This is a genomic window from Ohtaekwangia sp. (genome assembly GCF_036786105.1).
In the GTDB taxonomy this organism is placed as follows: domain Bacteria; phylum Bacteroidota; class Bacteroidia; order Cytophagales; family Cyclobacteriaceae; genus Ohtaekwangia.
Genome location: NZ_DAIQRQ010000042.1, coordinates 1 through 45,382, shown reverse-complemented (window position 1 = coordinate 45,382; position 45,382 = coordinate 1). Strand labels below are relative to the sequence as shown.

Sequence of the window (45,382 nt, the reverse complement as noted above, 5' to 3'; positions counted from 1 at the left end):
ACTGATCGAAGTTGATAAAGCAGAACTAAACTGTTAACAGCTTTTCCGGATAACGAATAACTATTAACGTGTAACTAATAACGATTAACAGATAAACAAATAACGTTTACTAAAGCTCAAATGTAAATCCCTTCTCTGTCAACCGGTCATAAATCTTTTTGTCGAACCTGTATAAACTGGCTGCGCGGTGCGACACATCTTTTTGTTTTTCTTCGCAGGGTACGAGCAGGTTCATCTTCATAAGCTTGCGTCTGAAGTTGGGCTTGTCGAGTTTCTTTTCGAGAATGGCTTCGTATAGTTCTTGTAGTTGGAGCAACGTGAATTTCTTGGGTAGCAGGTTGAACCCTATCGGTTCATGACGCACTTTGTGTTTGAGATGTGTGAGCCCTGCTTCCAGAATTTCATTGTGATCGTAAGGAAGCCCCGGTATATCTCCAATCTTAAACCACTTGGCATCGGATGCTGTAAAGCCGGGATCAAGCGTATAGTTCTCAGGTTTTACCAATGCATAATATACAATGGTAATAACCCGCTTGGATGGATACCGATCTACATTACCAAAGGAGCGAAGCTGTTCAAGGTATATTTTGGAAACACCGGTAAGATCTTGTAGCAGGCGTGCGGCCGCATCGTCAGCACTTTCGTTGTATTTAATCCATCCTCCCGGCAGCGCCCACTTGCCTTTGCTGATCCCTTCACCGTGCTCCACCAGCAGGATGTCAAGTTCGCTTTTCTTAAAACCAAAGATGAGACAGTCGATTGAGAGGGCCTCAATTACTGCATCCGGGAAATCTTTTGCCATAAATCGAATCAGGCCGGAAGATAGAAAATAAATTCAGCACACTTGTAGTCAAATGTACTATAAGTTATATCTTTAACCCGATTTTCAACCGATTGAACATCATGGTATGAAGTATTGCCAGGTTTGCTGCTTTTTTAAACGACATGCTGCTGCGTACATTCATACACTTGGAAAACTACTCACTTTATATTAAGGAAATATGAAATACCTGCTGGGTTATGATCTCGGGAGCTCGTCAATAAAAGCAACGCTGGTAGATGCCGGCACGGGGCAGGTGGTGGCCTCGGCACAATCACCTTCGGAAGAAATGCCGATGCTGGCCGTGCACGCTGGCTGGGCAGAACAAGATCCGGAAATGTGGTGGGAGCATGCAGTAAAAGCACTGCAAACCTGTTTGAAAAAATCGGGCATCAACGGAGCCGACATCGCTGCGATTGGTATATCGTATCAAATGCACGGACTGGTTTGTGTTGATAAAGATCAGAAAGCATTACGTCCTTCTATTATCTGGTGCGATAGCCGCGCGGTGGAGATTGGCAAGAAAGCTTTTCAACAGTTGGGTGCCGATTATTCGCTTCAACATTTACTCAACTCACCCGGTAACTTTACGGCATCTAAGCTTCGCTGGGTAAAGGAGAATGAACCCCAGGTATTTGAGCGTATTTACAAGATTATGTTGCCTGGCGACTTTCTTGCGATGCGCCTTACAGGTGATATTGTAACCACAGCGTCTGGTTTATCAGAAGGTATGTTTTGGGATTATGAAGCCGAGGCTCCTTCGAAGAAGCTTCTTGAACTTTATGGTATACCTGCCGATTTGCTGGCCACACAGGCACCGACATTTTCAATACAGGGAAAAGTAAAAAAAGATATAGCAGCACAACTCGGATTGCAAGAAGGTACACCGGTGAGCTATCGCGCAGGCGACCAACCTAACAACGCATTCTCTTTAAATGTACTGAACCCAGGTGAAACGGCTGCAACAGCAGGTACCTCAGGTGTTATTTATAGTGTTACGGATAAGAATGCGTACGATAAGAAGTCGCGTGTAAATACATTTATACACGTGAATGACAAACGTCCTGCAAAAAGCAATGGCGTGTTGTTGTGTATCAACGGTACTGGTATCCTCAATAGCTGGCTGCGCAAGAATCTCAAGAGCAAAGGCGAATCCTTTGGATATGATGAGATCAATAGTATTGCTGCAAATGCACCCATTGGCGCTGATGGATTAACCGTGCTTCCTTTCGGCAACGGTGCTGAGCGTGTGCTGGAAGATAAAAACATCAACAGTACTTTTTATGGATTGAACTTCAATCGCCATTCGCAGTCACACGTGTTCAGAGCAGCACAGGAAGGAATTGTGTTTGCGTTGAAGTATGGCTTTGATGTATTGCAAGGCATGGGCTTGAAGACAAACGTAATCCGAGCGGGTAATGCCAATATGTTTCTGAGTCCATTGTTCCGCGAGGCATTCGTTAACACCATTGGCGCACGACTGGAATTATATGATACGGACGGATCAAAAGGTGCAGCGCTGGGTGCCGGGGTAGGAGCGGGTATTTATACTTCTTTCGAAGAAGCGTTCAAAGGATTGAAGATCATAAAATCAGAAGAGCCGGATGCAGACAAGGCAAATGCCTATAAGGAAGCTTACGGTAACTGGTTGAGGTTGTTGGAGGGGCAGTTAAAATAAAGTCTGGCTAAGGAAAATATTTGTAAACGTCTTTTCGATGAAGGCAGCGAAGAAAGGTTACGGAGTTGTTTTTTATGATGACGCCCAATCGGTAGTCACCAGTTCTAATTCTGTAGTAAATGCTTCCGCCTTTGAGTTTCTTCAGATTTTAGATTTCCGAAGGATGCGAAGCTCTCTCCACTTCTTCAATGCAGTCTGCAATTTTATTCAGCAAAAATTTATTACTAAAACCTTGGGTGTCTTTCTCAAATGCTTTGTCAATGAGAACCTTCATTCACTACGAAGTTTTTTTAGAAACTTCTTGGTATCAGTATATCGACCTGTACGACCCTTACGCATAGCATTTATCATGGCAATGTCTTCCGCCTCACTGGCAGATAGCTTTCGAACATCAATACCAATTTTTTTCGCAATATTCAGAACCATTACAAGATCTTTCTTCGATTTGGTCTTTAACAACGCTGTTTCCATTCGAAATAATTTTAAACAAATATAAATACTTTAACACCAATAAATATTCATGAAACTAACACTCGGCGACAAGGAATACTTCAAAGGCATAGGCCAGGTGAAGTATGAAGGTAAAGAATCAGACAACCCGCTGGCATTTAAATTCTACAATGCCTCACAGAAGGTAGGTAAGAAAACAATGGAAGAACATTTCCGTTTTGCCATTGCTTACTGGCATACGTTCTGCGGAACAGGCGGTGATCCGTTCGGACCTGGTACTAAAAAATTTGCATGGAATGCAAGTGATGATGCCATGCAACGCGCCTATGATAAAATGGATGCTGCATTCGAGTTCATCACCAAGATCGGTGTGCCATTCTATTGCTTCCATGACTTCGATTTGGTTGATGAAGGCGCTACACTGAAAGAATCAGAAGATCGTCTTCAGAAGATTGTTGACTATGCCAAGAAGAAACAAAAAGCTTCCGGTGTTAAACTGTTGTGGGGAACAGCCAACCTGTTTTCAAACCCGCGCTATATGAATGGTGCCGCTACCAACCCTGATTTCAACGTAGTATGCTATGCTGCTACACAAGTAAAACAGGCATTGGATGCAACCATCGAGCTGGGTGGTTCTAACTATGTATTCTGGGGCGGCCGCGAAGGCTATATGTCGCTGTTGAACACCGATATGAAACGTGAGCTCGAGCACATGGCGCGCTTCCTGCATGCCGCGAAAGATTATGCTCGCGCACAAGGTTTCAAAGGTACATTCCTCATCGAACCAAAGCCGATGGAGCCTTCTAAACATCAATATGATTTTGACTCTGCTACCTGTATAGCATTCCTCCGTGAGTTTGGTTTGATGGATGATTTTAAACTGAACATCGAAGTGAACCACGCTACATTGGCACAGCATACATTCGATCACGAATTGCAGGTAGCCGCTAACGCAGGTGTACTCGGCAGCATCGATGCGAACCGTGGCGACAACCAGAATGGCTGGGATACAGACCAGTTCCCCAATAACCTATATGAACTCACCGAAGCCATGCTGGTAATTCTGCAGGCAGGTGGCTTCAAGAACGGTGGTGTAAACTTCGATGCGAAAGCAAGAAGAAATTCAACTGACCTCGTGGATATATTCTATGCGCACATCGGTGGTATGGATTCATTTGCGCGTGCATTGCTGATCGCACAAGCTATCCTCGAAGATGGTACTTACACCAGCCTGCGCAAAGAGCGCTACGCTTCTTTCGACTCTGGTAAAGGAAAACAATTTGAGCAAGGTAAAGTAGGACTGGAAGAACTGGTTACCCTGGCACACAAAAATGGTGAGCCTGCACAAATCAGCGGTAAACAGGAATACTATGAAAACCTGCTGAACAAGTTTATCTAAGAATTATTTCCCACAGATTTCACAGATTAACACAGAAGTATTATTTGTGAAAATCTGTGAGTTCTGTGGGAGATTTTATATAGTCGCGAACTCCAGAGATTAAGCCAGCGGAGCCATTGTATAGTCTTTCGGACTTTCGTCTTCACACTTCCCGACTTGCATTTTATTTATTATCTTGGGTGTACACAACAGGAACGCACTATGAAAACATTGATGCTGTTATTGCTGATCCTGACCTCAAGCGGTGCCACGGCCCAGATTAATTCATTCCGAAAAGGCAGCAACTCTCTGCTGGGTTTCTTTCGGGTAAAAGAAAACACACTTCCTGTAGATTATCGTGCAACGCGACAGGTACTGGTTCTTCGAACACCACCGTCGGATGCATTTACCTCTTCTTCCTATTGGCAAACCGCCACGTACACTACATACTCTGAAAACGGACGGATTCGCACCACGCATATATTTGATATTAACGGTCAGCTTCGTGAATCACGACCTTCAGTAAGTTTGCGTAAAACCGGAGTGCTTTCATATTTGAGGGTTCAGTTCTCCCTGCAGCGACAACCCACACTCTTTACATACACTCTTCATTAAGCCGGTTAACGGCTAACAATTAACTGATAACGATTCTGCCACCAGATAAACTTCATTTTTGTTAACGCCATTTTTCGCTTTATTTTGTTCTTGTAGTTTTGAGTAAAGTCTAAGTATTGATGAATATGAAAAATATCTTTTGTTTCCTGATGGTATTAGTGGTTCCATTTTTTACCCAGGCACAGGCAAACGTTTCGTATGGAAGTTTCAAGCTGGTAGACCAGCAGCTCATTTATCAAAAAGTATTTGTAGAAGACTCCGTTACCGTAGCGAAAGCTGCCGAATACTATAAAACGTTGCCTTACGTTTCTAACCTGGCAACGACCAACGATGAGGTTACCTTTGATATGAACGACCTGGTAGTTGACTATAAGAAATTTCAATTCACGCAAGTGGCTACACCTCCAATCATCCAGACAGGTAAATATAGCGGCAAAGTTACTGTAGGCATACGCGATGGTAAATACAGAATAACCGTAAGCGAGATACAGTTAACAGGCGATATCGGTTACAAGAAAATTACCGAGAAAGACAAGCTCACCAACTACGCTGCCAAGAACAGCGGCACCATTATGAACCAGGAATGGTGCAAACCCAACACCCTCGGACTTCTCGAAAAAGCCTTCACCGATAAGCTCCAGTACGTTCCGCAACACAAGAAGATAGCAAAAGATGATTGGTGAGAAAATAGCAGCGAGTTTCTAGCCTCTGGCTGCTAGATGAGCTGCTTCTTTGGAACATAGAGAGACAGAGGATATGGAGATATGAAAGGGGCTATTCGTTAATCGTTATCCCAAGAGTCTATTGACGATTAACCTGTAACCGATAACGACTTTCCTTCTCAGCAGCCAATAACCTGAAGCCAGCGGCCATCAAGTTATCCAATGTAACATCTTCTCCTTCACCGGGTTTTCAAAGGGTGTATTGTTCTGCTGCGACAGATCCCATTCGCGCTTTAGCTCGTGATACCAGCGGGCTTGTGCATCGGGTTCGCCAATCAACATCAGCGTTGGTTTTGTTTCCAGTCCTTTGCTGAGTTTTCTGAATACATGCAAGTCCTGGTGTATAAACTGCTTTCCTAAATAACGCAATGGCCACCACAGGTATTTCACGAAACCAAATGTAGCATAGAAGATGTGATTGAGCTCCGTTTCATTTTCATTGATAGGCGTGAGGCAGGTAATGGAAACGATCTCATGATTACCGACACGGATATGTTCAAAGCGATTTCCCGGTAATTGAAAATTGATCTCGGTGGATGTTTCTCCCTTCAATATAGAATATCCCTTCGAGTTGGATGAAGGTTTATGCCGTGCCATCTTGAAACCCAGTTCACTTGGCTCGAACTTCTTCTCCTTTAGTTTTAACTTTTTGGCCGATCGCCAGTACCACGACTGGTGTACGAATGTAACGTGCGCCGGGTCAATCAATCCAATCACTGAGTGGTCAATGTTGGCAGGCATCGTTACCTTCTCTACAAATCTGAATTTTTTGCCAGCAGGAATTAACAGATCAGGTACTCGTTCTTCAGCGCCTTGTAACTGGCTTTTACTCCGCGGTATATAAATCCAGACCGTGCCGTTGATTTCTTTACAGGGATATTTGAATACCTTGATCTTGTTGCAGTCGAATTTCTCATCGGCAAGTGCAGGTATTTTAGTACACGTGCCGGTGTGATCAAATTTCCATCCGTGGTAGCAGCACTGTATTTCTTTGCCGTCATACCAACCATTGGAGAGGGGTACACCGCGGTGCGGGCAGTTATCTTTTAATGCAAAAGGTATATCATTTTCATCGCGGCCAAACACGATTCGCTCACCGAGTATTTCTTTGGAGAGGAGTTTGCCTCGCTTGAGGAATGAGCCATGCATGGCAAAGTACCAGAGGTTTCTTAGGAAGAGTGATTCGGTCATTATTTCAGGAGCGGTAAAAGGTACAAAACTAACGATTTCGGAGCGAAGCTTTACGAAACATAAAAAGGTCAAAAAATTAAAAAATTGTGACCGTCAACGCTTGATGCAATCGTTTCCGGTAATTTTATTTGTTTACTTTTCGCCGCGATAATATTTTATTGCATCAAATCTCAAACGAATGAAATGTCCATCGGATTGTCTTACTTCCTTCAAGACTTTATTTGGTCGATCGGATATTTTTCACACATCCATAAACTAAAACAATCAATTAACACATGAAAAGAAAATTGCGCATGGGTATGGTGGGAGGTGGTCTGACTTCTTTTATCGGACCTGTACACCGTAAAGCAGCTGGTATTGACGGAGAAATTGAACTTGTCTGTGGAGCGTTCAGCGTGGTTCCGGGAGAGTCGAAAGCAACGGGTGAAGCACTTTACCTGAACCCGAACCGGGTATATGAAACCTACCAGGAGATGTTCGAGAAGGAGGCTAAACTACCGGCCAGCGAGCGCATGGATTTTGTATCGGTTGTTACTCCGAATCACGTTCACTTCGGTCCCTCTAAGATGGCACTCGAGCACGGCTTTCACGTAATCGTTGAAAAGCCCATCGCCTTTTCATTGAAAGAAGCAGAAACGCTGAAGAAGATTGTCGATAAGACAGGCCTGATATTAGGACTTACACATACCTATACCGGTTATCCGCTTGTGAAGGAAGCGCGCAACATGGTGGCTGCCGGTAAACTCGGTGAAATCAGAAAAGTATTTGTAGAATATCCGCAAGGATGGTTGTCAACACTGCTGGAGAAATCCGGAAATGCGCAGGCTTCCTGGAGAACAGACCCCAAGCAATCGGGCATGGGCGGTGCAATCGGTGATATCGGTACACACGCTGCGAACCTCGCAGAGTATATCACCGGGTTGAAAATTACAGAAGTATGTGCCATGCTCAATACCGTAGTAAAAGGCCGTCACCTCGATGACGACAGCTCGATGCTGATCCGTTTCGAGAACGGTGCATCCGGTATATTGATGGCAACACAGGTTGCTGCTGGTGAAGAGAATAACCTCAACATTCGTATTTACGGAGAGAAGGGTGGTATCGAATGGAAACAGATGGAGCCTAACACACTCGTAGTAAAATGGCTGGGCAAACCGATGGAGATCGTTCGTGCAGGACAATCGTATTTGTCAGACGATGCAAAAGCGTTTACCCGTACACCGGCCGGTCACCCCGAAGGATACCTGGAAGCATTCGCCAATATATACCGCGCATTCACAAGAGCAGTTCGCGATTTCAAACCGGGTAAAAAAATAAACTATGCCAAGTACGACTTCCCTGATGTAGAAGATGGTGTACGCGGAATGAACTTTGTACAAACCGTAGTAAAATCAGCGACTTCAAACAAGAAGTGGACACCGTTGAAGTAGCCGCTGGCTTCAGGCCGCTAGCTGCTGGAATTAAAGGCCCTAACAGAAAGCGTAAAACTGAAAGTAAAAACGCTAATGGTAGTACAACGACTAGCAGCTAGAGGCTAGTAGCTAGCAGCTGATTTTAAATAGCTATAAACTGCGAGACGGATTATAGCTGAAAGTAAAACGGTAACGGTAGTACAAACGACTAGCAGCTGGCAGCTAGAAGCCAGCAGCTTGAAAAAAAGCGTACAGCTTATTTAAACAAACGAGCACCAAAAGGAAATGAAAACGATAAAAGGTCCTGCGATATTTCTGGCGCAGTTCATGGGCGATCAACCGCCATTTGATAATTTGAAGACAATCTGCAAGTGGGCAGCTTCTTTAGGATATGCAGGTGTACAGATCCCTACGTGGGATGCGCGCTGCATCGACCTGAAGCAGGCAGCCGAGAGTAAAGATTATTGTGATGAATGGAAAGGAATCATAGAATCATGTGGCTTGCAGGTAACGGAACTTTCCACGCACTTGCAGGGACAACTGGTGGCAGTACATCCCGCATACGATGATCTTTTTGACGGCTTTGCACCGAAAGAACTTCGTGGCAATCCGAAAGAGCGCACGGCATGGGCAATAGAGCAACTGAAGTATGCAGCCAAGGCAAGTGAGAATTTAGGATTGACAGCGCATGCTACATTCTCCGGTGCACTCATGTGGCATACTGTATATCCATGGCCACAACGCCCTGCGGGATTAGTGGAAGATGGATTTGCTGCACTGGCGAAACGCTGGCTGCCTATACTTAATGCATTTGACAAATCCGGTGTTGATGTTTGCTACGAAATACACCCGGGCGAAGACCTGCACGATGGTATAACCTTCGAGCGCTTCTGGGAAGCTACCGGTAAACACGAGCGCTGCAACCTGCTATACGATCCAAGTCACTTTGTATTGCAGCAACTCGATTATCTGCAGTATATAGATTTCTATCACGACTTCATCAAGATGTTCCATGTAAAGGATGCCGAGTTCAATCCTACCGGAAAGAGCGGTGTATACGGAGGCTACCAGGATTGGATCGACCGTCCGGGGAGATTCCGTTCGCTGGGTGACGGACAAGTGGATTTCAAATCCATCTTCAGTAAACTTACGCAATATGGTTTTGATGGCTGGGCTGTGCTCGAATGGGAGTGCTGCATGAAGCACCCCGAACAAGGTGCTGCCGAAGGAGCTCCGTTCATTAAGAGTCACATTATCCGTGCAACAGACAAAACGTTTGACGATTTTGCAGCTACGGGAAAAGATCAGAAATTCAACAAGAAAGTTCTAGGAATATAAACGCTACTAAAAACGAAAAACAGAAATGAAAAAACTATTTGTCCTCATTGCCCTGGTTGGAATGGCAAGCTTCTCGCTTACATCATGCGGATCAAAAAAAGAAGAAAAGAAAGAAGAGGCTGATGCGTATAGCGATTACGAAAAAGCAGATGACAAGAAAGAAGAATCTGCAGCTTCATCATCGTCTGCAGAAGACCTGATCGCGCAAGGCCAGGCGCTGGTAGATGCAAGTGATTGCAAAACCTGCCATCACCCTACAAACAAAATCGTAGGACCATCTCATACCGATGTAGCGAAGAAATATGAGTTTACCAAAGCCAACGTAACAATGCTTGCCAACAAGATCATTAACGGTGGAAGCGGTAACTGGGGCGAGATACCCATGTCGCCACACGCAGATATATCACAGGCCGATGCTGAAAAGATGGCAATGTATGTATTGTCGCTCGATGGCGAGAAACCAAAAGATTAATCAGCCGCAAGGCATCAGATTTTACAACCAATCAGTCAGTTAACCCGGGAATGTCCATCTTCATTTTGTTGTATGGACATTTCTTTTCATCCACTTAAACCCAAACCCGATGAAACGTTTCTGGACGCTCGCAGTGATGATGTTTATGATACTATCTTCTTCCGATAGCTTTTCGCAGAACAAATTGACACCGGCAGAGTCGAAAGCCGGATGGAAACTTCTTTTTGATGGAACCAGCACAAAAGGATGGCATGTGTATAACAAATCATCCAACGGTGCCGCCTGGAAAATTGCCGATGGTGAATTATACCTCGATGCGTCAGCCAAAGAAGGGAGAGGCGACCTCGTTACCGATAGTGAATATGAGAATTACGAACTTACATTAGAATGGAAAGTGAGTGCCTGTGCGAACAGCGGCATTCTGTTCAATGTAGTGGAAGATGCTAAATATGCACATGTATACCTCACCGGTCCGGAAATGCAGGTGCTGGATAACAGCTGCCATCCGGATGCAAAAATTAACAAGCACCGCGCAGGCGATCTTTACGACCTGATTGCATGCTCTACAGAAACTGTAAAGCCTGCCGGTGAATGGAATGAAGTAAAGATCATTTCCAAAAACAGTCACTACGAGTTCTGGCTCAACGGAACAAAAGTAGTGACCTTCACCATGCACGATGCTGCATGGGATGAAATGGTAAAGAACAGCAAGTTCAAGTCGATGCCTGACTTTGGAAAAGCAAAGAAGGGCCACATCGCACTTCAGGATCATGGCGATAAGGTTTCCTTCCGAAACATCAGGATCCGGGAACTGAAATAAATATTAATATAATGCCTGTGTAGCCTCTATATACAGGCCTTTTAATTCCACTATATATATGAAGCATTCCAGTATTGCTATACTATTACTGTTTTGCCTGGTATTTTCATGCAAACAGGAAAGACCCCGTGTCCTTGTTTTCTCCAAAACAAAAGGCTATCGCCACGAATCGATCAGCACCGGCAAGGTGAAGCTGATAGAACTTGGCGCGAAGAATAACTTTGACGTGGATACAACGGAAGATGCCAGCGCATTTACGGATGAAAATCTGAAGAAATATAGCGCGGTAATTTTTCTGAACACCACACAGGATGTACTCAACCTGCAACAGCAGGGATATTTTAAACGCTTTATACAAGCGGGCGGAGGATTTGTAGGTGTACACGCTGCCGCAGATACCGAATACGAATGGCCGTGGTATGGCCGCCTGGTGGGAGCGTACTTCAAAAGCCATCCGCACATACAGGATGCTACACTAAAGAAAGTAAAGCCTTTTGGCTCCGGTACTTTACCCGATTCGTGGACTCGTAAAGATGAGTGGTATAATTACCGGAATATATCCGATAGCATTCATGTAATCTATAACCTGGATGAAACTTCGTACCAGGGTGGACAGAATGGAAGTAATCACCCGATAGCCTGGTATCACGAGTTTGATGGCGGCCGCGCGTTCTATACGGGCATGGGCCACACCCATGAAAGTTATTCAGACTCACTCTACATGCAACACTTGCTGGATGGCATTCAGTATGCTATAGGCGAAAGCAAACTCGATTATGCAAAGGCCACCGCGAAAGTAGCTCCGGAAGACAATCGCTTTACCAAGACGGTGCTTGACTTTAACCTCAACGAACCTACTGAAATGGTGGTGCTGAACGATAAGCGCATCATTTTCGCAGAGCGCAAAGGCGATATAAAACTGTACGATCCGAAGGACGGCAAAGTAAAGGTGATCAACACGTTGAATATAGGTACCAAGTTCGAAGACGGTGTGATGGGGTTAACGACCGATCCCGGCTTCGATCAGAACCATTGGCTATATATATACTATGCACATCCTGAGAAATCGGAGAATATACTCTCGCGCTTTACGTTTACCGGCGATAAGATCGACATTGCTTCCGAGAAAATAATGATTGAAGTGCCTACACAACGCGAGAGCTGCTGCCATACCGGCGGTTCACTCGCGTTTGATGCAAACGGCAATCTCTTCCTATCAACGGGTGATAATACCAATCCGTGGGAATCGAAAGGATATAGCCCTTCCGATGAGCGCCCCGGACGCGGTCCGTATGATGCACAGAAATCAGCATCTAACACCAACGATCTGCGCGGTAAAATTCTGCGCATTCACCCGGAGCCCGATGGGAGCTATACCATTCCCGAAGGAAACCTGTTTGCCAAAGGAGAACCACAAACACGTCCGGAGATATATGTGATGGGCTGTAGAAATCCGTATCGTATTTCAATCGATCAAAAGACCGGAACGTTGTTCTGGGGAGAAGTTGGCCCGGATGCCGGTGAGCCGGATTCACTGCGTGGCCCGCGTTCATACGATGAGATCAACATGGCAACAAAAGCCGGTAATTTTGGGTGGCCTTATTTTGTAGGCAAAAATTTCGCGTATTCAAAATATGACTATGCCACCGGTAAAGTTGGTGCGTGGTGGGATCCCGCCAAACCAATCAACGAATCAATAAACAATACCGGTAAGCACGAGCTTCCTCCGGCTCAACCGGCATTGATATATTATCCGTATGCCAAGTCGGAAGAGTTTCCGATGTTGAAAGAAGGTGGACGCAACGCCATGGCCGGACCGATTTATTACAGTGATCAGTATAAAGGTATATCCACTGCGTTTCCGGATTACTTTGATGGTAAACTGATCGCCTATGACTGGATGCGCAACTGGATCTTCCTGGTAAGCCTGGATGCAAACGGAGCGATAGCAGACATGGAGCCATTTATGGCCGATACGCAATTCAGTAACATTATAGACATGGCGTTTGGTCCGGATGGTAAACTATATATGATTGAATACGGTACCAAGTGGTTCTCTCAAAACCTTGATGCACGGTTGGTGCGGATCGATTACAACGGAGGCAATCGCACACCGGTAGCGAAACTTACTGCAGATAAAACATCAGGCGCTGCACCGCTTACAGTAAACTTCTCCAGCAAAGGCAGTATGGATTATGACACCGGCGATAAACTTGCTTACGTACTGGAAGCAGGAGGGAAGACCTATACTTCAAACGACACAGCCTTTACCGTTACGTTCGATAAACCGGGTGTATATAACGTAAAGCTTAACGTTACTGACGACAAAGGCAACAGCCATGCAGCAACTACCAAAATACTGGTAGGCAACGAACCTCCGGTAATTACCGCGAGCCTAACCGAAGGAAACAAGACATTCTATTTCCCTGATACCAAAGTGAAATATAGCGTGAAGGTGTCTGACAAAGAAGACGGCTCCACTACGGATGGTACCATTAAAGAAGATGCTGTAACGGTATCATTCGATTTCCTGAAAGGTTTTGATATGGCCCAAATAGCACAGGGACACCAGATGCCTTCGGCCGAGTTACCGGGAAAAGCACTGATCGCGAAGAGTGATTGTAAATCGTGCCACATCATCGATCAGCGTTCTGCAGGGCCAAGCTATAAAGAAGTGGCGGCCCGGTATAAAACACAGACCGATGCCATCGACCGGCTCGCGATCAAGATCATTAAAGGTGGTGCCGGTATATGGGGTGATACGGAAATGGCAGCACACCCGCAGGTGAGTGTAGAAGATGCCAAAGAAATGGTACGCTATATTTTATCGCTGTCTGATGAAAAACCTGTGAAAAAACTTCCTCTGAATGGCGTAGTCACCACGGGAAAAGAAACGCAGGGAGCATACCTGCTCACGGCATCGTATCATGACAAAGGTGCGAATAGTATACCTTCCATTGGCTCGACTGCCACACTGATGCTGCGCAGCCCGATGTTGAAGGCGGATGAAGCTACCGATCTTCACCTGGTGCGCGTATTTCGCTGGGGAGGAAACGTTGGATTCGAAAATGTGAAGCATACCGCGCATGCTGCCTTCGCGAAACTTGATCTTGCCGGAGTGAAGCGCGCCAAAGTATATCCGTATCTTGGTGATGATCAGGTAGGAGGAACGATCGAGATACACCTTGACAAGCCCGATGGAAAACTTCTTGGTAAAGCAAATGCATCCGGAAAGGGATTGCAACCGCAAACCATTAATCTCGAACCTTTAACCGGATATCACGATTTATACATTGTCTTTCGAAATGAGAGTGCAAGAGACAAATCTTTGTTTTACTTTGGAGGTATCGAATTGTTGAACAAGTAGCCTATTTCTAAACCTATAACCATGAAAAGAAGAGAATTTGTACAAACAGCATCGTTCGCAGCTGCGGGTCTGCTCTCCCTGCCAACATTTCTGGCAGCCGGTAAAGTAAATGCCGCGACTCTCGGACTTCAACTCTACTCACTGCGCGACAGCATTCCCAATGATCCTAAAGGTGTATTGCAAAAAGTAGCGAGCTTCGGTTATAAAGAACTGGAGACGTACAGCTATAAAGACAGCAAGATATTCGGAATGGATTTCATGGAGTTCGGCAAGTATGTGAAGAGCCTTGGCATGAAAGTTACCAGTGGCCACTACGGTTGGGATATTGTACGCGGCAACTGGGAGCAGGCGGTAAAAGATGCCAAAGCCATTGGTCAATCGTATATGGTTGTACCCTGGATTGCCCAGGAAGAGCGCGGCTCTATCGCGAGCTTCAAAAAACTTTGTGGCGAATTGAATAAAGCCGGAGAGATATGCAACAAGCATGGCATCCGTCTGGGGTATCATAACCACGCTTTTGAATTTGATAAAGTAGATGGTCAGGTACCTTACGATGTAATGCTGGCCGAGCTTGACCCTAAGAAAGTATCCATGGAGATGGATATCTTCTGGGTAGTAAATGCCGGTTATGACCCGATCAAATATTTTGAAAAATATCCCGGCCGCTTTGAGCAATGGCACGTAAAGGATATGAACAAAGAAGATCGCAATAAGAATGCAGACGTAGGTACAGGTTCGATCGACTGGAAACCTATCTTCGCGAAAGCCAAGCAGTCAGGTTTGAAACATTACTACGTGGAGCAGGAATCGTATCCTGGGGCGCCTATCGACAGCGTGGCAGCCTGCGCTAAATATTTGAAGACCATCCTATAATTTGTTTTTTGTTTACAGGTCGGAATGTCGGGCGATAACGCCCGACATTTTTTGTTTTATAGCGGCTACTCGTTTACATTGAACCCGTTTTACAACCACGATTCACCATGCGAGTAGTTAATTTCCTGCTGGCCATCATGTTCCTCGGCTTTGCATTCGTTCAACTCAATGACCCTGACCCTGTAATCTGGATACTCATCTATGGCGTGATGGCCGTAACGTGCGTCATGGCCATGTTTCATTACTACTCCCGCAAGGTGTTGCTGGCGCTCATGGTTATTTATGCTGCCTATAGCATTATCTATATTCCGGGAGTAATTGAGTGGCTCAACAGCAGCAACCGGGTTGAGCTCTTCGATGATGTGGCTAAAATGAATCACTTGTACATCGAAGAGTCGCGCGAATTCCTCGGACTTATGATTTGCATTGCAGTGCTGGTGTGGTATTACTTCCGCGCGCGTAAAAAGCATTAATATTTTGCAGACCGGCATTGCTTTACAAAAGTGCATTTATCGCGATAGTCCCTCTCCTTACTCATATCTAATTAGTATATTCAGGTCTTTATGAGAAGTATCCTACTATGCCTTTTTACAGCGGTTGTGCTGGCAAGCTGTTTAAAATCAAAAGAGAAGATTCCGTCAGTTATACCTATGGAGAAATCGTCCGGTAAGATAGTAATATACCAAATCATGACCCGCCTGTTCGGGAACAAAACCACTACGAACAAACCTTTTGGAACAATAGAAGAAAATGGCGTAGGCAAATTCAATGATATAAATCCGGCAGCGCTAAAATCAATCAAAGCCCTGGGTGCCACGCATGTGTGGTATACCGGAGTGATTGAACATGCTGTGCTTACTGATTATACCCAATTCGGTATACCGCTGGATGATGCCGATGTGGTGAAAGGAAGAGCCGGTTCGCCCTATGCTATTAAAGATTATTATGATGTTGATCCGGACCTGGCGACCGATGTTCCGAATCGCATGAAAGAGTTTGAGAGCCTTGTTGATCGTACACACGCGGAAGGTTTGAAGGTGGTCATCGACTTTGTGCCGAACCATGTGGCACGCGCCTATAAATCAGACAGGAAACCAGCGGGTGTAAAAGACCTCGGTGAGACAGATGATAAACATGTGGCGTTTACCGCTTCGAATAACTTTTATTATTTACCGGGACAGTCGTTTCAGGTGCCGCAAGACTACAAGCCACTCGGTAACAATACATTCCCGACACTCGATGGTAAATTTGAAGAGACGCCCGCAAAAGTTACCGGCAATAATCAGTTCACGGCGAGTCCTGGTATAAATGAATGGTTTGAAACCGTGAAACTCAATTACGGTGTCGATATACAGAACGGAGGTAAAACCTATTTCGATCCGGTACCCGATACCTGGGTAAAAATGAAAGACATTCTGTTGTTCTGGGCTTCCAAAAAAGTAGATGGTTTCCGCTGTGATATGGCAGAGATGGTGCCGGTAGAATTCTGGCATTGGGTTATACCACAAGTGAAAGCTGTAAATCCTGAGATCATCTTTATTGCCGAGATCTATAATCCTGGTCAGTATGCAAACTATATACAGGCCGGTCGCTTTGATTTTTTATACGACAAAGTTCAGTTGTACGATACGCTGCGCCTGATGGTGCAAGGTAAACGCGGTACAGACGATATTCATGCCGTGCGCCAGACGCAGGAAGGTATACATGAAAACATGCTGCACTTCCTGGAGAATCATGATGAGCAGCGTATTGCCTCTCCATATTTTGCGGGCGATCCATGGAAAGCCGTTCCTGCCATGGTAGTGAGTGCTACACTCGACAACGGCCCGGTAATGATATACTTCGGGCAGGAAGTAGGAGAGCCCGGTGCCGGTTCTGCCGGTTTCCAGAACAACGATGGTCGCACAACCATCTTTGATTACTGGGGCGTGCCGTACCATCAGCATTGGATGAATGGTGGTAAGTTCGATGGCGATTCGCTGTCATTGGAACAAAAGCAGTTGCGTTCCTTCTATAGCGATCTGCTGAACCTGGCTTCGAAAAATCCTGCGATCGTTTCGGGTGGATATATAGACCTGACGGCCTCCAATATAGCAGCCGGTAATTTTACCAGTCAGGTGCATGCATTTCTTCGCTATGAAGGGGAAGAGCGCCTGCTGATTGTTACAAGCTATAACCCGGAACCGATGGATATAAAAGTAACGATATCGAAAGATATATTCCAGCAGATAGGACTTGACCCGACCGGCAGCTATATAGCGCGCGACCTTTTGTGGCGTGAAGCAGAGGTAGGATTCGATGCGAATGGAACGTTTTCATTGCATCTGAAACCCTATAGCTCCTATATCTTCAAGATCAAATAACAGAAAACATAGCCGATACACAGTTGTTAAAGAGAATATTATGCAAGACAACAGAGGACAATCGAGGGTAATTATAGAGAATGTGCAGCCGCAGGTGGAGGGTGGTTTGTATCCGGCCAAGCGCACCGTGGGCGAACGTGTAGATGTAACGGCCGATATATTTGGTGATGGTCACGATCACATTCGTGCACACGTGTTGTACAAGAAAGAAGGCGATGCAGCCTGGACAACGGTAGAGATGCAGCACATCATGAACGATCTGTGGAAAGGCTTCTTCCACGTGCAGCAGAGAGGGCTATACCTGTTTACCGTGGTTGCGTGGGTCGATCATTTTGAAACGTGGTACGATGGATTCAAAAAGAAAGCAGCCGCCAGCGTGGATGTGAAAGTAGAGTTACTCGAAGGCATCGTGATGCTGAAGAAACTGGCAGGTGATAAAAATAACGAACTGCTGCAGGCAGCAAAGAAACTCGAAGCGCCCTATATAGCCGCAGTAGAATATGTATTGAGTGAAGAGTTCAAAGAGATCGTACACCACTATCCGCTCATTGAATTTGAAACGCAGTATGAGAAGACATTGCCCGTGGTAGTTGAGTTTAAAAAAGCAAACTACTCTTCGTGGTACGAACTGTTTCCGCGCTCGGCATCGCTTGATGGCGGGCATGGCACATTTCACGATGTAGTAAAGCTGCTGCCGCGCATTGCATCCATGGGATTTGATGTACTCTATTTGCCTCCTATACATCCCATCGGGAAAGTAAATCGTAAGGGAAAGAACAACAGCGTTACCTCGCAGCCGGGTGAGCCCGGATCTCCGTGGGCTATTGGCAGTGACGAAGGCGGGCACAAAGCCATACATGCCGAGCTCGGCACATTGCAAGATTATAAACACCTCATTACCGAGGCAAAGAAGCATCACATCGATATAGCGCTTGATCTGGCGTTTCAATGTGCACCCGATCATCCGTATGTAAAAGAACATCCGCAGTGGTTCAAGCAACGGCCGGATGGCACTATTCAATATGCCGAGAATCCTCCCAAGAAATACCAGGATATATACCCGTTCAATTTTGAAACAGACGATTGGATGGCATTGTGGCAGGAACTAAAATCCGTAATCACATTCTGGATCGATCAGGGAGTACAAATATTCCGGGTCGATAATCCGCACACCAAACCGATACCTTTCTGGCAGTGGGCTATCGCAGAGGTAAACAAGCTATATCCCGACATTATCTTTTTGTCGGAAGCCTTTACGCGTCCCAAGATCATGGCATCGCTGGGTAAAATCGGCTTTACACAATCCTATACTTATTTTACGTGGCGGGTAAGCAAGGCAGAGATTATAGAGTATATGAGTGAGCTGGTGTACGGCCCTTCGCGCAATTACTTCCGCCCGAACTTCTGGCCCAATACACCGGATATACTTCCGTATCATTTGCAGCACCAGGGTGAGAATATATTTATCATCCGCCTGGCGCTGGCTGCTACGCTATCGTCCAACTATGGTATATATGGGCCGGCCTATGAGTTTTATGACAATGTGCCCATGCAGGGCAAAGAAGAATACTACGACTCGGAGAAGTATGAAATAAAGACGCACGACTGGAAGCGCACCAACCGGATGACCGACATCATCACCATCATTAACCAGGCGCGTAAAAATCATGCAGCACTACAGTCAACATGGAATATACAGTTTTGCTTTATCGAGAACGCCAACCTGCTGGCATACCTCAAAGCAACAGACGATCTCTCCAGTATTATACTTGTAGTGGTAAACCTCGATCAGCACAACCGGCAGTCCGGGTACGTGCAAATACCAAAACAGCGCCTGGGATTGTCCGATAAAATTAATTTGAAGCTTCACGATCTGATGACGGATGAGCATTATACCTGGACACAGGAGTGGAATTATGTTGAGATCGATCCCTATAAAATGCCGTTCCATCTGTTTAAAATAGAAGTACACGAATCCTATATGTAACGCATGAGTACACCGATCAAATCCGGAGAACCTCTTTGGTTTAAAGACGCCATCTTTTACGAACTATCTGTGCGTGCCTTTTATGATAGTAACGGCGATGGTATTGGTGATTTTCCCGGACTTATACAGAAGCTCGACTACCTGGAAGATCTTGGTATAAATACCCTCTGGCTGCTTCCGTTCTATCCGTCACCCCTGAAAGATGATGGCTTTGATGTAACCGACCACACCGATGTTCATCCGGATTACGGTACGCTGGCCGACTTCAAGCAATTTTTAAAAGAGGCACATCGCAGAGGTATACGGGTTATCACTGAATTGATTCTCAATCATACCTCCGATCAGCACCCGTGGTTCAAGCGTTCGCGCAAGGCAAAGGCAGGTTCGCGCTATCGCGATCTGTATGTATGGAACGATACACCGGATAAGTATAAAGAAGCACGCGTGATGTTCTCCGATTCAGAAGCTTCGAACTGGACGTGGGATACGGAAGCCCGTGCGTACTACTGGCATCGCTTCTATCGTCATCAACCCGAGCTGAACTTCGAAAATGCCGAAGTACAAATGGAGATGATCAAGGTGGTTGACTTCTGGATGAAGATGGGTGTGGATGGATTTCGTCTGGGCTCCGCGGCATTTCTCTTCGAAGAGGAGGGCACGAACTGCGAGAATCTTCCGCAAACACACGTGTTTCTCAAGAAGCTGCGTGCACACATCGATAAGAATTATAAAGATAAAATACTGATCGCGGAAGCGAACCTGTGGCCCGAAGATGCCGCCACTTATTTTGGTGGGGGCGAAGAGTGCCACATGAATTTTAACTTCCCGCTTATGCCGCGCATGTTCCTGGCGTTGCGTACTGAAGACAGTTACCCGATTGTAGACATTATTGAACAGACTCCGGATACACCTTCCAACTGCCAGTGGGTAGTATTTTTGCGTAACCACGATGAGCTTGGCCTCGAGATGGTAACGGAAGAAGAGAAGGATTATTTGCTGAAAGCCTATGCGAGCGATTCCAACTCGAAGGTAAATACCGGTATACGCAGACGGCTTGCGCCAATGCTGAACAACGACCGCCGAAAGATCGAGTTATTATATACTATATTATTCTCGCTGCCCGGCACTCCTGTAATATACTATGGTGATGAGATCGGCATGGGCGATAATATATACCTGGGCGATCGCTCCGGTGTGCGCACGCCCATGCAGTGGAACATGAACCTCAATGCCGGTTTCTCCACGGCTAATCCGCAGCGCTTGTTTCTACCCATTATTACCGATCCTATCTATAGACACGAATCGGTGAACGTATCGACACAGGATGAAAATCCTTCCTCGTTGTTGTGGTGGATCAAGCATGTAATTGCCATGCGCAAACGCCTGAATATATTCGGTCGCGGCACCATGAAGTTCATCGAGAGTAATAATGCCAAAGTGCTGGCCTTTGCACGCACCGATGAGAAGCAACGTATCATTGTGGTAGCGAACCTCTCTCAATTTTCACAGGCTGCTACTTTGAATCTTTCCGAGTTCAGAGATTGTGAAATGACCGAGGCATTTAGCCAGAACCGCTTCATGAATGTGGAGGAAGGCGACTATGATATTACCATTGGTCCGTATGGATACTTCTGGTTTCAGGCCGATACTGCAGAGAAGAAAGAGAAGGCCGATGCCAGCGGAGAGTTACCGCTCATCAAGAGCGATCTGTCGTGGGAGCGCCTGCTGGATAACTATAACGAAATGCGAAACTTCGAGCGGAAGATATTGCCACCGTTCATGAAGAAGTGTCGCTGGTTTGGTGGCAAAGCCAAAGTCATCAGCAAGATCGCTATACACAAAATGATACCGGTAAAGGTAGAAGGCGATACGCATTACCTTACTATCATTGAAGTGCACTATGTGCAACGATTGCCCGAGCTATATTTTCTGCCACTCACGTTTGTTCCTTCCGATAGTATACTCGAGCGTGTTGAATATACCGTGCAGAGCGTAGTGTGTCGCGCAGAGATACAAGGCAAGTCCGGCTTTATCATGGACAGCAGCTATGATAAAGTGTTCCGCGATTTTCTGTTTATGGGCATGGAGAAAGAAATGCGCCTGAAAGATGACGAGGGAGGCGAGCTTGAATTTAACTCGAGCGTGTTTGCCAAGCTGGACAAGAATAAGAAGGTGGATTCAAAGATACTCAAGACCGATCAGAGCAATACGGCTATCATTTACAACGATCAGTACTTCTTCAAGTTCTATCGCAAGCTGGAGAAGGAGATCAATCCTGATCTTGAAATTATACGCTTCCTGTCGGAACATACAACGTTTCAACATTGCCCCAAATATGCGGGCAGCATCGAGTATCACGACAACGAAGGTAAAACTATTGTATTCGGCTTGTTGCAGGAGAAAGTGGAGAACCAGGGCGAAGCGTGGGCGATGTCTGTGGATTCTGTGGGACGTTTCTACGAGCGTGTTATGGCCAAGGCCAAAACCGTAAAGCTGCCTAAGCTCATTAACAAGTCGGCTATAAAATTTGAAGAGTCGCCCGAGATCATACAGGAATTTATAGGGCGAGGTTTTTACGAACGCATTGTTCGCTTGGGACAACGCACCGCGGAGATGCACATGGCGCTGGTGTCTGATGCATCGAACCCGGCCTTTGCTACCGAGAAATTCAGCGCCAACTACCAGCGGTCTATGTACTCATCGCTGCGAAAAATGGTGCGCGATCGCTTTAGCCTGTTGGAAACCACACTTCCTAAACTTGATCCGCAGATACAGGAGCTCGGCAAGAAGGTGCTGGCTCTGGAAGACAAGATCCTCGAATGCTTCAGCGAAATATACCAGACCAAGATCAGCGCCGTAAAGACGCGCATCCATGGTGACTATCACCTGGGGCAAGTGTTGTTTACCGGTAAAGATTTTGTGATTATCGACTTTGAAGGCGAACCGGGACTTTCGTTTAGTGAAAGAAGACTCAAGCGCAGTCCGCTCAAAGATGTAGCCGGCATGATGCGTTCCATTCACTATGCCGCGTTCGGTAAAATTCTGCTCAATGAAAATTACCGCGACCGCGATCTCGAGTTCCTCGAAGCGTGGGCAGAGCAGTGGCAACATTATATTGGCCGCTATTACCTGGGCGCCTACATGGAACGCATGGGAATGGGCACGGTATTATCGGAGGAAGATGATATACTGCTGCGAACCTTCCTGCTGGAGAAAGCAATCTACGAACTGGGGTACGAACTCAACGGCAGGCCCGACTGGACGGTGATCCCGCTGCGCGGTATATATTACCACATGAAGCGTTTCCAGGAAGAGAAAGAGGAGAGGAGAAAGTCTAAAGTCTGAAGTTCAAGGTTCAAAGTTCAATGTTCAAAGTTCAAGGGATGTTGAACTCCAAAGCCTGAAACCTTAAACTTTGAACTTTAAACCTTGAACTTTTAAACCTTGAACCCGAAACCCGTAACTTGAAAAATATGACGAAGAAAACGAAAACAGTGGATAACAACGCGTTTAGTTTGTTTACAGAATATGATATACACCTGTTCAGGTCGGGTAAGCATTTCAGGCTATATCAGAAACTGGGTTCACACTTTGTGAGCAATGGCGATAGTACCGGAACATATTTCGCAGTGTGGGCACCCAATGCCCGCGCAGTATCGGTAATCGGTAACTTCAATCATTGGAAAGATAATGTACATCGCCTCAATCCGCGATGGGATCACTCCGGTATATGGGAGTGTTTCTTCCCGGATGTACAGCATGGCGAAGCCTATAAATATGCTATACATTCCAACACCGGAGAATTTCTGGAGAAGGCCGATCCGTTCGGAGCCTATTTTGAAACCCCTCCGCGTACAGCATCCATTGTATGGGAACCGAAGTATGACTGGAAGGATGATGAATGGCTGAAGACGCGTAAACAAAAAGCCGGCAAGCCTCAGCCATATTCCGTATATGAAGTACACATGGGGTCATGGAGAAGAAAGGCAGAAGAAAATAACCGTTCACTTTCCTATCCCGAGATGGCGCAGGAGATGGTGGCGTATGTAAAAGACATGGGCTTTACACACGTGGAGTTTCTGCCGGTAATGGAACACCCGTTCTATGGCTCATGGGGATACCAGATCACAGGATATTTTGCACCCACGAGCCGTTATGGTAGCCCCGAAGATTTTATGTACCTGGTAGATTGCTTTCATCAGGCAGGTATAGGCGTTATACTCGATTGGGTGCCCTCGCATTTTCCGGGAGATGTACACGGGCTCTATAAATTTGACGGAACGTTTTTGTTCGAACATGCCGATCCGCGCAAGGGATTTCACCCCGACTGGAAGAGCTATATATTCAACTACGGTCGCAATGAAGTAAGGTCATTCCTCATCAGCAATGCACTCTTCTGGCTCGATCGCTATCACATAGACGGGCTCCGTGTTGATGCTGTAGCCTCCATGCTATACCTGGATTACTCCCGCAATGCCGGTGAGTGGATACCGAATCAATACGGCAGCAATGAAAATATAGAAGCCATCACCTTCCTGAAAGAGATGAACGAAGTGGTATATGGTAATTATCCCGATGCCATAACCATAGCCGAAGAGTCAACCTCGTGGACGGGCGTATCGCGTCCTACCTTTTTAGGGGGACTTGGTTTTGGGCAAAAGTGGATGATGGGATGGATGCACGATACACTGCATTACTTCAAGGAAGATCCGATCAACCGGAAGTACCATCAGAATGAAATTACCTTCAGCATCATGTATGCTTTTACCGAGAACTTCATGTTACCCTTGTCGCACGATGAAGTGGTGCACGGTAAAGGCTCATTACTCGGAAGAATGCCCGGCGATGAGTGGAAGAAGTTCGCGAACCTTCGCTTGTTGTTTACTTATATGTATACCCATCCCGGAAGCAAGCTGTTGTTCATGGGCGGAGAGTTCGGCCAGTCTGCAGAGTGGAGTCACGAGCGAAGCCTTGACTGGCATTTATTGCAGTACAATGTTCACAAAGGTGTGCAAGTACTGTTACGTGAGCTTAACGCGTTTTACAAGCAGGAGCCTGCGCTATATCTGCATGCATTTGAGCAGAAAGGATTTCAATGGATTGACTATGGCGATCGCGACAATAGCGTGATGGCCTACCAGCGACTGGGCGATCGCGCAGAAGATTTGCTCGTTATCGTTTGCAATTTTACTCCCGAGGTGCGTCATCATTATCGTATAGGCGTGCCGTATCGCGGGCAGTGGCGCGAAGTATTCAATTCCGATGCCAGCCGGTTTAATGGCAGCGATGTAATAAATTCGGGGTTAATTACCACTTCTCCGGTTAAATATCATGGGCAGGATTATTCCATTTCACTAACTTTACCACCGCTCGCGGTTTCTATATGGAAACTCGACAAGGCTGTACGAGAGTTTGAATTGGAAGATATCGGCACGTGACCGTTATTCAATATACGTTAATTGTTATTAGTTAATCGTTGGGTGTATAGTAGGTGCGATTTTGTGATGATGATCTCTTGTATGCCACGGATAACGAATAACGATTAACCGATAACGGATTTGGAAAAGTATATCTGTATTCACGGACATTTCTATCAACCACCCCGTGAAAACGCCTGGCTTGAGGCAATTGAAGTTCAGGATTCAGCGCATCCCTACCACGACTGGAATGAACGCATTTCTGCAGAATGCTATGGGCCCAATGCTGCCTCGCGCATTCTCAACGAAAAGGGCGTTATCAAAAATATCATTAACAACTATTCCAAGATCAGCTTTAACTACGGCGCTACACTGCTTTCGTGGATGCAGGCTTACGATCGCGAAACCTACGATGCCATCATCGAAGCGGACAAGGAAAGTATAAAAACATTCAGCGGTCATGGCTCAGCGATAGCACAGGTATATAATCATATTATACTGCCGCTTGCCAACAGTCGCGATAAGGAAACGCAGATTGTATGGGGTATCCGCGATTTCGTTCATCGCTTTGGCCGCATGCCCGAAGGTATGTGGCTCGCAGAAACTGCGGTGGATATGGAGTCGCTGGAATTGATGGCATCGCACGGCATCAAGTTTACCATACTTGCACCGCGCCAGGCAAAGTCAATCCGCAAGATCGGAGATTTACTCTGGACGGGTGTTACTACCGAGAGCATCGATACGCGCAGGCCCTATCGCTGCAAACTTCCTTCCGGCAAAAGTATAGCGTTGTTCTTTTACGATGGACATATAGCACAAGGCGTTGCCTTTGACGGGCTACTTTACGATGGAAAAAAATTCGCCGATCGTTTACTCGGTGCCTTCGATGAACGCAGCGATTCTGCTCAACTGATACACATCGCTACCGATGGCGAAACCTACGGGCATCACCACAAGCATGGTGATATGGCGCTGGCCTATTGCCTCGATCATATAGAACGCAATACGCAATGCAATCTTACCAACTACGCCGAGTTCCTTGCAAAACATCCGCCGGTATATGAAGCGGAGATACATGAGAACAGTTCGTGGAGCTGCGTGCACGGCGTGGAGCGCTGGCGCGATAACTGCGGCTGTAACTCAGGCGGCAAACCAACCTGGCATCAACGCTGGCGGAAGCCGTTACGCGAAGCACTCGACTGGCTGCGCGATGAGCTTGCGCTGATCTATGTACGTGAAGCTTCCAAGGTATTGAAAGATCCGTGGAAGGCGCGGCAGGACTATATCAATGTAATTCTGGAACGCAGCGATGAAAACATACGCAAGTTCGTGAAAGAGCATTGCATCCGCGATGTGGAACAGAACCGCGTACTGCGCCTCATGGAAGTGCAGCGAAATGCCATGCTGATGTATACCAGTTGCGGCTGGTTCTTTGATGAAATCTCCGGTATAGAAACCACGCAGATCATGCAATACGCATGTCGTGCGATACAGTTGGTAAGCCAGATCAGCGAGACCAACCTCGAAGAAGAATTTTTGCACAGACTGGCAGCAGCGCCCAGCAATATAGCTTCGCTTGAAAACGGTGCACAGGTATACAGAAAGTATGTGCTGCCATCGAAGACGAACCTGCAGCGCGTAGGTATGCACTATGCGGTGGCTTCCATCTTTGAAGAAGACCCGGAGTCGTTTCCGGTGTTTAACTATACTACACAGAACGAAATCTTTATTCGCAAGGAAGCCGGGGAGCAGCGGCTTGTAGTAGGCGTAACCAAAGTACGCTCGAATGTTACCCGCTCTGAAAAGAAGTTTGCTTTTGCGGTGATCTACATGGGGCAGCATAACATCATCGGCAATATATCGCTGGATATGGATACCGAAATATTTGCCAGCATGCAGACCGGGATTGTAAAGGCATTTGAAGAAGGCAGGCTGGGCGATATTATCGGGCTGATGCAAACATACTTTGGCCCCGAGAAGCACACCATCTGGCAACTCTTCCAGGATGAAAAACGCAAGGTGTTCAACCTCATCACGCAGCAAAGTATGAACGACCTGGAAGAGTCGCTGCGAAGGATATACAATCGTGATTATCCGTTGGTAAATGCACTGGCTAACAATGATACGCCGATACCCAATGCGTATCGCACTACATTCGAATATATACTCAATGCCGACCTGGTGCGCTGTTTCCAGACGGAGAAGATCAATATACGGCAGGTAGAGCGCATCATGACGGAACTTTCCAAATGGAAGCTGAACATTGAAGATACCGACAAGGTAGAAAGACTCGCGGGCGACAGTATATTTAAAGAACTGAGACGCATTCATGCCGAGGGGCAAACCATTAAACGCATTGAGCGACTGAACCGTCTGTTTCCATTGCTGCGCAACTTCAAGATATACCCGAACCTGCACAAAACACAGAACCTGTATTTTGAAATGTCGGTGCAGAGTAAAGAGCACAACGGCCATACCGCAGAGTGGATCAAGCAGTTCAGCCTGTTGGGCGATAACCTGGGCGTGAAAGTAGAATAGTTGCAATCCCCGAAGTATATCGCTAATTTTTGAACGTGAATGCACCTGAAGCTCTGTCCACGTTCAGAAAAAGAGCAGCGATGGCCGTCATCATACTGTTGACTATACATACGCTGCTATGGGTATATTTCATCATTACGCCCCGGAGCTACCCGTTGCACCAATCGAAAGTTGCCAAAGTATACGAACGCCTGTTCCTGATCGGGCCGTTCTTTAAGGAAGAGCGCATCGGCGTTTCCCCCGATCTGTACATCCGCTGTAAATCGGATACTACCTGGTCGCCCTATACCAATTATGGCATGAACTTCATGCATGCCTATTATGCTGCATCCTGGCGTTACAATCAGCTTCAGCAAAATACCCTGCTCCGTCATTTTACCCGCATGGCTTATCGCACCACGGGTAAAGATATAACGGCTGCCTTACCCTCTGCCGCGTTCTGCCGGTTGAATACATTTATTCAGAAAGAGCTCGTTGCCGCTAAAGCTGTTGATTCGATACAGTTGGTATATATATTCCATGCATACGCAAAGGAACAACAGACTTTTAAAACAGATACAGTCTGGAACGTAACGTTTAATCCCCACACCGTTTGTGCATCCCGATAATCTTATAACAAAACTATCGGCAGACTTTCACCAGCGGAAGGCCGTTACCATTTTCTGTAAAACGCTGCTGTGCTTCACCCTGTTTAAAATAATATTCCTCTGGAAAATATGCATCACCATTGTTGCGTATCAGCATTTCTCATGGCCGCGCTCATGGGTAGGTAAGATCATTTTCCTGCCATCGGTGCTGGCCGGCGATCATCTTCATATTGTATATAGTGCCTTTCTGGTTTTGCTGATAGTGGGAATTATTGTTCCATGGAATTATTTCTCGGCTATTCTACACTTCTGGATCGTGGCCAACCTGTATCGCATTACGCTGCCGATCACGAGTGGGGCAGACCAGGTGCATTTTATGATCTCGCTGGCGATGATCGGTATGGCAGCCACACCACGCGCTTGCAATGCACGTTGGCAGGCATTGCAGGTAATAGTCTACAACGTCACGGTGTTTACAGTGCAGTGCATTATTGTGAGTATATATTTACTTTCCGGGTGGGATAAGCTGATCACGCCATCGTGGCGAACAGGCGAGGCGTTTCGCATGATCGCAAACCTGCAGTACATGATTCATCCGGTCGTACAGCCTTTGCTAAACAACAGCACGGTAAATTTCATACTGGCCTGGACTACGATTGTATTCGAGCTTGCTTTTGTGATGATGGTATGGTTCAGAAAGACACGGTTGCCAATACTTGGCATTGGTATACTTTTTCACCTCATCATTGCGGTGGCGTTGAACCTGTATGGATTCTCGCTGATCATGATCCTGTCGTACATGATCTTCCTTAAAGATGAAGATTACGAAAACATCCTGGTCCCGTTTAAACGGACTTCCCGTAAATAAAAATTCTCAACGGAGCAGATTGCCTGTGATAGAACCTGCAAACAGATTGGATTTGCAGTGAGCATTACGTGATGAATTGTACAAAAAAGTAACAATCATAAAATTGTATCTATATAGAAAAGTTACCATTATGAAAAATCGGTCCATCAGACGGTCTTTTATGCCGTAAATATAGTGATGACAGAAAAGTGATACAGGCAATAAATGCCGTTTGCTGATGTTGCTGTATTGCTTGATACGCTTGTAATGTTTGGTAATAAAAATGAAGAATAGCCATATAGCATGAATCTACCTTAGCGCCATAAAAACTGGTGTATGTTCAAGATCTTTCATGTTTTTATTGTGCTGTTACTTGCGCCATCCATTGCCGTTTATGCCCAGGATGCAAGGACTGACAGTTTGGTTTCCGTTATTAAAAAGCTTCCTGATGACACAAGTCATGTAAATCATTTGCTTGACTTGTGCTCTATATATAGCGAGACGAACATACTTAAAATGATCGAGGTAGCGCACGAGGCATTGGCTTGCGCAAAGCGAAACAACTACGAAAAGGGAATTGCCGATGCTTACGGATGGCTTGGTACTGCTTATTCAGATGTAGAGAACAATCGGATGGCCCTGGTGTATTACCTGGAAGCACTGAGCATGGATGAGAAGCGAAATGATCTGGAGGCGATGGGCGCAGGCTATAATGACATCGGTAATTTGTATGTAAAGGAAAGGAAATTTGATAAAGGATTAGAGTACTATCGCAAGGCTATGGCTATATGGCAGCAGGTAGGAAATAAAAGAGGTCAGACAACGGCCTTATATAATCTGGCAAACATCTATCAGGAACAAGGTAATGATGCGACTGCTCTCGAATACTATAATCGCGCCGTGGAGAATGCCGAGCGAATCAATCATACCTATGTGCTAACGGCCTCCATGATCAATATGGGGCTGATCAATTTAAAGCGCCACGATTGCAAGGTAGCGTTGCAATTTGCGGATAAGGCGTTTCAACTGGCTAGCGACAATCATCATAAAAGTTTTCTTCCGGAGATACATGGACTATACAGCGATATATACGTCTCGCAGGGAATGCCACAGAAAGCAATCATAGAGGCTGAGAAAGGGTTGGAGATGGCCGGTATGGTAAATAAGAAGCTATATATACTGCAAAACTACAAGCGTGTGGCAGATGCTTACTTTGCTGCCGGAGACCTGCCTAAGGCTTACCAATTTTTGTCTACCTATGCGCAATTGGACGATTCGCTTAGAAGTATGGCAAATAAAGAGTCGATTGAGCAAGTGCTACACGGTTATGAGCTCGATAAAAAAGATATGGAGTTGGAAGCCAAAGCTCAACAATACCAATCGGATTTATTCAAAAGAAATGCGTTCATTATATTGTTAATTGGTTTGCTGTTGATTATTTACCTGATCTACCGGCAAACGAAATTAGTACTCGCTTCCCGGCAACAGCAGCTCAAGTATGTTACGCAAACGCTCCTGGAAAAATCAGCCATGATCACCGCTATACAAAGTGAGCTGGATGTGTTGAAACGGAGTGAAACCACAGTAGACCGCAACATGGAGAAATTCTCAAGGATACTGCAGTTGAAAATCCGTACAGAAGAAGAGTGGGAGAACTTCAAGAAAGCATTTGAAGAAGTATACCCCCGGTTCTTTCATAACCTTCGGTATAAATATCCGGGTATAACGGCATCCGAGCTTCGTCTGGCTGCTATTACCAAACTGAATTTATCGGTGAAAGAAGCGGCTACCATGCTGGGCATTTCATCTGAAAGTGTAAAGCAATCGCGCTATCGCCTCAAGAAGCGAATAGGCGTGCCTGAAGATACTACGTTAAAGGAGGTATTAGAGAATTATGGTTAATGGCTTGTTATGTATGAATGCTGTTTGCTGGGAAACAAGAGCATGCACTAACGTTCATCAGTATCTTCTGCTTTAAATCACAAAGCTGATTTTTGTCATATTAAATTAGAAAAGTCTTTCACTCCACATGTTAGCTTATTCAGGCAATTTTAAAAGCTTTATCTTGCGGCCTTACAAACAAGTATACCACAATGAGTATTGATGCCGGTCTTTTCGCCCGAAGTGAAGGTAAATGTGAGCTCTGCGAACATTCAGAAAACTTACAGATGTATTTGGTGTCCTCCACAAGATCGGATATCGAGAATAAAATTGTTGTTTGCAATACATGTTTTGATCAACTCCATGGAACATCGGCGATGGATAGCAATCATTGGCGATGTCTCACCAGCAGTATGTGGAGCACAGTACCGGCTGTTCAGGTCGTGGCGTGGCGCATGCTGAACAAATTGCTTTCCGAAGGCTGGCCGCAGGATTTACTCGATATGCTTTACCTGGACGATGATACACTTGCATGGGCAAAGGAGGGAGCACCATCGCAGGATGAGATAGCAGATGCTGCCGTTGTTCATAAGGATAGTAACGGAAATATTCTGCAACAGGGCGATACAGTGGTATTGATCAAAGACCTTGATGTGAAGGGAGGCGGATTTACGGCGAAGAGAGGAACAGCGGTTCGAAACATTGCTTTAGTAGAGAACAATCCCAACCAGATAGAAGGGCGTGTTAACGGCCAGCAGATTGTTATTCTTACGCAGTATACAAAGAAATCGACTTGAACCGTTCGGGTGTATCAGCAGTATATTTGATGCTACTGTTTTCCTGTTATTGATATTTACCAGAAATGTATAGTCTGTAGAAAGCTATAAATGAAAAAGCCGGACATCATCCGGCTTTTTTTATTGTCTGGTATCCATTAACGAATAACGTGTAACCTTTTACGGTTCACGCTTCCTCAATATACTTCTTCTTTCAGTTGCTTGTTGTCGAGGTAGTTCCACACGAGACTGCTTGCTCCGAGAATAGGAGCAGCCTGGTTCTGCAATCCGGATGGAAGTACTTTTACTTTGCCACGGAATAGTGGCATCAGGTTCGCCTCCATGTGCTTGATGGTAGGCTTGAAGATAAGATCACCGGCCAGTGATAAACCGCCAAACAGGAATATAGCTTCCGGATCGGTATGCACTACTGTTTCGGCCAGTTTCATACCAAGTATCCGGCCGGTATATTCAAACGCTGCCAGCGCTACTACATCACCACGCACAGCCGCTTCGGTGATCATCTTGGTTGTTAGATTGTCGAAGCTGATGCCGCGTAGTTCACTAGGCTCCAGGTGATCGGCCAAAAGTTTATATACGGTACGCTTTATACCGGTAGCCGATACGTATGTTTCCAGACAGCCGCGCTTTCCGCAGTTACAGAAACGACCTGCCGGGTTTACAGATGTGTGTCCTACTTCACCTGCTATACCATGTTTACCATTCAGGAGCAGGCCATTGCAGACAAAACCGCTGCCGAGGCCGGTGCCCAATGTAATCACCACGAAATCTTTCATCCCTTTGGCGGAGCCATATACCATTTCGCCTACGGCTGCAGCATTTGCATCGTTGGTTACAATGGCGGGTATATCAAACTCTTCACGGAACATGTCGGCCAATGGAATGATACCTTTCCAGGGAAGGTTGGTTGCCCGCTCAATGGTTCCCTTGTAATAGTTTCCGTTCGCGGCACCTACACCAACGCCGATAATCTTGTGAGCAAAAGAAATGGTTGACGTGGCTTTGCGTAACGCCTCGGCCAGTCCGCCAAAGTAATCTTTGAACTCCTCATACTCGGTTGTTGAGATGCTGCCCTGGAAAACAACATTGCCATCGCGATCAACGATACCGTACTTGGTATTCGTTCCTCCGATGTCGATTCCAATGGTTAGTTCTTTCATGGTAAAATTGAATTATTGATTGGTTTGGATGGGTTGTGTCAGATTGAAAGTATCTTCGCTATACGCAGTGACTCATCGTCTATTTCATGATGACTCTGCATAATGGTATCGAAGTCGTTGTATACGATCTTGTTGTCTTTTATGCCCACCATCACATCATTCTTTCCGTCTAGTAAACCTTCTACCGCTGCTATACCCATACGACTTGCCAGTACGCGATCGAAATAGGTCGGTGCACCACCGCGCTGCAGGTGTCCGAGCACCGTTACTTTAATGTCAAAGTAAGAAGAACGCTCTGCCACCTTCTTGGCCAAAGTATGTGCATCACCGATCTTAGACCCTTCTGCCACCACAACAAGATTTGATTTCTTATTAGTTTCTTCGCCTTCGCCCAGTATCTTATAAAGTTCTTCGAACGTCATCGTTTCTTCGGGTATAACGATTGCGGCAGCTCCTCCTGCAATACCACTGTTTATTGCGATATAACCCGAGTTACGTCCCATCACTTCTATAAAGAATAAACGGTTATGCGAGAGGGCCGTATCGCGGATCTTGTCAATCGCTTCTACAGCTGTATTGGTTGCCGTGTCGTATCCAATGGTATAGTCTGTACCTGACAGATCGTTGTCGATCGTACCGGGTATACAGATAGAAGGTATAGCAAACTCCTGGTAGAACTTGTGCAGACCGGTAAATGTACCATCACCACCAATGGCAATCAGTGCATCTATACCTTCACTTCTCAGTTTGCCCAAAGCCTTGAGTCTTCCTTCGGGTGTACGAAACTCTTTACTACGTGCCGACTTCAATACGGTGCCCCCGCGTTGCAGTATGTTACCTACCGAGCGTGCATCCAGTTGCTCAAAGTCACCTTCAATCATCCCTTCGTACCCACGTAAAACACCAACACATTCTACCTTGTAGTAGGCGCAGGCACGCACTACAGCACGGATAGCTGCGTTCATTCCCGGAGCATCGCCACCCGATGTGAATACCCCGATCTTCGAAATTTTATTGCTCATCTGGTTAAAAAATCCATCAAAAATAATGTACTGTTAATATTTTGCAATCAATTAATATATCATTCAGATTTCAATCGTTTGAAATAATTGATTAGCCCGTTCGTAGACGAGTCGTGTGAAGTAATTTCTCCCGCTGCGGTAAGCTCGGGGAGAATTTTCTTGGCAAGAACCTTCCCGAGTTCAACACCCCACTGATCAAAACTAAAGATGTTCCAGATTATACCCTGCGTGAAAATTTTGTGTTCGTACAGGGCGATCAGACTGCCGAGTGTTTCCGGTGTAAGCTTCCTGAACAGGATGCTGTTGCTCGGACGATTGCCTTCAAACACACGGAAGGGTGCATGAAACGCTACCGCTTCTTTATCCAATCCCAATGCGCCAAGTTCTTTCTCTACTTCTTCCAGTGTTTTACCTTTCATCAACGCTTCGGTTTGAGCAAAGAAGTTGGAGAGTAATTTATCGTGATGATCTCCTATAGGATTCTGACTGATGGCGGGAGCGATAAAATCGCAAGGGATCATCTTGGTACCTTGGTGAATCAATTGATAGAACGCATGTTGTCCGTTCGTACCCGGCTCGCCCCAGATTACCGGACCGGTTTGATACGTTACAGGATCACCATTACGATCTACCGATTTACCGTTGCTCTCCATGTTACCCTGCTGAAAGTATGCAGCGAAGCGATGCAGGTATTGATCATAAGGAAGTATAGCTTCCGATGCTGCGCCGAAGAAGTTATTATACCATACGCCCAGCAGCGCCAGAATTACCGGTATATTTTTTTCGAAAGGCTCGTCTCTGAAATGCTTGTCCATTGCATGCGCACCGTCCAGTAATTTTTCAAAATTATCGAAGCCTATGGTGCAGGCAATTGAAAGACCAATGGATGACCATAGTGAATATCTTCCGCCAACCCAATCCCAGAATACAAACATATTCTCAGGCGCTATACCAAATTTTGTTACCTCTTTCTGGTTGGTAGATACAGCTACAAAGTGTTTGGCTACTTCTCCTTTACCACCGGTTTTTTCAAGAAACCAGGCGCGTGCTGACGCTGCATTGGTCATCGTCTCCTGCGTAGTGAATGTTTTGGATGCGATGATGAACAATGTTGTTTCCGGATCAAGGCCTTTTAGCGTCTCCGCTATATGTGTACCATCTACATTGGAAACGAAATGCGGCGTTAAACCTTTCCAGTAGGGGCGAAGTGCTTCGGTTACCATATACGGGCCGAGATCAGAACCTCCTATACCTATATTTACAATGTCTGTAATCATTTTGCCAGTAAATCCTTTCCAGGTTCCGTTCAGCAGGTTGGCAGAGAACGCTTTCATCTGGTTCAATACCTTGTTTACCTCCGGCATCACATCAACACCTTCGGAGAGAATGGGGGTGTTGGCACGGTTACGCAATGCGATGTGCAATACCGAGCGGCCTTCCGTCTGGTTGATGGCCTCACCGCGAAACATGGCATCGATCGCATCTTTCAACTCTACTTCATTAGCCAGTGCAATCAGCTCTTTAAGAACTTCCTCGCTGATGATGTTCTTGGAGTAATCTACAAGGATGTCGTTGAAGCGTGCGTGAAACTTGTCAAAGCGCTTGTCATCGTCATGAAAGAGCTCACGCATGTGCATGGCCTGCATGTTGAGAAAATGCATTTCGAGCCTTTGCCAGGCTGTGGTTTCGGTTGGATTCTGGTTTGGTAGCATAAGATAAAATAATGGAGTGCTAAGATAGACTTTATGGCCAAAGCATAAAGGATGATGAAAGTAAAAAGCCTAAAGCGAAAATCGGTCTGACTTTCTGCTTTAGGCTTTTAAGCTCTGTGCTTTCTACTTTCAACTTTAAGCTTTTAAGCTACTTCTTGAATTTGCTCACCAGCATAGCGAGTTTCTCTTCCATACTGGCTTCTTTTTCCTTCGGCTTATCCTTTTTGCCGCGCGGTTGGGAAGGGCCGCTCGGAGCCTGGTCAGCAAACGGATTACTCTTCATGGAGAGGCCAATGCGCTTGCGGGCTACATCAACTTCCACTACGGTAACTTTCACTTTTTGCTGAACGGTTACAACTTCTTTCGGGTCTTTGATGAACTTGTCAGATAAGTGGCTGATGTGCACCAGGCCATCCTGGTGAACACCGATATCTACAAACGCACCGAAGTTGGTAACGTTGGTAACTATACCCGGGAGCGACATGCCCACTTTCAGATCGGAGATGGCGTTAACACCATCCGTAAAGCTGAATATTTCAAACACCTGGCGCGGGTCACGTCCCGGCTTTTCAAGTTCAGAGAGTATATCGGTGAGAGTAGGCAAACCTACTTTCTCGGTTACATACTTTTTAAGATCAAGCTGCTTGCGCAGTTCGGCGCTGCTCATCAGGTCTTTTACCGAACATCCCAGGTCGGCCGCCATCTGTTCTACAATGGGGTAACTTTCGGGGTGCACAGCACTGGCATCCAACGGATTTTCAGCTTCGCGAATGCGCAGAAAACCGGCAGCCTGCTCAAATACTTTTTCACCGAGGCGTGATACTTTCATCAGCGACTCGCGGTTCTTGAACGGACCGTTCTGATTTCTGTATTCTACTATATTCCTGGCCAGCGAAGAGCTTAACCCAGACACATAAGAGAGTAGCTCTTTACTGGCGGTATTCACTTCCACGCCTACGGAGTTCACGCAGCTCATCACTACGTCATCAAGGCCTTGCTTGAGTTTGGTTTGCTCTACATCATGCTGGTATTGACCCACACCAATAGACTTAGGGTCGATCTTTACCAGTTCCGCCAGCGGGTCGGTTAACCTGCGGCCAATGGAAACGGCTCCGCGTACAGTAACATCTTTATCCGGAAATTCTTCCCGCGCTACTTCCGATGCTGAATATACCGAAGCACCGCTTTCGTTCACCATTACTACAATAATCTTATTGTTCAGGCCGATAGACTTTACGAATGATTCCGTTTCGCGTCCGGCTGTGCCGTTACCTATGGCAATCGCTTCAATAGCATATTGCTCGCATAGTGCTTTGATGAGTGCGCCCGATTTGGCTGTTTCCCGTTGCGGCTCGTGTGGGTATATAACATCGTGGTGCAATAATTTTCCCTGACGATCGAGGCATACTACTTTACAGCCTGTACGGAAGCCCGGGTCGAGTGCCAGAACACTTTTTTGCCCGAGAGGCGCGGCAAGCAAAAGCTCCTTCAGGTTAGAAGCAAAAACTTTAATGGCTTCTTCATCGGCCTTCATCTTCGATTCCATCCGAACTTCTGTTTCCAGTGACGGACGAAGCAGACGTTTATAGCTGTCTTTTATAGCAAGCTTCACCTGTTCGGCAGCGGCATTTTCACTTTTGATATACTGACGCTCCATCGAACTGATGGCCAGCTCTTCCGGAGGGTATATATCCAGTGCGAGTATGCCTTCTTTCTCTCCGCGGCGCATGGCCAGCAAACGGTGTGACGGAGTTTTGGAGATCGGCTCACTCCACTCAAAGTAATCTTTGAACTTCTGGCCTTCAGCTTCTTTGCCTTTTAATACACGCGATTCTACGTGGCCTTCACTCCAGAATATCTCGCGTACCTGCTTCCGAGTATCCGGATTTTCACTTACCATTTCAGCAATGATATCGCGGGCACCGTCCAAAGCTTCTTCGAGTGTATTAACACCTTTCTCGGCATTGATAAAGGTTTTTGAAAATTCTTCGATGTCGAACTTCTCCTGATCAAAGAGACGCAGGGCCAGGGGCTCCAGGCCTTTTTCTTTGGCCACACTTGCGCGTGTTTTGCGTTTGGGTTTATAAGGAAGGTAAATGTCTTCCAGTTCCGCGAGTGTCTCTGCAGAAACGATCATTGACATAAGCTCGGGCGTGAGCTTGCCTTGCTTTTCTATGGAGCTGATAACCGCTTCACGGCGCTTATCGAGTTCACGCAATTGCTCAATGCGGTCGCGGATGTTTGTGATCATTACTTCGTCCATACTTCCCGTCATTTCCTTCCGGTAGCGCGAGATGAACGGAATGGTAGCACCTTCTGCTAACAAATCGCCAACAGCTTTGACATTTTTGAGGGGTTGTGAGAATTCTTTTGCTATCTGTTCAACCCACCGTGCGAGATTCTCTTGTTCCATAATTTTTAAAACAGGTCGGCAAAAATAGAAGAAGGATCGTAACCTGCAATAGTGTATTTTTAGCAGTACGTAAGTTTCGGCAGATGAAAAAAAGCATAGCCCTTGTGGCTCACGACAATAAGAAGAAAGAGTTAATTGAATGGTCGAAGTTGCATCGCTCGAGCATGGAAAAATTCAACATTTATGCTACCGGCACCACTGGACGTTTGCTGGAACAGGAACTGCAAATGCCCATTCAGATGCTGCACAGTGGCCCGCTCGGAGGAGATCAGCAGATTGGTGCCCTCATATCAGAAGGCAAGATCGAAGCGCTTGTATTTTTCTGGGACCCGATGGAGCCACTGCCGCACGATCAGGATATAAAAGCATTGTTACGCATCGCTACAGTGTGGAATATTCCCATCGCCTGCAACCGCTCTACAGCCGACCTTATCTTCTCCACACCTGATCTTCTATACGGATATGAACGCGTAAAGCCCGACTTCTCATCGTATGAGAATCGTAAACTGTAGGCTATAGTTTTTTTGCGAAGTATATTTTTAATTCTTTCACGTGTTCTCGCCGGAGCAGAGAGAATGCGGTTTGTTCGATGCAACAAATACCGGAAGGAGAGAGACTCGCCTGGATATGAATACACTATTATAATCAGGTACGTTGATAACTAATTCCTGATTACTTTCAGACGGCCATATTCAATTTTATTGCTTTCTTGTGGCCGTCTTTCGACGCTAAATTATGGATACGAACAAGGGTTTGAAATCAACGTTGATTGGAATTATTGTCAGTGCGATTTTAGCGATTATTAAAGGTGTGGGAGGTATCGCCGGAAACTCATACGCACTCATCGCCGATGCCATCGAATCCATGACAGATATCGTTACCTCCGGCATGCTGTGGCTGGGATTAAAATGGTCGGCAAGACCAGCGGACACAGAGCATCCGTACGGCCATGGTAAAGGGGAAGCACTGATTTCTGTTGGCATTGGATTGGGGTTGGTAGCCGCAGCCATTCTCATTGCTGTAAAAAGTATAGAGAACATTGCCACTCCTCACAAGACTCCCGAGCTATTTACACTTATCATTCTGGTGGCTGTTATTCCTACCAAAGAAATCCTGTATCGCTTTGTATTAAAAACCGGTAAAGAGATTAATAGTGGTGCCGTTGAGGCCGATGCATTTCACCATCGAAGTGATGCCATAACTTCGGCTGCTGCCTTTATCGGCATTTCAATAGGATTGATTGGCGGCAAGGGATACGAAAATGCTGACGACTATGCTGCACTTTTCGCGTCAGCAATAATCCTCTTTAACGCTTACAAAATAATTCGCCCTGCCATTGGGGAATTGCTGGATGAAGAACTGGACATGGAGCTCAATAAAAAAGTGAGAGAAATTGCTGCACAAGTTGATAAAGTACTTTTTGTACAAAAATGTGCGATTAGAAAAATGGGAATTTTTAAAATTGCTGACCTGCACGTTTGGGTAAATAAAAATCTGACCGTTGAAGAAGGACATAATATTGCTCATCGCGTAAAGGATGCCATCCAATTGGCCTATCCCTATTTCATCGATGTCATGATTCACATCGAGCCTGCATCCGAAGAAGTCATGGCAAAGGCTTCATCTTCCAACCAGAAGCATTTGCATGATGACCAAAATCACAGACATGATGTGCGATGAAGTTGGTCATTCTATATCTTATATATTTAACGACAGAAGTAAAGCATTCATAAGTAATTATACCATTTAACCGAAAGGGATGTAGCGCTTGTATTGCTTATATATTACTCGGTATTGGAATAAATGAAGTATATAATTCAGCACGCTGTTGGTACATAATAAAAAAGCGACGCAAGAACCTGTATTGCTTAGTAAATACTAAGTTTTTCAATGTCAAAGAAAAGGCCCGGTAATAATTTTTCACCGGGCCACTTTCCAATAACTTTAGTTCTGCTTACTAAAGAAGTTTATAAGTTCTTCAGCATATACATCGGGTACTTCCAACGCTGCAAAGTGACCGCCCTTTTTCATCACGTTGAAGCTTGCAACACTAACCATTCTTTCGGCCCACGCTCTTGGAAACTGAGCTTCTTTCGGAAAGAGCGATATACCCGATGGTACTTTAACATGCTGAGCAGATTTTAAACCACCCATATAACTGGCCCGTGCGTTTTCAGCATAAACCCGGATGGAGGAATTGATCGACTGACTAACCCAATAGATCATGATGTTGGTAATCAGTTCATCTTTGGTTAAACAGCTTTCAATATTTCCGTCATGATCACTCCATGCATAGAACTTCTCAATCATCCAGGAAGCAAGTCCCGCGGGACTATCATTCAAGGCGTATCCAAGGGTTTGGGGTTTTGTTGATTGTATCATGTTAAATGCTCCCTCCGTGAAGAACCAGTGCTGAATCTGCTGTCCAAATGCCTGCTCCTCTGGTGTCATCTTGCTCCAGTCTTCCGTGCCGTTCGGATAACCGACATCCGTTAAATGGATGGCTTTTATATTTTCCGGGTATTGCACCGCCAATGATTTGGTGACTTCTGTTCCCATATCTCCACCGGCTGCAAAGTATGTACTATAGCCCAGCACTTTTGTCATCAGCTTGTTGAACAACTCGGCTACCCGATCGATGTTCACGGCTGTTTGCTGTGAGAAACCAAAGCCCGGTATAGAGGGAATTATAACATCGAAAGACTCATGAAGCATGGGAATAACTTTAAGAAAGCGATAGAATGAATCAGGCCACCCATGCGTAAGAATAAGAGGTGAGGAGTTCTTCGCTTTTCCTTTTACATGGATAAAGTGAATAGTTATACCATCAATCTCTGTTTTGAACTGAGGGTGTTTGTTGATTTCGGCTTCGTGCTTTCTCCAGTCGTATTCGTTTTGCCAGTACGTTACTAATTCACGCAGATAGGTTGGGTTGGTGCCATAACTCCAGCCTGCATTTTCAGGTTCGTCCGTCCAACGGGTTTGCTTTAACCGGATAGATAGATCGTTTAAAACTTCCTGGGGTACTTCAATTTTAAAAGATTTCATAGTTGTTGTGTTTCGTTTTTTTGATAGATCAAAGCTAGGGAGAAGGCTGTCCCTGCCATTGTAAAAAATTTACCAGGCGGTGCTATTGAATGGAGGTAATGGTCAGGAAGGGAGTTTAAAAATCATGTCTGACACGAGACTGTTTTCCTGAATTGCCATCTGAGAGTTTATATAGTCGGTAGGGCTGATGCCAGAGAAATGCAGGAAATCTTTAATCAGATGTGCCTGATCATAGTAGCCATAACGTTGCACGACCGAGAACCAATCGATCTTGTTTTTTTGCAACTGGATATCTTTTGTTACCTGCTGAAAACGGTTCAACCGCTGCAGATACTTGGGAGAAAAGCCAGTGTGCCTTTTAAGCAGATGGATTACATGCTTTTGAGAGTAGCCTGATTTGTGAACTAACCAATCGATAGGCCTGTCGATGTTCTGATCGATAAACCGCACGATCTCATGCTCCATACTATGATCTATCCGGAATTGTAAAAAGTAATTTTCAATCAACGCAAACATTTCCGGAATGCTGGAAGCATTGATAATTCTTTGATATAAATTACTGAATGAGTTGCCCAGTAAAGCTTCTGCTTCTATACCAACATGGTCAATGGCTGTTATCGGTATTTTCGTCAGACAAAAAAAGCCGCCTGTGGTAAACCGGATGCTTATGATAGTAGAATCGGTGTTGTTCTTATAAAGAATGGCCTGTTTCTGTAATCCGGAAATCCATGCCTTCCTGACTTCATGCTTTTTCTCAAAGCCATCTGTCGGATAAATGGTATTGACAGTTTTGTCGTTAAGTTCGATTACAAGATTAACGCCACCATCCGGTAACTCTTTCAAAAAAGGAATGGGCAGCGATCCATGCACATAAACCATGTACTCGATAAAGTTCGACAACGGAAATTCAGGAATGTGTTTCTGTACCTGCATTCTTAACTTTTTCTGCTAAAGGAAAGATCGTTATTATCAACAACAAACAAATCATATAATCGATGAAAAGAATTTCTTCAATTATCAGACATCCCATTAATTAACTATAAATTTTGAACCTGCTGATATAAGCTCGAATTGCGTTTAAACAGGGATGATACTATATACCATACGAAGGAGTATAGCAGTTGGGTTGTAGCTATAGGATATTAGAATCGCCCGAATTGAGCGGATGATAATTACACAAATCCGCGAAAACGGATTTTATGTAAAAGCGTATATACCTGCTTCGGCGATGCTTTGATTATGGTTGTGCTATTTTTTGATCGTACTGCTTCTGCAAGTCACTTATTTCTTCATCGAAGCCCTGCTGGTCACGGAACGCTGTGGGATTGTAGGCATCAGAAGGCTTGTGTTTTTTGTGCAGGTAAAATTGGCTGGCATGAGAAGCCACCCAGAGATCGAAAGAAATAGTTTTAAGGGCATTCAGGGTATATGCATAATCTTCGGCTATATTTGGATACGTAGCGATGTCATTAAAACTTTTCTCAACAACAATAGTCGGCATGTTGGCAATGAGCACCCGATACGATTGCTGGTTGTCTTTTACTGTTAACAGGAAACTGCACGAACCCTTGGTGTGGCCAGGGTGATGCAGCATAACAAGCTGCGCATCGCCAAGTTGAATTGTATCGCGGTCATGCAGTACTCGATCTGTTTTTACCGGTTGAAACGTGCTGCCGGAGTCACCAAACGCATAGTCGGAACTTCCGCCATCCGCCAGCACAGCAACATCTTTTTCATCGGCCATCAGCGTGGCTCCTGTCATTTTCTTCACAGAAGCCATTGCGCCAACGTGGTCGAAATGAGCTTGTGTGGTTAAAAGTATTTTGATGTCTGAAAATTTGAATCCCAGTTTTTCAATATTGTTCTTTATTATCGGCGCTGATGAAGCAAGGCCAGTGTTGATCAGTATATTTCCCTGAGGTGTTACAACGAGATAACAGGCAAGTTCATACGTACCTACATAATACAGGTTGCCGGCAATTCGAAACGGAGTATAAGGCTTAGACCAGTCCGGGTTTGTATCGTGCGGTTCGTGTACATGCTGCGCTACGACCGAATGAGATAGAATAGTGAGCGAGGCAAGGAGCAAAAGAAAATCACGCATATAACTGTAGTTGGGTTGGGAGTAAATTTCGGATCAAGTTACTAATTTTTCGAAAACGATTTCAGTTCAAATTGGGGCGTTTGGAATGATAAGTCTTAGAAATGGATATACGTTGTAAAAGTGAGGACGGAACGATCTACGTTTACTCAAAAATTGATTGTTCACTAAGGAAAAGGGGAGAAGGTATCTGCAGTGATATGGCGAGTCTTGTAAGCTCATCTTTGTTGCATGAATTAAATACAAGTAACATGCGTTAGCAGCAACAATATTTTATCATAGTTTAGAGTAAAATTTCCCGCGATACAAACTCTACCTATATTTGAAACTTTTTGCGCAGAAAGACGGTCAAAAAAGCAACCATTCTTTTACAAGAGACAAAAGAACGGACAACGAATTCTCAAAATGCGTCTGCATTTTTCCCACAGTTCGTGGTTGAAGCCAATCAATTTTTTTTATTGTCTACCTTTTTGTACATCGACATCCTGGGAAATTTCATGGTATGCAATCACCTTTGTCATTTCGTACTTATGAAAAGAACTTCACAAGAGTTGCGTTATGATTGATAGTCGTCTTCGCAGCTTTCTTCTCAAGTTCGATTTTATGAAAGAAGGAGATGTTTTACAGTCGTCATATTTATTGGCGTCAGATCCTTCACACAACGTTTAGTTTTGCCCAACCCCCGGTATTTCTTACGGAAGTGGAATGATAAGAATGAAATGTAAATCCATTGGATATCGTTCACTCAGATTGAAACTTAACCTAATAACAAGATATGAAATCTTTTCTAGCACTGATACTATCCTTAGTATGTCTTTCATTAAGTGCGCAAAAATATCAGGGAGATAGTTGGGCAACTGTAAAGGCATCGGGAAAGGGCACATTGACCATTGTATACTACAAACAACCAGGACTGATATACTCGGAAAATGGCAAAATGAAAGGTGTATGTGTCGAAATCATCGGTGATTTTGTAGAGTTTGTGGAGCAGAAATATGGTAAGAAACTGGATGTGAAATATGCCGGTGAAGAAACGGTATTCACTGACTTCTTAAAAACGGTTCAAGGTACTAAGGATATTCTAGGTGTAACCAACGTTACAATCACAGAAGAACGAAAGAAATTTTTCAAATTTACTCCGCCATTTCTTTCTAACCCGCCGATTCTGCTTACGCATAAAGATGCACCTACTGTAACTTCATTTGGCGACATCAACTTTCTATTGAAGGGGTACACAGCGGAGATTATAGGCGGAAGCACCCATGTGAAAAGAATTGAGCAACTTAAAAAGCAATATGTGCCAGGTTTGAAAATTGAGTATGTTGAAAACGGGCCGGGCATTTTGCGCGATATTACCGCCAATCCCAAGATCTTCACTATTCTCGACTTTACTGAATATGTAGATGCTGTCAGGAAAAATTTGCCAGTCAAAAGACAAAACCTTGATCTTGGTAGTATGGAAGACCTCGCCTATATCATGGCCAAGCAATCAGACTGGGACGAACCTTGGAATGAATTTCTTACCCTGAGCTATCGTACGAGTTCGCGTTATCGGAAGATTGTTGTTGACAACCTGGGGGCAACATTTCTGGCGGTTATAAAATAACTATTGTGCTTGGATAAGATATGCAATAGGTGGCATATATAGCATAATGATGTTCTGTCTTGAAATATATCTTTAGCCTACAATACCATCTTCTGCCATGACATGCCCGAATACTTTTGTAAGGTAAATATTCGCAGCGCTATACTCGAATTGATTTATAGTTATAACGGATTGAAAGGTTTGAATACGCTTGATTAGTCAAATTAAGAAAACCTTGAAATTGTAAGATTTCGAGAATGCATTGAACCGCACAGGATCACTTCGAACCAAAAAAGCCTGAAATCTTTAAACGACTTCAGGCTTTTTCGTATTCGTAGACTGGAGGGGGGCTGGTAGTTCGAGCTTTTTCCTTCAGGCTTTGCTAATACAAAGTGGTGTTTGTTAAAGAAATACGCGGGTGAATGAAGTAGTATATTCGCATTATCGAAGTACCTTATCGACATGCAATACTAATACCATGATAAGTGAGTGGAATGAATTCAGTCATCTTTTTAAGAGGCAAATAATCACTGCAAAAACAACGCTTTTACGCGAAGGACAAATTTCAAAAAACGTCTATATTATTGAAAAAGGATGCCTGCGTATCTGGTTTAACAACAATGGCAAAGATGTTACGTTTCAATTCTTCCTCGAAGGTGAGAGTGTCTCATCAATTGAAAGTTTCTGGACAAACCAGCCAAGCTTGTTTAACATTGAAAGCATTGAGCCATAGAGCCTATCTTCAGATATATTATTCCATGCAAAAATATCTGCATATATTCGGATGT

Annotated in this window: 35 protein-coding genes; 24 read left to right on the top strand and 11 right to left on the bottom strand. The window is 45.2% G+C overall.

Annotated elements, in window-relative coordinates; translation table 11 throughout:
- Nucleotides 1-109 precede the first annotated feature (109 nt).
- Nucleotides 110-802, bottom strand: a complete 693-nt coding sequence (locus V7Q33_RS16275; RefSeq protein ID WP_331980356.1) for an NUDIX hydrolase — start codon at nt 800-802, stop codon at nt 110-112.
- Between the two features lie 199 nt (nt 803-1,001).
- On the opposite strand from V7Q33_RS16275, the gene V7Q33_RS16270 reads away from it, so the two are divergent.
- The gene (locus V7Q33_RS16270; RefSeq protein WP_331980357.1) at nt 1,002-2,498 is read left to right on the top strand and encodes a xylulokinase; all 1,497 of its coding nucleotides are present in this window, start codon (nt 1,002-1,004) and stop codon (nt 2,496-2,498) included.
- Nucleotides 2,499-2,646: 148 nt separating this feature from the next.
- On the opposite strand, the gene V7Q33_RS16265 is transcribed toward V7Q33_RS16270, so the two are convergent.
- Entirely contained in the window at nt 2,647-2,772 is a 126-nt protein-coding gene (locus V7Q33_RS16265) for a hypothetical protein (RefSeq protein ID WP_331980359.1), read from the bottom strand.
- Nucleotides 2,769-2,969, bottom strand: a complete 201-nt coding sequence (locus tag V7Q33_RS16260; protein WP_333820500.1) for a hypothetical protein — start codon at nt 2,967-2,969, stop codon at nt 2,769-2,771. The genes V7Q33_RS16265 and V7Q33_RS16260 overlap by 4 nt, the downstream gene beginning before the upstream one ends.
- Before the next feature lie 49 nt (nt 2,970-3,018).
- On the opposite strand from V7Q33_RS16260, the gene xylA reads away from it, so the two are divergent.
- The 3 genes from xylA (at nt 3,019) to V7Q33_RS16245 (ending at nt 5,624) form a co-directional block, all read left to right on the top strand.
- A complete protein-coding gene (gene xylA, locus V7Q33_RS16255; protein ID WP_331980363.1) occupies nt 3,019-4,347 on the top strand; it encodes a xylose isomerase in 1,329 nt (442 codons plus the stop codon).
- A 201-nt stretch (nt 4,348-4,548) separates the two neighbouring features.
- Complete coding sequence (locus tag V7Q33_RS16250; protein WP_331980364.1) at nt 4,549-4,941, top strand: hypothetical protein; 393 nt, start codon at nt 4,549-4,551, stop codon at nt 4,939-4,941.
- A 125-nt stretch (nt 4,942-5,066) separates the two neighbouring features.
- Nucleotides 5,067-5,624, top strand: a complete 558-nt coding sequence (locus V7Q33_RS16245; protein WP_331980366.1) for a hypothetical protein — start codon at nt 5,067-5,069, stop codon at nt 5,622-5,624.
- 189 nt (nt 5,625-5,813) lie between these two features.
- Here the strand turns inward: V7Q33_RS16245 and V7Q33_RS16240 are convergent, their stop codons facing one another.
- The gene (locus tag V7Q33_RS16240; protein WP_331980368.1) at nt 5,814-6,854 is read right to left on the bottom strand and encodes an aromatic ring-hydroxylating dioxygenase subunit alpha; all 1,041 of its coding nucleotides are present in this window, start codon (nt 6,852-6,854) and stop codon (nt 5,814-5,816) included.
- A gap of 275 nt (nt 6,855-7,129) precedes the next feature.
- Here V7Q33_RS16240 and V7Q33_RS16235 point away from each other — a divergent pair, with 275 nt between their 5' ends.
- The 16 genes from V7Q33_RS16235 (at nt 7,130) to V7Q33_RS16160 (ending at nt 31,553) form a co-directional block, all read left to right on the top strand.
- Complete coding sequence (locus V7Q33_RS16235; protein ID WP_333820499.1) at nt 7,130-8,284, top strand: Gfo/Idh/MocA family protein; 1,155 nt, start codon at nt 7,130-7,132, stop codon at nt 8,282-8,284.
- Nucleotides 8,285-8,551: 267 nt separating this feature from the next.
- Nucleotides 8,552-9,604, top strand: coding sequence for a sugar phosphate isomerase/epimerase family protein (locus V7Q33_RS16230; RefSeq protein ID WP_331980372.1), 1,053 nt, complete (start codon nt 8,552-8,554; stop codon nt 9,602-9,604).
- A 25-nt stretch (nt 9,605-9,629) separates the two neighbouring features.
- Nucleotides 9,630-10,076: a c-type cytochrome gene (locus V7Q33_RS16225; RefSeq protein ID WP_331980374.1), complete on the top strand. Its 447-nt coding sequence runs from the start codon at nt 9,630-9,632 to the stop codon at nt 10,074-10,076.
- A gap of 109 nt (nt 10,077-10,185) precedes the next feature.
- On the top strand, nt 10,186-10,896 hold the full coding sequence (locus V7Q33_RS16220; protein WP_331980376.1) for a 3-keto-disaccharide hydrolase: 711 nt from the start codon (nt 10,186-10,188) through the stop codon (nt 10,894-10,896).
- 58 nt (nt 10,897-10,954) lie between these two features.
- Nucleotides 10,955-14,263 (top strand): ThuA domain-containing protein, encoded by a 3,309-nt coding sequence (locus tag V7Q33_RS16215; protein ID WP_333820498.1) that lies wholly within the window; start codon nt 10,955-10,957, stop codon nt 14,261-14,263.
- Between the two features lie 21 nt (nt 14,264-14,284).
- Nucleotides 14,285-15,136 carry a sugar phosphate isomerase/epimerase family protein gene (locus tag V7Q33_RS16210; RefSeq protein ID WP_331980379.1) on the top strand — a complete coding sequence of 284 codons (852 nt, stop codon included), beginning with the start codon at nt 14,285-14,287 and terminating at the stop codon, nt 15,134-15,136.
- Nucleotides 15,137-15,243: 107 nt separating this feature from the next.
- Nucleotides 15,244-15,609: a transmembrane 220 family protein gene (locus V7Q33_RS16205; protein ID WP_331980381.1), complete on the top strand. Its 366-nt coding sequence runs from the start codon at nt 15,244-15,246 to the stop codon at nt 15,607-15,609.
- A gap of 90 nt (nt 15,610-15,699) precedes the next feature.
- On the top strand, nt 15,700-17,499 hold the full coding sequence (locus V7Q33_RS16200) for an alpha-amylase family protein (RefSeq protein ID WP_331980383.1): 1,800 nt from the start codon (nt 15,700-15,702) through the stop codon (nt 17,497-17,499).
- 40 nt (nt 17,500-17,539) lie between these two features.
- Nucleotides 17,540-19,486 (top strand): alpha-1,4-glucan--maltose-1-phosphate maltosyltransferase, encoded by a 1,947-nt coding sequence (locus tag V7Q33_RS16195; RefSeq protein ID WP_333820497.1) that lies wholly within the window; start codon nt 17,540-17,542, stop codon nt 19,484-19,486.
- Between the two features lie 3 nt (nt 19,487-19,489).
- Nucleotides 19,490-22,831 (top strand): maltose alpha-D-glucosyltransferase, encoded by a 3,342-nt coding sequence (gene treS / locus V7Q33_RS16190; protein WP_333820496.1) that lies wholly within the window; start codon nt 19,490-19,492, stop codon nt 22,829-22,831.
- Between the two features lie 128 nt (nt 22,832-22,959).
- Nucleotides 22,960-24,924 carry a 1,4-alpha-glucan branching protein GlgB gene (gene glgB / locus V7Q33_RS16185; RefSeq protein ID WP_333820495.1) on the top strand — a complete coding sequence of 655 codons (1,965 nt, stop codon included), beginning with the start codon at nt 22,960-22,962 and terminating at the stop codon, nt 24,922-24,924.
- Between the two features lie 120 nt (nt 24,925-25,044).
- On the top strand, nt 25,045-27,441 hold the full coding sequence (locus V7Q33_RS16180) for a DUF3536 domain-containing protein (RefSeq protein WP_331980391.1): 2,397 nt from the start codon (nt 25,045-25,047) through the stop codon (nt 27,439-27,441).
- An 80-nt stretch (nt 27,442-27,521) separates the two neighbouring features.
- Entirely contained in the window at nt 27,522-28,049 is a 528-nt protein-coding gene (locus V7Q33_RS16175; protein ID WP_333820494.1) for a hypothetical protein, read from the top strand.
- A complete protein-coding gene (locus V7Q33_RS16170; protein ID WP_333820493.1) occupies nt 28,036-28,896 on the top strand; it encodes an HTTM domain-containing protein in 861 nt (286 codons plus the stop codon). Before V7Q33_RS16175 ends, V7Q33_RS16170 begins: the two co-directional genes overlap by 14 nt.
- Nucleotides 28,897-29,211: 315 nt before the next feature.
- Nucleotides 29,212-30,777 carry a tetratricopeptide repeat protein gene (locus tag V7Q33_RS16165; protein ID WP_333820492.1) on the top strand — a complete coding sequence of 522 codons (1,566 nt, stop codon included), beginning with the start codon at nt 29,212-29,214 and terminating at the stop codon, nt 30,775-30,777.
- Between the two features lie 266 nt (nt 30,778-31,043).
- Nucleotides 31,044-31,553, top strand: a complete 510-nt coding sequence (locus V7Q33_RS16160; protein ID WP_333820501.1) for an alkylphosphonate utilization protein — start codon at nt 31,044-31,046, stop codon at nt 31,551-31,553.
- Nucleotides 31,554-31,729: 176 nt separating this feature from the next.
- Here the strand turns inward: V7Q33_RS16160 and V7Q33_RS16155 are convergent, their stop codons facing one another.
- The 4 genes from V7Q33_RS16155 to V7Q33_RS16140 all read right to left on the bottom strand — a co-directional run bounded on the left by V7Q33_RS16155 (nt 31,730) and on the right by V7Q33_RS16140 (nt 37,860).
- Entirely contained in the window at nt 31,730-32,713 is a 984-nt protein-coding gene (locus V7Q33_RS16155; protein ID WP_331980401.1) for an ROK family protein, read from the bottom strand.
- A gap of 38 nt (nt 32,714-32,751) precedes the next feature.
- On the bottom strand, nt 32,752-33,735 hold the full coding sequence (gene pfkA / locus V7Q33_RS16150) for a 6-phosphofructokinase (RefSeq protein ID WP_331980403.1): 984 nt from the start codon (nt 33,733-33,735) through the stop codon (nt 32,752-32,754).
- A gap of 59 nt (nt 33,736-33,794) precedes the next feature.
- Nucleotides 33,795-35,447 (bottom strand): glucose-6-phosphate isomerase, encoded by a 1,653-nt coding sequence (gene pgi / locus V7Q33_RS16145; RefSeq protein ID WP_333820490.1) that lies wholly within the window; start codon nt 35,445-35,447, stop codon nt 33,795-33,797.
- 148 nt (nt 35,448-35,595) lie between these two features.
- Nucleotides 35,596-37,860 carry a Tex family protein gene (locus V7Q33_RS16140; protein WP_333820489.1) on the bottom strand — a complete coding sequence of 755 codons (2,265 nt, stop codon included), beginning with the start codon at nt 37,858-37,860 and terminating at the stop codon, nt 35,596-35,598.
- Between the two features lie 83 nt (nt 37,861-37,943).
- Between V7Q33_RS16140 and V7Q33_RS16135 the strand changes: the two genes are divergently transcribed.
- Together V7Q33_RS16135 and V7Q33_RS16130 are read left to right on the top strand one after the other, a co-directional pair.
- Nucleotides 37,944-38,372, top strand: coding sequence for a methylglyoxal synthase (locus V7Q33_RS16135; RefSeq protein ID WP_331977018.1), 429 nt, complete (start codon nt 37,944-37,946; stop codon nt 38,370-38,372).
- 223 nt (nt 38,373-38,595) lie between these two features.
- The gene (locus V7Q33_RS16130; protein ID WP_333820488.1) at nt 38,596-39,540 is read left to right on the top strand and encodes a cation diffusion facilitator family transporter; all 945 of its coding nucleotides are present in this window, start codon (nt 38,596-38,598) and stop codon (nt 39,538-39,540) included.
- A gap of 264 nt (nt 39,541-39,804) precedes the next feature.
- Here V7Q33_RS16130 and V7Q33_RS16125 read toward each other — a convergent pair whose 3' ends face one another.
- The 3 genes from V7Q33_RS16125 to bla all read right to left on the bottom strand — a co-directional run bounded on the left by V7Q33_RS16125 (nt 39,805) and on the right by bla (nt 43,012).
- A complete protein-coding gene (locus V7Q33_RS16125) occupies nt 39,805-40,908 on the bottom strand; it encodes an epoxide hydrolase family protein (protein ID WP_333820487.1) in 1,104 nt (367 codons plus the stop codon).
- A gap of 102 nt (nt 40,909-41,010) precedes the next feature.
- Complete coding sequence (locus tag V7Q33_RS16120) at nt 41,011-41,841, bottom strand: AraC family transcriptional regulator (protein ID WP_331977012.1); 831 nt, start codon at nt 41,839-41,841, stop codon at nt 41,011-41,013.
- A 304-nt stretch (nt 41,842-42,145) separates the two neighbouring features.
- Nucleotides 42,146-43,012: a subclass B3 metallo-beta-lactamase gene (bla, locus tag V7Q33_RS16115; protein ID WP_333820486.1), complete on the bottom strand. Its 867-nt coding sequence runs from the start codon at nt 43,010-43,012 to the stop codon at nt 42,146-42,148.
- Nucleotides 43,013-43,784: 772 nt separating this feature from the next.
- Between bla and V7Q33_RS16110 the strand changes: the two genes are divergently transcribed.
- Complete coding sequence (locus V7Q33_RS16110; RefSeq protein ID WP_333820485.1) at nt 43,785-44,615, top strand: transporter substrate-binding domain-containing protein; 831 nt, start codon at nt 43,785-43,787, stop codon at nt 44,613-44,615.
- Between the two features lie 457 nt (nt 44,616-45,072).
- Nucleotides 45,073-45,327, top strand: a complete 255-nt coding sequence (locus V7Q33_RS16105) for a Crp/Fnr family transcriptional regulator (protein WP_333820484.1) — start codon at nt 45,073-45,075, stop codon at nt 45,325-45,327.
- Nucleotides 45,328-45,382 lie beyond the last annotated feature (55 nt).

Bases quoted from the DNA above. Each gene is read 5' to 3' on its own strand.
- V7Q33_RS16275 (WP_331980356.1), bottom strand. From the start codon at position 802: ATGGCAAAAGATTTCCCGGATGCAGTAATTGAGGCCCTCTCAATCGAC.
- V7Q33_RS16270 (WP_331980357.1), top strand. From the start codon at position 1,002: ATGAAATACCTGCTGGGTTATGATCTCGGGAGCTCGTCAATAAAAGCA.
- V7Q33_RS16265 (WP_331980359.1), bottom strand. From the start codon at position 2,772: ATGAAGGTTCTCATTGACAAAGCATTTGAGAAAGACACCCAAGGTTTT.
- V7Q33_RS16260 (WP_333820500.1), bottom strand. From the start codon at position 2,969: ATGGAAACAGCGTTGTTAAAGACCAAATCGAAGAAAGATCTTGTAATG.
- xylA (WP_331980363.1), top strand. From the start codon at position 3,019: ATGAAACTAACACTCGGCGACAAGGAATACTTCAAAGGCATAGGCCAG.
- V7Q33_RS16250 (WP_331980364.1), top strand. From the start codon at position 4,549: ATGAAAACATTGATGCTGTTATTGCTGATCCTGACCTCAAGCGGTGCC.
- V7Q33_RS16245 (WP_331980366.1), top strand. From the start codon at position 5,067: ATGAAAAATATCTTTTGTTTCCTGATGGTATTAGTGGTTCCATTTTTT.
- V7Q33_RS16240 (WP_331980368.1), bottom strand. From the start codon at position 6,854: ATGACCGAATCACTCTTCCTAAGAAACCTCTGGTACTTTGCCATGCAT.
- V7Q33_RS16235 (WP_333820499.1), top strand. From the start codon at position 7,130: ATGAAAAGAAAATTGCGCATGGGTATGGTGGGAGGTGGTCTGACTTCT.
- V7Q33_RS16230 (WP_331980372.1), top strand. From the start codon at position 8,552: ATGAAAACGATAAAAGGTCCTGCGATATTTCTGGCGCAGTTCATGGGC.
- V7Q33_RS16225 (WP_331980374.1), top strand. From the start codon at position 9,630: ATGAAAAAACTATTTGTCCTCATTGCCCTGGTTGGAATGGCAAGCTTC.
- V7Q33_RS16220 (WP_331980376.1), top strand. From the start codon at position 10,186: ATGAAACGTTTCTGGACGCTCGCAGTGATGATGTTTATGATACTATCT.
- V7Q33_RS16215 (WP_333820498.1), top strand. From the start codon at position 10,955: ATGAAGCATTCCAGTATTGCTATACTATTACTGTTTTGCCTGGTATTT.
- V7Q33_RS16210 (WP_331980379.1), top strand. From the start codon at position 14,285: ATGAAAAGAAGAGAATTTGTACAAACAGCATCGTTCGCAGCTGCGGGT.
- V7Q33_RS16205 (WP_331980381.1), top strand. From the start codon at position 15,244: ATGCGAGTAGTTAATTTCCTGCTGGCCATCATGTTCCTCGGCTTTGCA.
- V7Q33_RS16200 (WP_331980383.1), top strand. From the start codon at position 15,700: ATGAGAAGTATCCTACTATGCCTTTTTACAGCGGTTGTGCTGGCAAGC.
- V7Q33_RS16195 (WP_333820497.1), top strand. From the start codon at position 17,540: ATGCAAGACAACAGAGGACAATCGAGGGTAATTATAGAGAATGTGCAG.
- treS (WP_333820496.1), top strand. From the start codon at position 19,490: ATGAGTACACCGATCAAATCCGGAGAACCTCTTTGGTTTAAAGACGCC.
- glgB (WP_333820495.1), top strand. From the start codon at position 22,960: ATGACGAAGAAAACGAAAACAGTGGATAACAACGCGTTTAGTTTGTTT.
- V7Q33_RS16175 (WP_333820494.1), top strand. From the start codon at position 27,522: ATGGCCGTCATCATACTGTTGACTATACATACGCTGCTATGGGTATAT.
- V7Q33_RS16165 (WP_333820492.1), top strand. From the start codon at position 29,212: ATGTTCAAGATCTTTCATGTTTTTATTGTGCTGTTACTTGCGCCATCC.
- V7Q33_RS16160 (WP_333820501.1), top strand. From the start codon at position 31,044: ATGTATTTGGTGTCCTCCACAAGATCGGATATCGAGAATAAAATTGTT.
- V7Q33_RS16155 (WP_331980401.1), bottom strand. From the start codon at position 32,713: ATGAAAGAACTAACCATTGGAATCGACATCGGAGGAACGAATACCAAG.
- pfkA (WP_331980403.1), bottom strand. From the start codon at position 33,735: ATGAGCAATAAAATTTCGAAGATCGGGGTATTCACATCGGGTGGCGAT.
- pgi (WP_333820490.1), bottom strand. From the start codon at position 35,447: ATGCTACCAAACCAGAATCCAACCGAAACCACAGCCTGGCAAAGGCTC.
- V7Q33_RS16140 (WP_333820489.1), bottom strand. From the start codon at position 37,860: ATGGAACAAGAGAATCTCGCACGGTGGGTTGAACAGATAGCAAAAGAA.
- V7Q33_RS16135 (WP_331977018.1), top strand. From the start codon at position 37,944: ATGAAAAAAAGCATAGCCCTTGTGGCTCACGACAATAAGAAGAAAGAG.
- V7Q33_RS16130 (WP_333820488.1), top strand. From the start codon at position 38,596: ATGGATACGAACAAGGGTTTGAAATCAACGTTGATTGGAATTATTGTC.
- V7Q33_RS16125 (WP_333820487.1), bottom strand. From the start codon at position 40,908: ATGAAATCTTTTAAAATTGAAGTACCCCAGGAAGTTTTAAACGATCTA.
- V7Q33_RS16120 (WP_331977012.1), bottom strand. From the start codon at position 41,841: ATGCAGGTACAGAAACACATTCCTGAATTTCCGTTGTCGAACTTTATC.
- bla (WP_333820486.1), bottom strand. From the start codon at position 43,012: ATGCGTGATTTTCTTTTGCTCCTTGCCTCGCTCACTATTCTATCTCAT.
- V7Q33_RS16110 (WP_333820485.1), top strand. From the start codon at position 43,785: ATGAAATCTTTTCTAGCACTGATACTATCCTTAGTATGTCTTTCATTA.
- V7Q33_RS16105 (WP_333820484.1), top strand. From the start codon at position 45,073: ATGATAAGTGAGTGGAATGAATTCAGTCATCTTTTTAAGAGGCAAATA.